Genomic DNA, 48,480 nt, shown 5'->3' on the forward strand with positions numbered 1-48,480 from the left:
TGGCGGATGGGGAGGTACTGAACGAGCGCTTCAATCCAGCACTGCATGCGCCGGGTGAGGCGGGAGCCAGAGGGGAGCCAGTCGATATGTTCACTGACGCGACCACAGCGCAGACAGTCGACGCGGCGAACAGGCAGTTGTAACCACAATGCTGTTCACTTAAGAGAATTTGAGTTCCAGTCCACGTAGTATCAGGACAAAAAAGCGAGGGAGGCATGATGCCTCCCTCTTTCTATTGCAAGCCCCGCTGGATAAAGGCTGGAGGAAGATCGACTGGACACAGCCTTGCCCCCTCAACTCAAATCCAATTTATGAATAATCAGTCAAAAAAGTGCTTATCTGAACAGCATTGCAGTTGTAACCAGACTTGTCGGTCAAATAGGTCTCGCTCACGCACCCGGCGGATACGTTGGTCGTGGATCAATGGCGTGGGTTGCAGGCATCGGCGACAACGGGGCAAGAAGTCGGCGCGAGGCTCAAGGGTAAACAGGGTGTGATGGTTGGCAGAAAGCGCTTGGGCGATGACGGTATAACCTGGCCAGAAGGAGGCAATATCAATATGATGCACGGCGACAGCAGGGTGATGGTGGTGGTGTGTTTGGAGACAGCCAGTTTACCAGCACCCTGTCTGTCAACTTCCACTTCCCCAAGATCCCGCGAAGAACCTAAAAAAAGCCGTGACAGCGAAAACACTATCACGGCTCATTAGACTAACGAATCAATACCGAGAAGAGCCTTACAGCGGCAGGCGTTCGGTCATGTCATACAAGGTATGGCTACGGCTGAGCATCTGCCCCCCATCTCTTGTCAGAGGAACCCATCCAATTGTTCCCTTGGATGTTGTGGGACGAATCAACATCAAGTCAAAGGGAATCGTGATGTAGATACCTTTGGTAAAACTGCCTTCCCCATACTCTTCGGCCGACACATCCGTCAAGGTTGCGTATGCTCCCATCACAATCCCGGAGTCAAAGCGCTTGGAGAAATCAAACGTGGCCCCCAGGTCACCAGCCAGATAACGCCCGACAGCTACCTTGGCAGTGACATTGTCCATGAAAGGCAACTGCCAATAGCCAGTCAAGTGACCCGTAGCAACGTCGTAATCAGCCATCTTCAGGGTGTTGTTCCAATCACGCTGCTTGACCCAGTTGGTATCCAGACCCAGAGCCCATGACTGACCGAAAGGACGATAAAGCACCTCTCCCCCGACACCGGCGTACATCATTTCCAGATAGCCGCCGTATGCCTGGCCGTACCACTCCTGACCAAGTTGCTCCATATGTGTTAACTGGAGGTTGTTCAGCAGAATATTGGAAGAGTCGACATACTCTCTCACCCAAGTGCGTACTCTCGGTAACGCATCCGTGTCGGCAGGTGGTGTTTTGTAATTAAATTTGTCGTAATTGTTCGCAATATTGAAGAACAACGTACCCTGTAACCAATCCTTATCGGAAAGACGCAGCTCACTGTTGGCATTAATGCCTATCTGATACATATAAAATGATTCAGGACCACCAAAAGATTGCGTCAGGGCCGGGTCAAATGAATAAGAGAACCACTCTGGTTCAGATTGGTAACGGAGCGTTCCCTGAACAGGAGCAGGTACTTTTTGATGCTCTTCTACCACTGCCTCCTGCCCAAGAACTTGGGGCTGGTTCGCCTTTCGCACAGAGTCGAGATCAATCACCGTCTCTTGCAACTGGAAATCTCGCTGGCGCTCAATGACTCTCAACTCTTCGACAGTGTCAGGCAGATGATTAATCGCAACCAGAGCAGTACGATCGATCGCTTCTTGCTGGTCCCTATATTTGTGCTGTTGACCCAGCAAGGTTACAGTGGACTGGTCACTATAAAGTGATGCTGTATTCCAACCAGCATTGCTTTCAAACTGTCCTGCCATGACAGGCCAATCAACGTGTGACGAGTCTATCGGGGCCTTTTCAGCGGTATACACAGGGCGAGGCTCATCTAAATGATTCTGACGTAAATCATTAAAGTTGGTCCGAAGAGTAACACCCCACATCAGAGTATTTCCCCTCTGATAACTAAGATGAGTGTCCATGTAATCAAAAAGACGATAAACAGCACCTATATTGATAGGAGATGAATGATCAATCTTCCCGGCAAATTCATTGCTGTAATCATTGCCATCATATTCCAGCTTCAGGCGAAGTGGCTGCCAAGGTGTCTGGTATTCAACCCCCCCAAACAAGGCAGCATTACCGTGGAACATATTTTTTGTTTCAAATTTGCCACCACCGCTGGAATAACCATTATCTCGTGAACACCAATCATTTTTCCACTCGCAAAAAGGATTGGTAATGTTCCCGCTCTCCCCCATATTTCCCCAGCCCATACCAAGGGTGAAATCAAACGGGCCAACACGCTTGCTGCCGACAATGTACTCACTGTCAAACAGCCCCGTCCCCATCAGGTCACGAAAACCCAGAGAGAGATTCGGGATCCAGGTAGACTCTTCCAGCAACCTGACTTTGACATCCATGCCCTTGTCTTTGTAAGTCTGGTCACCACTGAATCCGGAGTTTGCACTATAAAGGCGAGTTCTTACGTCGGTATAACGCAAAGTGGCTTCAAGCCAGTCGAACGGCTGCACTGACATAGACCAGCGACGGTACTGATCATCATCAACATAATTGGCACTGAATTCACCCGTCTTGGCCATTCTGGCGGTTGGCATTTGCAGCAAGCCAACGCCGCCGAAGTCACTTTGTGATGGACCCAACGGCTCAAAAATGTCGGCATCAGCGTGTGTTGCAAAGGATACCAGCAGGGCAATCAGTGAGAGTCTTGGATAGGTCATTTGGGCATCCGATTCGCTAACAACGTCAACATGCGTGTATTCAAGTCTGTATATTGCTCAGGCAGCACACTCGGAGCAAAACCGACAAACAGAGTGGCACCTGGCATGGCTTCGACATGGCGTTCATTCCAGATGGCAACGGGGATCCACTCAGATTTGCCACTGGGGGAAATCAGATACGCGCCGGTGTCATCACTTCCGGACAAGCGATCCAGCTTTTTCCAGTACTCTCTCAGCCCTGCCGCAGGCAAAACCGGGGCCTCACCAGGGTGAGCAATCAAGCCAGCCAGATAGATTTGCGAACGGCGAGGGGCAAGATACAGCTGATAATCCCCCTGCAATACGGGGTTGGCACCTGAGGGCGCCAGGCTGATATCCGGATCCACAGGCAATTCGAAACGCCCTGTCAAATGCAACTGCTGTAACTGTTGATTCAACTGTAAAGCGGCATGGGCGAGCTCAGCTTCATCATGCTGCTGCCAGTACGTTGCCAGCAATCTGAGATCCTTCAGCACGGCTTGCTGTTGATACTCAATGTCTTTTTGGCGCGCAGGAGTAGAAATATGAGCGACAGGCCAATAATTATCGTACTGAGAGACTGCCGAGTTTAACAACGCGTCACTCAACAGCATGGACTGGGGATGAGTCATTGTTGCTGTCGGTTGACCTTGCCACCAAACAGACACGGACACTTCTGCCATAACGGGGGCAGCCCCCAAGGTTGCGAGCAATAAGCTATATATTATTTTCATGATGAATAGGGCTTAAGGAATGTCATTTCGATCATTGGCAAGGAAGGGCCTAATTGCTGCTGGAATTTACGAACTTGACCTGTCTGCTCATCGATCCAGAAATGATTCAGCCATCGCTCTTCATTCGGGGCGGTAACGACATGCTCTTCTACAATCGTCGTTTTATAGGGGCGGTCCATAATATTCAGAACCTCATTCCCCATCTGCGTGTAATGCATACTCAAGGGATAGCCACTGGTGTATTTTTTCGACCACTCAGCGACGCTATACCACACCATCGAGGGTGTCTTGTCTAACCGGGAAGTCTTCAGCGGATCCTTATCCAGACTCCCCAGATAGCGCAAATCATTTGGCAAACCCACTGTTTTAATCAAGCGCCCATGCTGGGTCACAAACATCACACCATCGGCGCTCATCCATGACATGCGCGGACCATTGACATATGCCAGTACAACCAACGCCTGGGGGAGATCGCCCACCTTGATATAGGCACTCGCATAGGGTAGCGCTCTCAGCTCGGATGAGGTCAGTACAATATCATCAGGCTTGTTGAACACATAACCCAGAGTCTCGATCGTCTGATGGGTCGAGTTGCTGCAGCCAGCCAATACGAACGTGGCTGACCATACCAATAATCGGGAGGGGAAATAAGATAAATACTGTGCCACGCGCAATACACCATCCATGAGGGATAAGAAGAAAAACAAGGCTGCTCAAACAGAGCAGCCTTGTTGAATATTATCGGGTTGAGGTGGTGGTATTGGTATTGTTGTTACGGTTGTTGGATTCAGATACCGCAATCACAGTAACCAGTGCAGCAGCAGCCCCAATTGCAATGGTAGTACCAGCCACACCCGCAGCAGCACCGCTCGCCCCCGCACCTGCAGCACCGCCAGTTTCTTCGGCAGCCATGGCATTAGCAGAAACAGCCAGCAGGGCGGCCAAAACAAACGCAGTCTTCTTCATGTTATCTTCCTTTTTGTTGACACAGCTAAAACATAATACTGAGAAGGTTAACGCTCTCAGTCTTATCTAGTATTACTCAAAGGAGGCATCAATTGAACCTTCAATTTTGCCTCCCTGAATATTACTAATCCCTTATCTATCATCTGCGGCCGGATCAGGCTTTGGTTTTATCACCATAGCTATATTGATAATATCCGTAATTACCGTAATAACTGCTGGCTTTCTTTTCTACCGCGTTGAGCAGAATACCCTTGATAGCCACACCATTTTGCTCGAAGCGACGAATCGCCACTTCCACCTCTTTCACTGCCGTCTTGGCAAAACGAGCCACCAACAAGGATGCGCCGACATGCTGACCGACGATGGCCGCATCGGTGACCGCCAGGATCGGCGGGGAGTCGACGATGACAAAGTCGTAATGTTCGGCGGCCCAATCCAGCAGCGCTTTGAAGCGAGGATGCATCAGCAATTCTGAGGGGTTAGGTGGCACTGCGCCACGACAAACAAAATCGAGCCCGTCAAAGCCAGTCTTGCTGATCACCTGCATCATCTCGCTTTGACCCGCCAGATAGGCGCTCAAGCCAGCCCCCATCTCTTGCCCCATGACTTTTTGCATATAGCCCTTGCGCAAGTCCGCATCGATGACCAGTACCTTCTTGCCCCCCATGGCCAAGATGGCAGCAAAGTTGGTCGATACGAAGGTTTTACCGAGATCAGGGCCAGGACCCGAGATCATGACGATGTTGTTTTTGGCCTCCATCATGGCGAAATGCAGGCTGGTACGCAGACTGCGCAGCGACTCCATCGCCAGGTCGGCCGGATTACGGGCGGCCAGCAAGGCTTCATTGAGAGCCATCGCTTTTCGACCTTTCTTCTTCTGCTGCTGCTCTATCTTGGCCTGATCTTCGGAATAGGGAATCGTGGCGTAGACGGACAGCCCCATCTCTTCCAACTGTTCGGGGCTCTCGACACCCCGGTGGAATGCAGCGCGCACCAGGATAAGGCCCACTGACAGCATGCCTCCAAGCAGCGTCGCCAGCACCACGATCAGCGGCTTCTTCGGCTTGACTGCCCGGGTTTCGACTGCGGCATCATCGATGATACGCACATTACCGATGGTCCCCGCCTTCATGATATTGAGCTCTTGCTGCTTGTTGAGCAGCTGGACGAAGATCTCCTGACCTACTTGCACATCACGGGTCAATCGCAAGATGTCCTGCTGGGTTTTCGGCAAGCGCTTGATCGACTTGTTGATGTTGTTCTTGGTGTTGATCAGAGTCTGGCGCTTCTCCATCAAGGCGATATAGGCCGGATGCTGACGGGTATAGAGCTGTTGCAGCTCGGCTTCACGGAAGGTCAACTCATTGAGCTGTTTTTCAATCCCGACCATGGTATCCAGTGCGGCTTTCGCTTCGAGCGACAGATCAACCGACTCGTTCTGTTGACGATACGTATTGAGCAGTTCTTCCGAACGGTTCAAGTCATCTTTGACCTGGGGAAGATGGGTCTGCAGGAAATCCAGGCTCTTCTGGGCTTCTTCAGTCTTGCGCAGCACGTTCTGCTGGAGATAGTTCTGGCTGATGTTATCGAGCACAGCGCGAATGTGCCCCTTGTCTTCCCCTTCCAGCGCCAGAGAAATGATCCCGGTATTCTTGCCCTTCTCGCTGACCTGAAGATCCCGCTGCAGCTCGCCAATCACATCCAGCAACGGCTGCTTGACCAGGGTAAATTCCTGGCCATCTTGTGCGGCAACGTCTGCTACGAGCAGGGTCACATCCTCTTTTTCGAGTAGCTTGCCCACCTGTCCTTCGAGCACCCGACCTTCCACCGTCAGGGTAAAACGGTTTTCTCCGGTCAAGGTCAAGGTGAAGGGAGTACCAATCAGCTCGGGTGCCACCTCAAAACGACTAATCGCCATCTTGGGATAGGGCTGGCCCATCAGGCGAGACACACCACGGCCAACCAGCGGGAAGAAATCGGGGGTCACCACGGTATCAAGATGGAGCTCTTGCACTGTGCGGCCAAGCACCATGCGCGAGGTCAAGAGTTCTATCTCGGCGGCGGCATCAGCCTGTTCGCCACCCAGCACATCGGCCATGTCACCGAGAAGAGCGGTGCCGCTGGCCTTTTTTTCCACTTGCAGCAGGGCATTGGCCTTGAAGACAGGTGTTGCCAACAAGGCGTAAGCAACACCCATCACCATAAAGAAGCCGGTGATACTCACAATCCACCAACGGCCATCGATCAGGTAGCCCAGCAGGCGTCCCAGATCGATCTCATCGTTCTCCACCGCGGCACTGTTTTGCCGGGACGAAACAGAAGAAGTCGTCATTACACAGAGTCCATTTTTATTGTCAGATAAACCCGAACACAGACACAGGCTGTGGTTACAGTTTTTTCACCCAGCCATCGGCGCCACGCACCAGCAACTGATAAACGTGCTCGTAGGCTTCCCGGCTGAGGCGATAGGGATCTGGCACCTCGCACTCCCCCAGCCAGTGGCCAAAGAGCATGGTCTTGCCGCGGGCGCCAGGATCAATGGCGGTCACGGCGGAAATATGCCCTTTCTCCATGACAAGGATGAGATCGGCCTCCTGACACAACGCGCGGTTAAGCTGACGCGCAACATGCCCTTCCAGCGAGACCCCATGTTGCTGGGCTACTTCGCTAGCGACCTGATCGGCAGGCTTGTCGACCAGGGCGCTCACTCCGGCAGAACGGATATCACGGCCGGGCAAACGCTCCCGCAGCAGACGCTCACCCGTCGGGGAACGACATATATTGCCCACACACACGACGAGAATTTTCTCAAACATATTACTGTCACTCTTTCATCTTCAACACGATGCCAAGGGCCCCGAGTCAATATCCATTGAGCGTTACCAGTTGCGAACCCGCAACATACCTTCCGTCAACTCGTTAAAGCCATTGATGGAGGGAACCAACTGACTCAACACGCGGTTCCAGCGCGTCACAGGTGCGGTTGTCACATACACAACGTCATAGGGTTGCAACGCAAACTCCGTCCCCATCACCAGCGCAGTGGCGTCACTCAAATCAAGTTGATAGATGGCGGCTTTCTGCTGTGACTTGCCTGCCGGGCGCAATACGAAAATCCCTGTGGCATTGGCAGCATTCTGGTTCAAGCCCTCGGCACTGCTCAGGGCTTCCGTCAGGCTCATTCCCTCACGACCAATGGTCAAGGTTGAAGCCTTGTTGACTTCCCCCATGACAAACACTTTCTGGGCATCATTGCGCGGCACATAGAGCATGTCGCCATCGCGCATCAGCTGGTTGTGAGAGAGGTCGCCATACTGCAAAAGATCCTGCAGCGACAGCGGGTATTCCTTGCCCTGGCGAGTCAGAACCACATGATGCCAATCTGCCGTCGGGCTCAAGCCCCCGGCCAGATTGAAGGCATCGAGCAGCGTCATCGGCACATTGGTGATGGGCTGCGCGCCAGGTTTGGCTACTTCGCCGGAGATGTAGACCTTCTGGGAGCGGAAAGCGGCAATGCTGACATCGACCTGTGGGCTTTCAATAAACTGAGCCAACCGCTTGGCAATATCCACACGGATTTCAGATACCGTTTTTCCCACCACGGCGACCTTGCCGATATAGGGGTAGAAGATGGAGCCATCTGCGTGTACCCAGTTACCCGCCTCGCTCGCGCTGCGGTAGGAGCCGGCAGGAATGGTCAACTCCGGGTGATCCCACACCGTCACATTGAGGATGTCGCCAACCCCGATACGGTACTCATAACTGCTGATCTGGCGATTGAGCTCAGGGTTGGCCTTGCCCACCACAGGCGCCTTGCGCAACTCGCTGACCAGTGCTGGCGTCACCGGGTAGACATCGGCCAGTTGATCAACATCAACCGTTCCGGTAGCCACCTCGGTCTTGCCGCTGGTTGAAAGATTGGTACCGGGCACCACAGTACATGCACTGAGCAGAGCCACGGCCGACAACAGAGGGATGAGCTGAATCCTTTTCACTTCCACACCTTATTTAGCTTGCCATCAAAAACTGACTGGAAAAAATCGCCGTATGATAGCGGAGTTCAGGGAAAATCATGAGGAATATTTACCAAGAAAAACGGATAGATCGTCTGAAGACACAAGGCATCAAGCACGAAGTAACCACATGCATAACATGCCCATCAACAACCCCCAACCCAATCGCTTCCTATATCGGGCGATGACCCTGCCAGGTTCAGTGGCAGGGTGCCATGATGAAAACATGATGGACGATCCGATATGAGCGACCTTGATAAACGCGCCATGACAGACTGCCCGCAAAGGGCAGCCTGTGTCAGGGATTAATCACTACCAAACAGATCGCGGGTATATACCTTGTCCATGACATCACTCAGCTCATCGACCATGCGGTTTGCCAGAATCACATCGCAGCTTGCTTTAAATTCGGCAAGATCAGTCATTACCCGGGAATGGAAGAATTCGGATTCTGTCAGACTAGGTTCATAGACCACCAGTTCAATGCCTTTGGCCTTGATCCGTTTCATGACCCCTTGAATGGCAGAGGCACGGAAATTGTCCGACCCCGCTTTCATCACCAGTCGATAAACACCGACACGGGATGGATTTTTACGGATCACCGAATCGGCAATGAAATCCTTGCGTGTGGTATTGGAGTCCACAATGGCACGGATCAGGTTATTGGGAACATTGTTGTAGTTCGCCAACAACTGCTTGGTGTCTTTTGGCAGGCAATAGCCACCATAACCAAAGGAGGGGTTGTTGTAATGGCTGCCAATACGTGGGTCGAGGCCGATGCCATCAATCACCTGCCGACTGTCCAGCCCGTGCAGTTGGGCATAGGTATCGAGCTCGTTGAAAAATGCCACTCGCATCGCAAGGTAGGTATTGGCAAACAGCTTGATCGCCTCTGCTTCTGTGCTGTCAGTGAAAAGCACCGGCACATCTTGCTTGATGGCGCCTTCCAGCAGCAGGTTGGCAAATACCTGAGCCCGCTCTGAACGCTCCCCCACTACGATGCGCGAAGGATGCAGGTTGTCATAAAGTGCGCGCCCTTCACGCAAAAATTCTGGTGAGAAAATCAGATTGGCACATCCCAACTCCTCCCGCAGCCGAGCAGTAAAGCCCACCGGAATCGTCGATTTGATCACCATGACTGCATCAGGATTGATGGCCATCACATCCTTGACCACGGACTCCACGGTACTGGTGTTGAAATAATTGGTCTCTGGATCATAATCGGTCGGCGTGGCAATGATGACAAAGGCAGCGCCCTGATAAGCCGCCTCTTTATCCAGCGTGGCACGCAGATTCAAATCTCGGCTGGCCAGATAGCTTTCTATCTCTTTATCCACGATGGGAGAGCGGCCCTGATTGATCATCTCGACCTTGCTGGCAATCACATCAACGGCCACCACCTCATGGTGCTGTGCCAGCAATACCGCATTGGACAAACCGACATAACCCGTACCACAAATCGCAATTTTCACAACAAACCTCGCTTACCGCTGCGCGTTATAATAGTTTTTATACCATTCGACAAAGGCCTGAACCCCTTTCTCAACAGACATGACAGGACGATACCCTGTTGCTTCGAAGAAATCTTCGGTGTCAGCCCAAGTGGCATACACATCACCAGCCTGCATAGGCAACATATTTTTGATGGCTTCAATGCCCAACGCCTTTTCCAGGGCATCGATAAAGTCCATCAATTTGACCGGGCTGCCATTACCGATATTGAAGATACGATAAGGGGCACTGCTGTCTGCGGGTGAACCTTGCTCGGATTGCCAGTCAGGATTGGCAACCGGTACCACATCGGCAATGCGCAAGATACCCTCAACAATATCGTCGATATAGGTAAAGTCACGGCTCAGCTGGCCATTGTTATAAACATCGATAGGCTTCCCAGCCAGCATGGCCTTGGTGAACTTGAACAGCGCCATGTCAGGGCGACCCCATGGTCCATAGACGGTGAAAAAGCGCAGACCTGTGGTTGGAATGCCGTACAGATGGGAATAGGTGTGCGCCATCATCTCATTGGCCTTTTTAGAGGCTGCATAGAGTGAGACCGGGTGATCGACGGCATCTTGGGTGGCAAACGGCATTTTTCCGTTCATGCCATACACAGAACTGGAAGAGGCATAGACCAGATGCTTGACACCGTTGTGACGGCACCCTTCCAGAATGGCCAAATGCCCTGCCAGGTTGCTGTCGGCATAGGCAAAGGGATTTTCCAGGGAATAGCGCACGCCGGCCTGCGCAGCCAGATGAATAACCCGTTCAAATTGCTCCTTGGCAAACAACTCGGCCATTCCTGTCCGATCGGCCAGATCAAGTTTGCGAAAATCAAAATTGGCTTCACCCGCCAGCCGGGCGAGACGGTTCTCTTTTAACGAGACTTCGTAATAATCATTCAGGTTATCGATGCCAATAACGGTATGACCCTGTTGGCAGAGCCGCTGACTGATGGCACTACCAATAAATCCTGCTGCACCTGTGACTAAATACTTCATATTACGACTCCAATAACACATGTTGATACCGCGCAAGGACTAAAGCTTCACTAAAATTATTTACCATATAATTACGACTAGCGAGCCCCATTTCATGACGTTCTCTCATGTCAAGTTCAACTATTTTTTTCATCGCATCAAACAGTGCAACACTGCTACGTGGTGAAATCAAATATCCATTCACCCCATCAATGACAGTTTCACGACAACCAACAGAATCGGTAGTAATCAGTGGCAAACCACAGCTACCAGCTTCCAACAATGAGCGCGGTACACCTTCACGATAATAGCTTGGCAAGATAAAGCAATCGGCATTATGCAAAACGGCCACTACATTATCTGTGGTACCTAAATACTCGATAGTTCCATTGCGACAGGCTTCATCAAGTTCAACTTTAGGCAGTTCTGCTGCAGTGCCACCATGTTTTCCCAGTACTTGAAAGGTACAGTGCGGGTAAATGGCTTTTAGTTGGCTAGCGGCGCTAATGTATTCCCGAATGCCTTTTTCAAGTAAAAGTCTGGCAGAGAACAAAAACACAAAAGACGGCGAAGCAGAATCTCTTGCATCCCGTGGTATTGTTTGTTTACAAGTAAAGCGGTTGATATCAACACCAGAACCAGGCAGGACACTATAATGAATATTATTTAACAAGCCTGATTCTAAAAAAAGAGTAAGATCATCTTTATTTTGAAAAAATACATGCTGGCTTTGACTTAAACCGATCCGATAAAGCAATTGCATTACGCTTTGCAGTAAACCAGAACGGGAAAAAGTGCGACCAAGGCCTGCAATATTGTTGATGACTTTGCAACCGATAAGCCCAGCAATAAAACCACCATAAATATTCGGTTTGGCAGTGAAACCAAAATAATAGTCGGGTTTAATTTTGTTTAGCAGTTTCCAGTACGCCAGCAATGTGGCGATATCTTGAAAAGGAGCGATAGAGCTGGATGCCATATCAATCTCATGAACAATAAAGCCCATATCTCGCAGCTTGTCGCTATATAGATCTTTGGGGGCGATGATTTCAACTTGATGACTTTTTTCAAAAAAACGGGCAAGCTCAAGCCGGAAATTAAATATACTCCAACAGGTGTTAGAAGAAATAACAATTTTAGACATGATTTTCTCTTGAGCTATTTCCATAACTGACCTAACTTGATATCATTTTCTTTTGTGTTTAACTTATCCCACCCACTGGCCGGGCAAAATGTCATTTCACCAAAATAAATCTTTCCTTCTACATTAAACAAATCAACTCGAACATATTCAAAACCCTCAGACAGTTTATCGACCAAGACTATCATTTCACGAAAGTTATCTGGGAGTTTTATTTTTTCAGGGCCATAATTATAACCAGCAAACTGAATTTCCGACTTTGTGCCATTGATATCATATAAAGTTTTAGTGCATCTTGCTGTATTGTACTCTGAATTAATCTGTAAAAGATAAAATGAATCACCATTATTACTAAAGCGATGAAACTTATAATCCAGCAACGGTGTTCCATCTGCGTTTGAGAGCAATTGTTCGACTAAGATAGAGGGTTTCTCTATATCATAAAAGAGTTCATCTACCTTTGATCCAAGTTTGATACCAAGATAGTCATTAAATCGACTGACAACCTTATCTATCACGAGTTCTTTTTTTTCATCAACTACTAAAACATTATTACCGCCGCCGCCATGGCTCGATTTCAATACAAATTGATTTGGCAAGCTTTTAAAGTCATCAATTGAAATACTGTCTTTACATAAAAAAAGAGGAACGAGATACATTTCACCAATACGCTCTCTTACGATATCTCTTACTGTGAACTTATCAACGAACTTTGAAAAAATTACAGGATCAACACAAAATTTTCTATGAATTATTTTTTCTGAGAATGTCAGCGGTTCACTTATATTTAATAAGTACCTATGAGTAATAAAAAAACGGATATAGGTATAAAGCTTTGAACCAAGAATAAACCTTAAAAAATCTCTTATTAAGTACATGAAAACTCCTTGAAATAGATAAAGGGATAAATAAAATAGAAAAACATGAAGTTTAAGATAAAAATTAAAGAATCATTATCTCACTTAATTTAATTTTAATTTAATTAAGGAAATTCACCTGGTGTATTTAGCACATATTAGACGAATCACGATAAAATTCGATCCAGTTTTCGGCTTGGGCTTTTAGCGAATATCGTTCAACAATGCGCCGTCGAGCTGAGTAACCTTGGGCCTGTGCTTGCTCGGCAGTCAAAGATAAAGCCACACTCAACGCATTAGCTAATGCAATGCTGTTGACGGGAGGGATCAAGATGCCACACTGGCCAACTACCTCCTTAACACCACCGCAGTCAGTTGCAACCACGATACGTTCACAAGCCATCGCTTCTGCAACCACTAACCCGAAACCTTCCCATGCAGATGACAGCACAAACACATCAGCAGCACTCATCCATTCGTTAACATTACGCTGCAAGCCTAAGAAACGAACACGATCACTCAACCCCAACTTGGCCACCATAGTGGTCAATGTGGGCAAATCCTCACCAGTGCCGATGATAGCCAAATTTGCTGGATTACCTACTTCAACCAATTGCTGAAATGCGTTAAATAAGTTGGGGTAGTCTTTTTGTTGAGTTAAACGGCCAACCGCCAACAGCAGCGGAGTTTTTTCATCGATATTTAATTCATCCCGTAATCTAGCCCGACTACTAGCATTAAATACGAACTGCTCTGTATTAATACCGTTATACATAGGATACATACGGCCAGGCTTTACAGCACCCCACGCGACAAATGCATCAACCGCCTCTTGACTAACATTAGTACTGATATCACACAAATGATCTGTCAAACGATAAGCTAACATTCGCACTCGCCCACCTTCTGTAGTGCAATGAGCAGTGCAAATTAATTTTGGAATTGACATGGTGAAACGCAGCAAGCGGGCAAACAGATTGGCGTGCACCATATGGCTATGCACCACATCTGGCTTAAATTGCTTGATTAACTGCCGCGCTTTCCAATAGGCTTTAATAAACCCCAAGGGAGTTTTAGCCATATTAAGCTCTTCGATTTTAATATTGACCGATTGCGGACGGTTAACCGTGTCGCCGGTCATGGAGATTAACAAAACCGAGTGCCCTTTATTGGCAAATTGATCGGCCAAGTCACAAACTTGCCGCTCCGCCCCACCCATGCCAAGGCCGGTAATGATGAGTAATATTTTCATTTAATTCCAGTACCAATGTAGTAAGTAACTATCAAACATGTAAGAAGGGACATAACCACTGAACATATGCCAAGTAATGAGAGCAATCATATTGGCAAGGAACAAGGTAAGAGGTCCATAACGATTTAATTTTTTTACCTGCCAACCACCCAACTGATAAAATTGATAATAAACCAACAAGGCACCGAGCAAGATAAAGTAATAGGAGAAACGATCAGCTATCGTGCTTGACAGTTTGCTGACTACGACAACAAATGGAAAGCTTAAGATAACCAATAGCATTAAACGTTTAATAACAACGTCTGATTTGAACTTTTTAAAATTTAGAAAAACAAAAAATGCACAGGGTAACAAAAATAGTGCACGTAAATAGAGCCCAGCGTTATCCATTTCAGTATCCAGATACTGGCTATACACATCCAACATCTGATAAACCAATAACGGTACGATAGCCGTAATAGCCAAAAAAATGTAACGTAACTTGCCACCGATAAATATTAATGGGAAAAAAGACCATGCAGAAGTATGAAAAAAACCTGCAAATAACGTTAATAATAAAAACCTACGACGCCGTTTTTTTATCAAAAAACCGAACGCCATCAGCATGACGCTTAATGCAATTGCTTGCCGGGTTAAATTCATACCCGACATAACAAAATGATAAGCTGATACTAATGCAAAAAAATAATATGGATTCAGCTTAAGCCGACTGATACCATAAACAGAGAATAAAATGAAAAGTAATGTTGACAACAAAATGGTTGTCACAATACCTTTGTCAACATAATGAGCCAGCAAATTAATGGTTTTATAGCCCAACTCAGGGGTATCAAATAAGACCGTACTATTTACATGTCGATTATAAACTTCAATGTAATTAAACCAGTCAACACCAACTTGATATCTAAAGCCAAACACAACCATGAAACTTAACACAAAAAGTATATTAAGTATTTTTTTAACACGGTCAGATGATTGTTGATAGGCAATACCGTAGAGCAAGCAATATAAAATAGTTATATAGTAAATACTCATAAATGAGTGTCTCTAAAATGATAGATCAACAATAAAATCAAGCTTAAAAAATTTAAAAGAAATACTTCTTGACTAACAAAAAAACAATGAAGCTAATTTATAACAAAGTTTTTTAAATAAAAGTGATTGCCTTTATCTATAGTTATCTGTTTTCAAACAATTCACACCAACGAGCGGCTATAATGGGCAAGGTAAATTTTTCTACGTTCTTCACAGCTGAAGAGCATAATTGAGTAAGGTCATTAGCATCAATTGTATATTGTAACGCTACATTAATACTACTAGACAAAGATTCAATGCAACCAGGTTTACATAACCACCCCGTTTCACCATGTTTAATTATTTCAGCCGGCCCGGTATCACAGTCAAAAGAAACAATCGGCAAACCATAAGCTTGCGCTTCAATTAGTACCAACGGCAATCCTTCAAAGCGCGAGCTCATCACAAAAAATGCAGCCTGTTGATAATGAGCGGCGATATTGTTGGTTTTTGGTACCAGCTCCGTGCTTGCCTCAATATTTAATTTGCGGCGCAGTTGTTCGAGCATGGTTCTATCTTCACCATCACCCACGATGCGCAAACGCCAATCGGGGTGTAACGGGGCAACCTGCGCCCAGGCTTGCAGCAATAGATCAAAGCCCTTCTGATAAGTTAGGCGACCCACAGCTAAAAATAGTTTTTCTTTTTCTGGATTAATGTTGGTAGGGAGTGCAATAGTGACCGGATTAGGAATAGCGGTAATATGTGCCTTGCAGGTGGTATTGGCAAGCCAGAGCTGTTTATCTCGCTCGGTTAAGGTAATCACATCATCAGCAAACCGTGCAGCCAATTTACGGGCTAACCGGCGGCTAGCTTTACCTAAATCGACGTTGTAGTTGAAATGTTCCCAACAAATATGGCGTATATTCAAACCCAATACAGCTGGTAAGGCGTACAGTGCTAGCATTGACTCTACATCAATTAAAATATCGATGTGATGTTGCTGTAAATAACGCCGTAACTTGCCAATGGCCAAAGGCAAACGCAGCATACCACGCCCCGCCGTAGTAAACAGCTGGCTTATGTGAATACCATCAGCCAATTCAAAAAAAGGCTGATTGCCACACTGTAAGCTCAGCATATGGACTTGATAGCCACGGTGCTGTAATTCACTAGCAATTACCGACGAAACACGTTCAGTACCACCAGAATTGTTCAAATCACCAATAAAAAAACAGATACGTTTCATGCTTTATTTAAAACCTTGTGTAACTGTGCCGATAAAAACTCAGGCTTAATAGCAAGCACCATTAACATTGATAATTTAGAAAGAAATGTTACTTTATTTTCAAATAAAGCAGCTACTCGAATGGCTAATTTTGGCCAAAGCCGCTTACGTAACTTAAGTAGTTGTTGATTAGCATTCAATGTAGGGATAACTAACATCTCTTCTACCGCAATAATTTCATTAATAAAACTTAGATTAATCAAACGAGTTTTAGAATTACTAACACTATCCGCGATTCGGTATAACACAGTGATTGTGCTCATAAACTTAAGCTGATAACCCGCTTGGCAAAAATTAAACCACAGCGGATGGTCTTCCATCATGGGGAAGCGTTCATCTGCAAAACCAACACTAACTAATTTTGCACGATTGATAAATGCTGAAGGCGCGCCACTGATACCTTGTCGTTGCAGATACTCAAATTGCTTTAATGCTGACAACTTAAAAAATTTTTGTGCACGGACTGTCGGTAATGTAGCTAAATTTTGTTTGAGACCACACTCAGTCACCTTGAAAGATTGCATCTTTGAAAACAATACTGTAATACTTTCACTTTTGTGCTCTGTGACATATTGAATGTTATCAGTCAAACAGTTAGGCATTAAAATATCATCCCCGGCAATGGTTTTTATCCACTCGGAAGTTGCAGCTTTCCATGCAACGTTGCAATTCATGGAGATGCCGCCATTTATTTTATTGGCAAAAAACTTCACGCTATGAAACTGAACTTGGTACTGATTCAACCAACCATTAATAACCTGTACCGTATTATCCTTTGAACCATCGTCGGAGATGATCAGTTCGATATTATCCGGGCCATAGCTTTGATTAACAATGCTGTCGAGAGTTTCCAGCACTGTGGCAGCGGAGTGGTAAGTTATAACAGCGACTGTAACTATCTGTTTTTCAGGCATTGATGCTGTATTTGTATTCATACATATCTCATTTTAAGTCAAAAAAAGCCAACTCTAACCCTGCTTTCACAATCACATTGGCAGGTACATCTTGCGAAATAACGCTACCTGCGCCAATCACGCTGTTATCGCCAATGTTCACCCCCTGCAACACCGTAACATTCGCTCCGATAAACACATTACGACCAATACGCACTGGTTTACAGCTATAATCACTGCTTAGTCGCTTATCTGGATGTAGCGGATGAAAGTTGCTATCAAAGCAAATAAACCTCGGTCCAATCAGAGTATTATCACCAATGCTAATTGAACTTTTATCGGCAATAATTATGGTATTATTGTTGATATATACCCGCTTTCCAATATCGATTTTGGCACCGACCGCTTGAGCTTCTAGGTAACACTCACTATGATACAATTTTGGCGATGGATATGGCACCTAACATGCAATCATCACTTAATGTGATTAAACCTCCACCTTGCAAATTAAAGGAATGTATTACACGTATATTTCCGCCACAAAATACATTATTAAACCAACCAAACCGATACAAAAAACACTATTCTATATTTAATGGTGATTAACGGGCGAAATTCTTTACATTTAAGAAAGTAATTATAAAATATAGCGAGTAATTTACCAAATAGGCAACAGCCGCGCCTTTCAATCCCATCTTAGATACAAAAAAATACGTCAAGATAACAAGTGAAAGCGCAAATATAATTTCAGTTCCCATAAACCATTTGGTGGCACCCCGTGATAACATGGGATAGGCAAACAACCAGCTAGCAATTTTAATAACATCACCAGTTAACTGAATAGCAAACAGGTCACGGGCGCTACGGAACGCATCAGTAAATAACAATGAAATGGCAACATCACGTAATATATATACTCCCAAGGCCATTATGGCAACAATCGGGATAATTACGCGAGCTGTTTTATGAATTTCACTGACAATATCATCAACACTACTAAGCGATGCCAAGCGCGGCAAATAGTAAGTGCCGAGCGCCATGGTGATCACTCCTAAATAAACCTCTGAGATTTTATATACTGCTTGCCATTGGCCGGTGGCATCCCAACCCACTTGAGCTATTAATATATTACGCACCAAGATCAATGAAACCGGCACGGTTAAGGCGCTGGTGATTGCCATCAGCATATAACCGCAAATGTCTTTTCTAGCTTTGGGCTCTACTGCTCCCCACCAATAGCGCAGCTTAAACCAAGGCTGACGCAGGTTGGTAATTAACATTACTACGCCAATCAAGGCAGCCTGCATGGCTGCCGCTAATAATGCCCCTTCAATATTTTGCCAAGCAATCATGCCTAACATTAGGCCGCTCGAGGTCAGCGCCGAAAGCATACCCAGGCCTACATAACGGCGATATAACTGCTGGCCATTGATCACCGAATTGCACAAAGTACCGATAGCGGTGAGTGGCAACACACTGATTGTCGCTATCACCACCCATGCCAAGGCTTTATCTTGAAACAACCAAGCAGCGACAGGTTCCGCTAATATTATGCCACTAGGAATTGCAATCGCCGAGATAATCAACACCCATTGCAAGGCCGCACGCCACCAAGGTGCGCAGGCTTCAAACCCTTGATTTTTATATTCGGCAGTAAAACGCACGACACCACTACCGGCAGGAGCATTAATAATACCGTTTAAACTGCCCACTATACTTTGTACTTGCCCTAGCATCGCCATACCGGTGGGGCCAGTATAAATGGCCACCACCTTGGCAATCACAAAGCCCATTGCCATTTTAAGCAGTGTCAATAAACCTGTCATGGCAGTGACTTTGAATAAGCGTTTCATGCATTAAACCCATTTACAGCTGCAATCACTTTAGCAACTGACTCATCACTCATCGTTGGGTCAAGTGGAAGAGACAGAACTTGCTGATGGATTTCCTCCGTAAATGGCAGAGATAAACTGTTCCACTGGCTATATGCCTGTTGTTTATGTGGTGCAACTGGATAGTGAATCAGTGTCTGAATACCCAGCTCAGTTAAATAAACTTGCAGTGCTTCACGCTTTTCACAGCGCACAACAAACAGGTGCCAAACATGCGCCAATTCATCGATAACATTAGGCAACGTGACCAGTGGATTCATGATCCCCGAGCGATAAGTTTGAGCAATATGTTGGCGACGAATGGTCTCAGCTTCCAGATACGGTAACTTTACACGCAACATTGCAGCTTGAATTTCATCCAGGCGACTATTTACCCCTTGGTAGAGGTTTTCATACTTCTTGTGTGATCCGTAATTACGCAGAGCTTTAATGGTTTGCGCTAATTCATCATGATTGGTCGTAATAGCACCACCATCTCCTAATGCCCCTAGATTTTTCCCGGGATAGAAGCTAAAACCAGCAGCATCGCCCCAGTTACCGGCTCGTTGGCCATTAATCTCGGCACCATGAGCCTGAGCACAATCTTCCAGCACCAATAAATTATACTCTTTGGCAATGGCCATAATTTCTGGCATTGGTGACAATTGACCATATAAATGGACAGGCAAAATCGCTTTTGTTTTAGACGTGATCGCTGCGGCAACAGTAGCAGGATCTAGGTTATAAGTAGCAGGATTCGGCTCAACCAAAACAGGAACCAAATCATTCTCAGTGATTGCCAACACAGAAGCGATATAAGTATTAGCTTGAACAATCACCTCGTCACCAGCCTGCAGTTTACCCAGTTCCTTCCATGCTCGTAGTGTAAGAATTAATGCATCTAAACCATTAGCAACCCCGACGGCATATTTTGTGCCACAATAAAAAGAGAACTCTTTTTCAAATTCTGAAAGTTCATTACCCATAATATACCAGCCAGAGTCAATGACACGAGCACATGCATCTTTAAGATCTTTCTGATATTTATTGTTTATAGCTTTTAAATCAAGAAAATTTATCATATCACGACTCTATATAGCGAATAATTTTAGCTGGATTTCCAACTACGATAGCATAATCAGGTACATCTTTGGTCACTACAGATCCAGCGCCGATCATGGCGTGTTTTCCGATAGTAATACCAGGTAGCAATGTTGTATTGGCACCGATCGAGGCATATTCATTGATGATTATTTTTAAAAATTCGTCAGGATAGACTTTTGAACGCGGCATCTTGTCATTAGTAAACGTAACATTTGGGCCGATGAAAACATTATTACTAATTCGTGTGCCATCCCAGATATAAACACCAGACTTTACTGTCACATTATTACCAATGGTGACATCACTTTCAATTAAAGTATGTGCACATATATTACAGTCACGACCTATCTGAGCATCTTTTAACACAACAGCAAACTGCCAGACGCGCGTACCTTCTCCTATGTTACTGGTTTGAACATCACTTAATGGATGGATGTACATTTTTATTAGCAACCTCAATAAACTGTGAATAATCTCTGATGTAATCAGACTCATCATAAAGTTGGTCGGCCAAAACCATGAGCACACAGTCTTCTGAAAAATCGTACATTTCTCGCCACATGAATGACTCAATGACTAAACCTTGAGCAGGGTTATCCAACATAACCTCAATTCTTTCCTGACCATCATCTAATAAAAACCGGCATGAACCACGTACAGCTATAGCAACTTGTTTAAGCGTTTTGTGAGCGTGAAAGCCTCGACGAACACCACCTTTAGTATTGAACATGTAATAGACACGTTTTACTTGGAAAGGTATGTTCTTACCTTCTTCAAGAGCTACTAGTGACCCTCGCTCATCCCCATGAGGTTGTAGTGGTAATATTTTAACATTCATAATTTCTTCTCTATTCAAAATGATTTGAGTCTACGAAATTGCTTGCTTGGCTATCTTTTTCTGAAAACTGACTTGGGCCTATTGGCCATGCTATAGCAATAGATTCATCATGCCACTTTATACTCGATTCAAAACCTGGTGCATAATAGTTAGTCGTTTTATACAAAAACTCTGCAGTGTCACTTAAAGTCACAAACCCATGGGCAAACCCTTCCGGGATCCACAACTGTCGCTTGTTTTCACCTGACAAGTGAACGCCAACCCACTGGCCAAAGGTCGGTGAACTTTTGCGGATATCGACCGCCACATCAAACACTTCACCTACTACACAACGCACCAGCTTGCCCTGGGCATGGGGAGGCAGTTGATAGTGCAAACCACGCAACACCCCTTTCGAGGATTTGGAATGATTATCCTGCACAAAGTTAACCGGATATCCTACCGCCTCTTCAAACAACTTGTGGTTGAAACTCTCAAAGAAAAAACCACGCTCATCACCAAATACTTTTGGCTCAAAAATAAGCACGTCAGGAATCGCTGTCTTGATTACATTCATCTGTCTATCCACATTGGATTCAATTTTTATTGGGGGAGCATCTTCCCTCCCCCTATATCACATCAGACTTTGGCAACCATTCTTAACAAATATTGTCCATAGGTATTCTTCGCCAATGGCGCAGCGAGCTCACGTATCTGGTCGGCACTGATAAACTTCTGGCGATAGGCGATTTCTTCCGGACACGCCACTTTCAACCCCTGACGGGTCTCGATGGTCTGAATAAAGTTGCTCGCTTCAATCAGGCTTTCATGGGTACCGGTATCCAGCCAGGCATAACCACGGCCCATCATGGCCACCGACATATTGCCTTGCTCCAGGTAGATACGGTTCACATCGGTAATTTCCAGCTCACCACGGGGCGACGGCTTCAGGCTCTTGGCGATATCCACCACGCTGTTGTCGTAGAAATAGAGGCCGGTCACCGCATAGTTGCTCTTGGGCTCCAGTGGCTTCTCTTCCAGTGAAATAGCGGTGCCCTGCTTATCAAATTCCACCACCCCATAGCGCTCGGGGTCGTGCACGTGGTAAGCAAAGACGGTTGCTCCGCTCTCTTTGGCCACTGCCGCCGCCAACTGTTTCTGCAGGTCGTGGCCGTAGAAGATGTTGTCCCCCAGCACCAATGCACAGGGGTCTGACCCGATAAACTCTTCACCCAGAATAAAGGCCTGGGCCAACCCGTCCGGACTTGGCTGTACCTTGTATTGCAAGTTCAGACCCCACTGGCTGCCATCACCCAGCAATTGCTTAAAGCGAGGAGTATCTTGCGGCGTGCTAATGATCAAAATATCTCGAATACCGGCTAGCATCAGGGTGCTCAGAGGATAGTAGATCATCGGCTTGTCATAGATGGGCAGCAGTTGCTTGCTCACCGCCATGGTGACTGGATAGAGACGGGTGCCCGAGCCACCTGCCAGAATAATGCCTTTACGTTTGGTCATGATGCTTGTTTCTTATTTTTAAATTGCAAAAGAAAAGGGTTGCTTGAAGCCACACCTTTCTGTTTTATCCCTTGCCAGCCAAGGATACGCTCAACACATCCCTGACCAGTGATTTACTTGCCGAGGATCTCGGTCAACATCCGCTCCACACCGACTGTCCACTCCGGCAGCACCAGATCGAAGGTGCGCTGGAATTTACCAGTATCAAGGCGGGAGTTATGGGGGCGTTTGGCCGGGGTCGGGAAGGCACTGGTCGGCACCGCATTGAGCTGTGTCACAGCCAGTTCAACGCCGGCTTCTCTGGCTTTGGCAAACACCAGCTGGGCGTAGTCAAACCAGGTTGTTGTACCAGAAGCAATCAGATGGTACAGCCCAGCGACCTCGGGTTTGCGCTGCGCAACACGGATCGCATGGGCGGTGCAATCGGACAGCAACTCGGCGCCGGTCGGTGCGCCGAACTGGTCATTGATGACTGACATCTCGCTACGCTCTTTGCCAAAGCGCAGCATGGTCTTGGCAAAGTTGGCGCCGCGGGCGGCATAGACCCAGCTGGTACGGAAGATCAGGTGACGGGAACAAAGCGCGGCCCCTTGCTCACCCGCCAGCTTGGTTTCGCCGTAGACGTTAAGCGGTGCAGTCGCATCGGTTTCCACCCAAGGGCGCTCACCGCTGCCATCGAACACATAGTCGGTGGAGTAATGTACCAGCCAGGCACCCAATACTTCCGCTTCTTTGGCGATAGCAGCCACGCTGGTTGCGTTGAGCAGCTCGGCAAACTCCCGCTCGCTCTCGGCTTTGTCGACTGCGGTATGGGCCGCGGCGTTGACAATCACATCCGGCTTGACCAGACGTACCGTTTCGGCCACCCCTGCCGGGTTGCTGAAATCACCGCAATAGTCACTGGAGTCAAAATCAACGGCAGTGATGCGCCCGAGCGGCGCCAGTGCGCGTTGCAGCTCCCAGCCTACCTGGCCGTTTTTGCCAAACAGCAGAATATGCATCAGGCACGCTCCCCATCTTTCTGTTCAATCGCGGAATAGTGTTGCTCAATCCAGGATTGGTAGGCACCGCTCTTGACGTTGCTGACCCACTGCTGGTTATCCAGATACCACTGCACGGTTTTGCGAATACCGGATTCAAAGGTCTCTTGCGGTTGCCAAGCAAGCTCACTGCTCATCTTGGTCGCATAGATGGCATAGCGGCGATCGTGACCGGGGCGATCCGCCACATAGGTGATTTGATCGCGATAAGAGCCCGCTTTCGGCAGCATCTCGTCCAGCAAATCACAGATGGTGTGTACCACCTCCAGATTCTGCTTCTCGTTATGACCGCCGATATTGTAGGTCTCCCCCACCAAGCCCGTAGTTACCACCTTGTAAAGCGCGCGCGCGTGGTCCTCCACATAGAGCCAGTCACGGATCTGGTCGCCCTTGCCATAGACCGGCAACGGCTTGTCATCCAGCGCATTGAGGATCACCAGCGGGATCAATTTCTCGGGGAAGTGGTACGGGCCGTAGTTATTGGAGCAGTTGGTGACGATGGTTGGCAGGCCGTAAGTACGGCGCCAGGCGCGCACCAGATGGTCGCTGGAGGCCTTGGAGGCAGAATAGGGGCTGCTGGGGGCGTAGGGAGTGGTTTCGGTAAAGAGCGGCAATGGCTCACCGGCAGCCACTTCATCCGGATGGGGCAGATCACCATATACCTCATCGGTGGAGATATGGTGGAAGCGGAAGGCCGCCTTGCGCGCCTCGTCCAGACCGTTCCAGTAAGCGCGAGCCGCTTCCAGCAGCATATAGCTGCCGACGATATTGGTCTCGATAAAGTCAGCCGGGCCTGTGATGGAGCGATCAACATGGCTCTCGGCGGCCAGATGCATCACTGCATCCGGCTGGTGCAGGGCAAACACCCGATCCAGCTCGGCACGGTTACAGATATCCACCTGCTCAAACGCATAACGCTCGCTAGCAGAGACAGCCGCCAAGGATTCGAGGTTGCCCGCATAGGTCAGCTTGTCGAGGTTGACAACTGAGTCTTGGGTATGCTGGATGATATGGCGAACAACGGCTGAACCGATAAAGCCGGCACCACCGGTAATTAATATTTTCATATGAATATGATACCTTATATTTTATCTGCCCATTCCAAACAGTACTGTCTTCACCGTCAGCAACAGGATTTTTATATCCAGCAGTAAACTTTGATGCTTGATATAAAAGATATCGTATTTATGCTTCCACACTGCATCTTCAATAGATGCCCCATAAGGGTAGCTGACCTGGGCCAGACCGGTAATACCGGGCTTTACCGCATGGCGGAAACGATAATATGGAATGACCGTTTCCAACTCTTTGATAAATACTTCCCTTTCTGGTCTCGGACCAACTAGTGACATTTCACTTTTAAAGACGTTGATCAGTTGCGGCAATTCATCGATACGAGTCTTGCGAATAAAGCGGCCTACACGAGTGACACGAGCGTCGTTTTTACTAGCCCATTGGGCTCCATTTTTTTCGGCATCATTTCGCATAGAGCGAAACTTGATGACGTCGAATTCCTGGTTGAACTGGCCAACCCGGGCTTGACGATAAAAGATGGGACCAGGTGATTCCAATTTAATGGCCAGTGCGGCCAGCAGACCGATGGGGATGGCAACCAGACTGAGCGCAATGGCAGAAACCAGATCCAACGCACGCTTGACAATGCGATTGGATGGACGGGAGAGGATGGAGAAAGATTTCATGTGCAGGAAGTAGCCGCTGTGCAACAACTCCACTTCTGTACGTCCGAAACGTCGGTCCAGATAACTGACCAGCGGTTCAACGTAGGCGCCATACTTGGTGGCCAACACCAGCATTGCGGCCAGTTCATCGGGAAGGTCACCACTCTTGTAATGCACAAGGGTTTTGCCTTTTAGCTGGGACATGTCCGTCACATTGAAATGCAACGTGAACGGATAATCGACTAGCACTCGCTCAATAAGAGCCTTGTCACTATCACTACAATACACATAAAGCTCATCACTTTTCATGTGAACTCGCTTCAGCTCACGTATGAGATGACCAATATCTTGTGAGTGAATCTTCTCTGTCAATTTTTCATTCGCTGCGTTCCATAATGCAGCACTGCTGTTGATTTTATTATCCATTTCCCTTTACTCTTTAATTTTAATATCCCGAGGCAAATATTTTAATTATTGTGTATGCCTACCAAGCAACCTCATGCAACCTCATGAGCAGTTATTTCGTTATTGCACGTGATCTAAGTATCTGAATGATAATAATGTATTGCAAAAACACATTTTTTGTGATTTCGATCACGTGTATATGTCAAACATGTGCCTAACCTAAATCAGCTCTGACAATCTACTGCTCAAGTACCAGACTAGTCGGCTATAAAAACAATATTGTCATTAAATGATGACGCAGAGCATTGAATAAAGTAAGCTACCGCCCCTGAGTTACAGCTCCCAGTACGCTCGCAGTCGATATATGTTTAGTTTGCCAAAGATTTATGACCGTTCTGATCCTGCACACCTTTGCAAACAAGACAGCGAGACGCTCGTTATGCTTACTTTATGGTTATAACCATGATCGTGTTGAGCCTATTAAGCACAAGAGGATACAAGATTAATTTTGAATCGGCGGGGCGATTTTACCTATGCTTTGCTCAAAAGGGTAGTCAATCTGGTCTAATCAGTTTTTGATCGGTCAAAAAACAACCAGAAATTGAATTGAAAAGATGTCTGATGAGGCGCGTAATAATAGAATATCATTGATTTTCCATATAAAAATCGATGTTGTGTGTAGGAAGTGGAACCACATTGTCTGTTGGCAGATCACGTTGTTTAGCAAGCCAGACCAGATCACAGATGCCGTCTGTTGGTTCGAACGCAGCAGGGGCGTGCATCAGAATGTCGCGTACTTTCTGTTGATCAAAGTGGTGACAGGCGTCATCCAGCGAGGCCAGCAAGGGACGCAGCCTTGACCAGGGGAGCCAGCATTCTTGCGCCACCATGATCCTGGGATGTTCTGTACCTCTAGCATCATCCCCAATCAACAATTCTTCATAGAGTTTTTCACCTGGCCGCAACCCCGTCACCTCAATAGCAATGTCGCCATCGGGCCGCAGTTCATCGCGAAGCGTCAGGCCGCTAAGACGGATCATACGTTTTGCAAGCTCCATAATCCGGACTGGCTGCCCCATATCGAGCACAAAAACATCGCCCCCCTCCCCCATCGCGCCCGCCTGGATAACCAACTGGGCAGCCTCCGGTATTGTCATGAAGTAGCGTATGATATCGGGATGAGTCAGAGTAATAGGCCCACCTTTGTCTATCTGTTGTCTGAACAGTGGCACCACTGAGCCGGAAGATCCGAGCACATTACCAAAGCGCACCATACAAAAACGGGTTTTGTGCTTTTCACGGGTCAAGGCTTGCAGGATGAGCTCGGCCAAGCGCTTGCTGGCCCCCATGGTGTTGGTTGGGCGTACCGCTTTGTCAGTGGATATCAGTACAAAGGTTTCAACTTCCGCTTCAATGGCTGCTTGAGCAGCATAAAGCGTGCCAAATACATTATTGCGTACCCCTTCTATGATATTGAACTCGACCAAGGGCACATGCTTGTAAGCGGCAGTATGGTAGATAGTCTGTATCCGAAAGCTCTGCATCACCGTCTTGAGGCGGTGTTGGCGCTGCACTGAGCCCAGTAACGGAGCAAGCTCAGTTTCAATTCCCTCACGTTCGCACTGTTCACGCAAGTTTTTGTGTAAGACATAGAGGGCGTATTCAGACAGTTCGAACAGAACCAAGGTGGATGGCCGGCACCGCAAGATCTGGCGACAGAGCTCCGATCCAATGGAGCCCCCAGCCCCCGTCACCATGACCGCTTTGCCTGTGATGTTGGCTTCCATCAATGTCGTCACCGGCTCTACCGGGTCTCTACCCAACAGATCGTCGATGGAGACTTCATTAAGCTGATCAATACGGGCTGAACCATTGACCAGATCGGCCATTCCCGGGATAGACAGCACTTCACAAGAGAGAGGCTCAAGTGCATTGATCACTTCCTGGCGACGAGCCCTGGTGCTGCTTGGCATGGCTAACAGGATCTTCTTCACCCCATGGTGATCAATCAGCGTAGGGAGCTGAGCACTGTTGTACACGGTACATCCCTGAATAACGCATCCTTGTTTGGCAGGATCATCATCCACAAAGGCAACTGGGTAAAACTCATTGCCTTGCAACAAAGCCACTTGCAACTGCCGCCCCGAGGAACCCGCACCGTAGATCAGAACCTGTGTACGCGCCAAACGAGTAGTATTCAGCAGAGCCCGAAAGAACAACCGCACACCACCGACCATCAACACCAAAAATGAGAGATAGATGACCGATACGGTTCTGGGCAGGAAGATATCGAAGTAAAACGCAGAGATAACAAAAAAGCTCGTTGAAACAAATGCACCTAATGAGATTGTCCAGAGCACTCGAAAGCTAACATATCGCAAGATTGCACGATACAAACCCAGCCGAACAAAGACACTAATGCTTAGGACAATAATCGCACACAAAAGGGCCCAATGATGGGGGCTTGCGATTGGCCAGCTATGTTCAAGCCTGATCCAATATGCCCCCCAATATGCCATGGTAATCAATAACGTATCTACTGCGACAGATATTGCTCGCTTGCTGGCTCGTGACAAGGAACCAAGGCAGGTAAGTAACCAGCTACCCCCCGGCAAAAAATCTGTGCTCATTCAGGTACTCCAGCCTTTAGGTAAAATGCGAGATAAGTTAGCGGTAAGTAGGCAATAATCAGACCCAACATGCCATCGAGCGCCCCCCCTACAATCATGGCAGCAATAGGTGCAAGCCATAGGACATTTATCAAGAGCACCATCAGTGTCACATTGCGATGACTTTTCCAGTGCCTTGCAAGATATTGGTAGGCATGAGTTCGATGAGCATCACTCAAGTGACATTTGAGACGATAGCGATTCAGTAAAGTCCAGGTAGCATCAACGACAAAGACGCCGAGCATGACAAGCCACGCCCACAGGAATTGGGGGGCGAAACTTGCATCAAGCAACATCAGGGATGAGAGCATCATACCAAGGAAGCCACTGCCCCCATCTCCCATGAAGATCTTGGCCGGTGGAAAATTCCAGCACAAAAAGCCCGCAACAGAAGCCCCCAGCAACAGGGTCAAACTCGCAAACGGCCACTCACCTCCAAAAAGGTAATGCAGTAACGCCATGACGATACAGACAGTCACGGCCTCACCGGCAGCTAGGCCATCGATGCCATCCATGAAGTTGTAAAGATTGATAAACCAGATCACACCTAACCATGCCAGCGCATAACCAAACCAGGCAAGATTTAGCTGCCACCCAAAGAAAGTCAGCTCTGGCAATCCATCAACAGCTACTACAACCAATGCAGCAGAAAGGCTCTGGACAATTAAACGAGTTTTTGGCTCTAGAGACAGGTGATCATCGATAAAACCAACTAGTGCGATGCCCAGTGCTGCAATCCATATCAATAGCAAGCTTCCATATGATACCCCATACAAATCCGACACCTGGCTCACGACGAGAAAAGGAGAAACCAACAGAAATGTAGCGACAATCGCCATGCCTCCACCTCTCGGCGTAGGTATATGATGTGAGCTGCGATGATTGGGTTGGTCAAGAAGACGGCTCTGACCGTAGCGCTTAAGTAAGCCTGTCATGATAATGGAGAAAAACAAACATAAAACTAGAAGTAACGGAAATGTCAGCATCACAAACTACTCATTTTTGGAAGATGCCATCAGGGATAAAGCCTGAGAAAACGTATAAGGAGCCGACCATTGTAGCTGCCTCTGAGCCTTGCCCGTATCCATTTCTAGAGAGCCATAAATCCGTTGCAATTTGGCATCAATCCCAAAGCAACGGCCAATCCCTCTTACTAGAATTGATGGAATATAAAACAGTCGAGAAGGGACACCTTCAGCATCAGCAATAGCTATCAGCATTTCAGATGTCGAAACAGGAACTGGATCTGCGACCAAAAAAATCTGATTCACGGTAGCAGGATGATCTATCGCACGAGCAATGAAATCGCATAAATTGGGTAATGCCAATAAACTCCGTGCATTTTTCAAGCGGGCAAAGGGGAGTGGAAAACCGGTATGCACCATCTTTAACATGCTGGCAAAATTAGCCTTCACACCCTTACCATAAATAAGAGGAGGCCGGATAATGGTGACAGCCATACCACACTTCTTAGCAAGTGCCATCAGCCCTTGCTCTGCATCATATTTTGAGCGGCCATAAGGGTCTTGTGGTGGATTCTGGACATGTTCATCAAACGGCTTACCGGGCTCAGTCTGCTCACCATTTACTTTAATCGAGCTAATAAATATGAAGCGCTTAACACCAGCATCTGCGGCCTGGTTTGCGAGATTTAATGTGCCAATTGTGTTTACCGCTCGAAACGCTGTTAGAGGATCGGCTTCCTTATCAGACATCACATGCACCCTGGCGGCACAGTGAATGACAACATCCACCTGTTGTAATTGGGTTGTCCAGTTTGCATCTGCTGTCAAAGAGGGAGCGTTGATGTGATACGAAGCAAGCGGGTGACTTCGCACCGCACCTTTCACATTCACACCCAGACTCAGCAGGTGTTCACAGACCGCCTTGCCAACAAATCCGTTAGCGCCTGTTACCAAGACTGTACTTTTGATATCTGACATTACCACCAACGCCAACCGTGAATATTGAAGAAAGTCACCATAGAGCGCCCAAACATCCAGATATGGCGCCAGCCTTTGCGGGATGCATGGCCACCGTGATGGACAACCTTCACTTGAGGAACATAGGCAATCCGGCTGATCTTTCCTGCCCGCAAACTGATGTCAAAATCTTCGAAATAGAGGAAAAAGCGAGGGTCAAATCCTCCGAGCTGCTGCAGAACATCTGTACGAAACAGCATGAAACAACCACTGACAATGGGTGGATCCCACAGCACGTCATGATTGTTGAGCTGATCAGCCATCTCATATTTTGCCAACCGCAGATGGAATATCTTCTTCACAAACGCGGGCGCAAAACCACGCAGCAATAAATCAAATACAGTTGGGTAGCGTTTACAAAGCCGCTGTACCTCACCATCTTCCCACGTAGCGAAAGGTGTCAATAATCCACAATCCGGATGTAGCTCCATAAACTCGAGCGCATTTTTCAGTGCATCTGGGGCAACTTCCAAGTCGGGATTGAGGATAAGGTGGTAATTTCCTTGCGTCAAACAACTATTATGTCCATCCCCATAACCTACGTTCATACCATCATGATGGTAATTTATCACAATATTCTTAGCTACTATCGCCAACAAACTACCGACTTCATCTGAGGATGTTACAGAGTTATCTCTCACATGAATTTCTACATTATATGATGTCAGTTTAGAAGCTTTAACAATATTAAAAAGAGTTCTATTTAAAAGCTCTATATCAACATTAAAGATGACAACACTGATAGCAACAATTTTTTTTGACATGGCTCATTGACTTCGTTTCGGCAAAAGCGAGCGATTTCTCTTTCACCATGTATAAAACATGAATTTTTTCATTTATGCATAAAACGAATATAAAAACATACAAAAAAACCAAATTTAATTATAACAAGTCATTTGCTTAACCATAAAACACCTAAAAATATGATGGCAGTCATAAACACTAAGATGTATGACACTAATAAAAAGTTCATACTAGAAATAGTTCATGACCACCACCATTACAGTAAAGTTTTATTCACGCTCAATAAGCAAATCTAACCTTTGGAATGACTCACTCCAAGGCCATTCTGTAGCAGTCTTTGCTCCATGCTTTAAGAGCATATTATACAAAGCATCATCATTGATAAGCCGTTCAACGGCTTGTTTCGCTGCTTTGACATCGAGTAGTTCAACTGCTATTGCATTATAACCATCGATAATGTACTCGTCCCAACCTGTCACTTTACCTACAACAGGAACACATCCACAGCCCATAGCTTCAAGCGGGGGACCAAAGAAGCCTTCAATTCTGCTCATTTTGATAAAAATATCACAAGAGCTATAGATAGATGGCATCATGCTCATAGGCACTTTTTCAAAAAAGTGATCATATCTCCATCCACTTTTAGGCTTACCAGCACTACTTACAATCCATATTTCGCAATCAAGGTCTTTTACTGCATTATATGCATCTTCCACTGCCTTAAATGGAATATCAATAGGTCCTTCGATTAAAACACGCTTTTTAGTGCCTTTGGGAATGAATGGCTCAACGGGCTTAAAGAGTAATTGGTCAAGGCCGTTTGGCACATAAAAAGCTGAACGCTGGAACTCAGAATGGAACATATTCTGAATCCAAAACGCCTCGGTAAAATATTCATATTCTTTATCATAACCAGATGAAATAAGTTCTTGAACTCCTTTCTCATCAATAAATCGGCGTTCATCAGACTGTACAAAATATAATTTACGGCGTGATGAGATACGGCTTAAATATGGCTCTGTATTCCATGCTGTAGCAATTAGCAAATCAATATTTTTAATGACGTCGCCGTTGCCAATCTGATAAACAGGAACACTATTTTCCATCCAAGATATATTGTTTTCTTCCGATAGACAAATAAATGAAACATCATGACCACGAGAAAGCAAATAATTGGCATGCTTGATAATAATTGCCAGTCCACCAGAGATTCCGAGGCCAGCTACAATCCAACATATTTTTTGTGGGCGAGATACCTTGGTATTGTATTGTTTTAATAGCTCTCGATACCAAACATCATCTCCTTTTTGAGAATGGAAATTCAGTTCATTATTACCTGCATGTAATCTAAGTGAAACAAGAACATCAGGGAGAGACTTCAATCTATAGTTATAGTAATTCAGCCTAGCCCATAACTCATGATCCTCTCTATATTTCATATTTCTATTGATGCATCCAACAGCCATAAGAGCATCCCGTCTTACCATTACTGTGCTCTGACATGGAATACAATTTTCAAGGTGCTCTTTAAGCGTTCCATCTGGGCTATGCACAATCATCCCATCTTCTATACCAGAAATTTGACGAGATCCATCAACAATAGCTCTCCAAGAGCCATACACCCCAGAATATGAAGAGTTATTACTTAAAAAAGAAACTGAAAGTTCTAAGCGATTATTAGATGCGATATCATCACTATCTAAAAAAGCAATATATTCACCCTGTGCTTCTAAAATTCCCTTATTGCGCCCTCTAACCGCATTTCCAGATGAACGTGGGTATTTATAAATTTTCACACGCTCATCATTTCTATATTGCTCGACTACTTGAAGCGTCTCGTCTGGTGAACCATCACAGACAAGAATTAGCTCTATATTTTTATATGTTTGATTTAATATTGAATCTATTGCGGCTTGCAATTCCCATGTTCGATCATATATAGGAATGATAACTGAAACTAAATTTTCTATACCATTATTACTTTCAGTCGTAGATACCATGTTGAAGCTTTGTTTATTAAAATGCTTGCCACTAATTGACAACATAGATATCAACTGCTTTCTTTTAGAGAGAGCCAGCGACAACGAATATTTTAAACCTCTATCTCTAGTTAAAAGAATAAACCGTTTCAATGCAAATTTAAGAATAGAAAAATTGTATTTCATATTGATGTTCTTAAGTAGTTCAGTTTTAATTAATGATGATTGGTGAACTTTTTAATTTTTCGCTTTAATAAAGCCACAAAGCTGTTATTTCTCATTGATTTTACATCATCACTTAGCGCGCTCAAAAAATCTCTATTTTCTACTAAAAGTCCTCTATGCTCCGCCAAAACATCCCTATTTTCTGCTAAATGCATGCTATGCTCCGCCAAAATATCTGCATATTCTTTGCTTTGTGCAACTAAGATATTAATTTTGTCATTAGACATTAAGATATCATTATTTAGTTTTTCAATGAGGCGAGCCTGATGCATAACGGTATCACTAAGAGTTAGTATATTTTTACTAATAGCTTCACGATCAACTCCATCTACAATTTTTTGCAAAAATCTATTACTAAGTAATTGTTTGCTATAAGCAAGTGCATGTTTAACTTGTAGTGCATCGCAAAGTATTTTTTTAAAGCCAAAACCATTCAGATTAAAAGCTTTATCAATATTTGATGCTATATCTCGCTCGGCAGCCATACGTTCATACACTTGCTGGAAGGTATCGAGAGCCGAAGGAAAATCATCTTTTAATTCTTTAATAATAGTGCTAGCATCTTTTTTACTACAGGCTGGACGACCTGAAAAATTGTAGTAAGAATTTAATTCATAATTATCAGCATCAAGATATCCATCACCACCAAAGTGGTCATATATATATACAAGCACTTTCGCGGAAACAGCAAAAACAACTGTATAGCCTATAGTAATGATCACATCATATTTTGAAAGTATCGAATCATTCAGCATTTCAACCTTGGCTGCTGAGCCATAATAGTCGAAATGTAAATTATGGTCTAATGATGGTAACTCTAACAATTCCTGTGGAGGGTGATTAGAAACAATTGCCACTCTATTCAGAGTTTGCTTCAACTCAAATGTATCATTTTGAAAAGAACAAGAGTTATGAAATACATAAACATCATCTGCCGCAATACCGCACCGAATCAGCTCTTCTTTTGTTTCATCTGAGTTACATAGATAGCTATCAAATAGCTGACCTGAGCAAAGTGGGGCCTCTATAGGCTCATAAGGGCTTAGTGAAAAGTAGCATAACTTCCTACAGTTTACACCTTTTGGGAAAAAATACGGGAGCGTGTGGGTATGGAAACAAATAACAAGATCATATTCATGATCCATACCATCAACCAAGTCATTTATTCTTACACCAGCCAGCTGCTGATGATAAAAGTCACCTATATCGATGCATCCTATATGTACCTGATGATTTTCTCTAATAAATGCCTGTGTGAGTTCATAAACAACTCTCTCAGCCCCAGCGTAGTTTCGCAAAGATTGACATAAAATAGCGATTCTGTACATGACACCTCAACTTATGGGATGAATAACAACCGCATTGTCGAATAAATCTTTCCCCCATGTATATAATGGAGTAGAAAAGTCAGACTCTTTGTGTATTGCCTGACCTTTTCTACTCAACCACTTATCGGCATAGATCCCTGGGAAGTTATCAATATAATAGTCACACTTATCTTCCCATCGACTAACAGACAGAGCTTTACCAAAATGTTGACATTTAAATAAGGTTAAGTATCTTTTTGAAGATATAGTAGGCTCTCTTGCATCATCGAGAATAAAATCAGCTCCAGATAAACTGCTCCATATAAATATTATGTCTCGACGCTCAGGACCAAAATATTTACGTCTGTTAAGCAATACTTCGCCCTCCTTTATATCGAGGGCATCATCATGTGTCATGTACGCATCGAATAATGGAACTCTAATATAATCTATTTTATTATAATCGAGTAAATCAAGCTCAGTGCGAATATTTCCAACCAAACGTTCGTCCGCATCCATATAGATTATCCACTGAGGTCTAAACAACTTGATTGCAAGATCATTCAGCAATTTTCTGTGAGCGGTCTCTTGCCCAGTCCGATTATTTTTATCCCATCTGTTATTTCTTATAATAGATGTAACCTTAGGGTGTTGCTGAAGAATTTCATAGGTATTATCTATACTACAGTCATCCAATACAATAATGGCATCACAAAAAACACTCACGTGCTCTAAAAAGTCTTTCATAATTAAAGATTCGTTTCTAACCCGAGTAATAACAATAACTTTTGGATTACTTACTCGGCCAAGATAATATTCATAACTATACATGTTACTCTATTCTCCAATTATGATTTATACCGACAGCACCTTCATATCGTTCTAAACCACGTTCATTTTTTGGAGTTGTAACGTCAAAGTGAGCAATATAGTCTATCCTATCATAGTGAAATGTCGCCAAATCATCCGTAACTGATATTGATATACTATATCTTCCACTCAAAAGTGGGAAATCTTTCATTTCTATAGAAACGTTTTTTGGAACTCGTTCTATTTTTAGTGAATCTCTCACTGTGCTAAACACAGAAACGATATTATCAGAAGAGTTTCTAATAATAACTCCGATGCCAATACTAGATGATATGTCAATGAGTTTTTCAATATCAAATGACAAATTAAGGCGAGATCCAGTGGCAACAACCCCATTTTCTATTATAAAATTTTTAATTTTAAGTTTCGGTGAATTTGGTGTCATAACTACAGCATGCTTATAATCACATTGAACTGTTGGCATGGTTTCTTTTAAATATTTTGTACACACATCCTTTGCTGAGGCGTCCATTTTAATCTTGCCATGCTCTAACCAAATCGCACGTGTACAGAAGTTCCTTACCATTGGGATTGAGTGACTTACAAAGAAGATCGGGATACCTGAGTCTCGAAGTTCTTTCATCTTGTTTATAGACTTTTCTTGAAATGCCATATCACCGACACTTAAAGCTTCATCCACGATCAATAAGTCAGGGGAGGAGTGCACAGCAATAGAAAATGCAAGCCTGGCAAACATACCTGATGAATATGTTTTAACAGGCATGTCTATAAAATCCAAAATTTCCGAAAAATTTATTATTTCTTGCTCTTTTTCGGCTATTTCCTTGCTACTCATACCGATAAGGGAACCGTTTAATGATATGTTTTCCCTGCCAGTATATTCAGGATTAAAACCGGCCCCTAACTCGAGCAAAGCTGCTATTTTCTTTGGCTTGGATACATTACCAGTAGATGCTTTCAATGTTCCACAAATAATCTGAAGCAAGGTTGACTTACCAGCACCATTCTTGCCGATAATACCAACAGTCTCACCCTTTGAAATTGAGAATGAGATGTTATCTAAGGCATGAAAAAACTCACTGCTCTTAACTGCTGATTTAATACCGAGATTAAAAAATATGCGCCGCCACGGGCTTCTACTAATATTGAATTTTTTACTAACATTCTCAACTTTTAGCATATTAAAAACTCACGTAAGATCGGCAAAATCTTCTTCCAATGCTTTGAATAAAAAGACACCCATAGCACATGCAAGTAGACTAAAAAAAGTAACCATCATAATGGAATTAAAATCAACATATGATTCAAGTACAATTTTACGGGCCCCTGAAATAATTGGCGACAGGGGGTTGTATTTTATAACACTCTCGAAGATGGGGCTAACCTTCTTAGCATCAAAGAAAACAGGAGATATAAACATCAATACAGGATTGATAAAGTTGGCAACATTGCCTAGATCTTTTATATAAGAACCAAGAGCAGAAAGTATTGTTGAAATTGCAAACCCAATAAAAAACAATGGAATTGCATATAAATATATCGATAGCCAGATAATATTTATCGTGCCAGCATCATATGCTCTATATAGCAAAACCAATGTCATATTTATAACCAAGATAAATAATGCACTAATCGTTGAAGACAATGGTATTGATAGTCTATTGAAAACAACCTTCTTAATTAAACTAGCGTTATTATTAATCAAATTAGATGATTTCCCAATCATCTCCGTCATAAAAAAATAAGGGGTTAGACCACAAAACAATGCAACAGTATAGTTGAATTCTAACCCATCGATATCCCACCGCGCCTTAAAAACATATTGAAAAACAGCAGAATATAACGCTAACAATAAAAGAGGGCTCAACACAACCCATGCAGGCCCCAATACACTACCTTTATATTTTGTTAGCAATTCCCTGCGACTAAATTCAAGCGAAAGCCTTAATAACTGCATCATCAAAAACCTTATTCAAAGCATTCTGCAAATGAAAAACCAACAGCTACTTTATCTTTTTCTGACAACATAGGAATAATCTCCCCCCAATTGATATTGATTTCTTTGTCATTCCAGAGGATGCTCCTTTCATTTTTAGGAGAGTAATAGTTTGTCGTTTTATATAAAAACTCAGCTGTCTCACTTATAGTGAAAAAACCATGTGCAAACCCTTCCGGGATCCACAACTGTCGTTTGTTTTCACCTGACAAGTGAACGCCAACCCACTGGCCGAAGCTCGGTGAGCTTTTGCGGATATCTACCGCCACATCAAACACTTCACCTGCAACACAACGCACCAGCTTGCCCTGGGCATGGGGAGGCAGTTGATAGTGCAAACCACGCAACACCCCTTTCGAGGATTTGGAATGATTATCCTGCACAAAGTTAACCGGATATCCTACCGCCTCTTCAAACAACTTGTGGTTGAAACTCTCAAAGAAAAAACCACGCTCATCACCAAATACTTTTGGTTCAAAAATAAGCACGTCAGGAATCGCTGTCTTGATTACATTCATCTGTCTATCCACACTTGATTCAATTTTTATGGGGGGAGCATCTTCCCTCTCCCCTATATCACATCAGGCTTTGGCAACCATTCTTAACAAATATTGTCCATAGGCATTCTTCGCCAATGGCGCAGCAAGCTCACGTATCTGGTCGGCACTGATAAACTTCTGGCGATAGGCGATCTCTTCCGGACAAGCCACTTTCAACCCCTGACGAGTCTCGATGGTCTGAATAAAGTTGCTCGCTTCAATCAGGCTTTCATGGGTACCGGTATCCAGCCAGGCATAACCACGACCCATCATGGCCACCGACAGATTGCCTTGCTCCAGGTAGATACGGTTCACATCGGTGATTTCCAGCTCACCACGGGGTGACGGCTTCAGGCACTTGGCGATCTCAACAACGCTGTTGTCGTAGAAATAGAGGCCGGTGACCGCATAGTTGCTCTTGGGCTCCAACGGCTTCTCTTCCAGCGAGATAGCGGTACCCTCTTTATCAAATTCCACCACCCCATAACGCTCGGGGTCATGCACATGGTAGGCAAAGACGGTAGCACCACTCTCTTTGGCCGCTGCCGCCGCCAACTGTTTCTGCAGGTCGTGGCCATAGAAGATGTTGTCCCCCAGCACCAGCGCACAGGGGTCTGACCCGATAAACTCTTCACCCAGAATAAAGGCTTGTGCCAACCCGTCCGGACTTGGCTGCACCTTGTACTGCAAATTAAGGCCCCACTGACTGCCGTCACCCAGCAATTGCTCAAAACGGGGGGTATCTTGCGGCGTGCTGATGATCAGAATATCGCGAATGCCCGCCAGCATCAGGGTGCTGAGCGGGTAGTAGATCATCGGCTTGTCATAGATAGGCAACAGTTGCTTGCTCACCGCCATGGTCACCGGATAGAGACGGGTGCCTGAGCCACCGGCCAGAATGATGCCTTTACGTTTGGTCATGATGCTTGTTTCTTATTTTTAAATTGCAAAAGAAAAAGGTGGCTTGCAGCTACACCTTTTACGTTTTATCTCTTGCCAGCCAGGGATGCACTCAACACATCCCTGACCAGGGATTTACTTGCTGAGGATCTCGGTCAACATCCGCTCCACGCCGACGGTCCAGTCCGGCAGTACCAGATCAAAGGTGCGCTGGAATTTGTCGGTATCAAGGCGGGAGTTATGGGGGCGTTTGGCAGGGGTCGGGAAGGCGCTGGTCGGCACTGCATTGAGTTGCGTGACCGCCAGATCAACGCCAGCCTCTCTGGCTTTGGCAAACACCAATTGGGCGTAGTCAAACCAGGTGGTGGTACCGGAGGCAATCAGATGGTACAGCCCGGCAACCTCGGGTCTGCTCTGCGCCACGCGGATCGCATGGGCGGTGCAATCGGCCAGTAACTCGGCACCGGTCGGGGCGCCGAACTGGTCATTGATGACCGACATCTCGCTACGCTCTTTGCCAAAGCGCAGCATTGTCTTGGCAAAGTTGGCTCCACGGGCGGCGTAGACCCAGCTGGTGCGGAAGATCAGGTGACGAGCGCAGAGAGCCGCCCCCTGTTCCCCTGCCAACTTGGTTTCACCGTAGACGTTGAGCGGTGCAGTTGCATCGGTTTCCACCCAGGGGCGCTCACCGCTGCCATCGAACACATAGTCGGTGGAGTAATGCACCAGCCAGGCACCCAATGCTTCCGCTTCTTTGGCGATCGCCGCCACACTGGTCGCGTTGAGCAGCTCGGCAAATTCCCGCTCACTCTCCGCCTTGTCGACTGCGGTGTGGGCTGCGGCGTTGACAATCACGTCCGGATTGACCAGACGTACCGTGTCGGCCACCCCTGCCGGGTTGCTGAAATTGCCACAATAATCGGTGGAGTCAAAATCAACGGCAGTGATGCGGCCCAGCGGTGCGAGTGCACGCTGCAGCTCCCAACCGACCTGACCGTTTTTGCCAAACAGCAGAATATGCATCAGGCACGCTCCCCGTAATTCTGCTCAATCCAGGATTGGTAGGCACCGCTCTTGACGTTGTTGACCCACTGTTCGTTATCCAGATACCACTGCACAGTTTTGCGAATGCCAGATTCGAAAGTTTCTTGCGGCTGCCATGCGAGCTCACTGCTCATCTTGCTGGCATCGATGGCATAACGGCGATCATGGCCAGGGCGATCCGCCACATAGGTGATTTGCTCACGATAAGAGCCCGCCTTCGGCACCATCTCGTCCAGCAGATCGCAGATGGTGTGTACCACCTCCAGATTCTGCTTCTCGTTATGACCGCCGATGTTGTAGGTCTCCCCGACCAAGCCCGTGGTCACCACCTTGTAGAGCGCGCGTGCGTGGTCTTCCACATAGAGCCAATCGCGAATTTGGTCGCCCTTGCCATAGACCGGCAGCGGCTTACCATCCAACGCATTGAGGATCACCAACGGGATCAGTTTCTCGGGGAAATGGTACGGGCCGTAGTTGTTGGAGCAGTTGGTGACGATGGTGGGCATGCCGTAGGTACGGCGCCAGGCGCGCACCAGATGGTCACTGGAAGCCTTGGAGGCAGAATAGGGGCTGCTGGGGGCGTAGGGCGTCGTTTCAGTGAAGAGTGGCAAGGGTTCACCAGCAGACGCTTCATCCGGATGTGGCAGATCGCCATACACCTCGTCGGTGGAAATATGGTGGAAGCGGAAGGCCGTCTTGCGCGCCTCGTCCAGACCGTTCCAATAGGCGCGGGTCGCTTCCAGCATCATATAGGTGCCGACGATATTGGTCTCGATGAAGTCGGCGGGGCCTGTGATAGAGCGATCAACGTGACTCTCGGCGGCCAAGTGCATCACGGCATCCGGTTGATGGGTAGCAAACACCCGATCCAGTTCGACGCGGCTGCAGATGTCGACCTGCTCGAACGCGTAACGATCGCTGCCCGAGACCTCAGCCAGGGATTCCAGGTTGCCTGCATAGGTCAGCTTGTCGAGGTTGACAACTGAGTCTTGGGTATGCTGGATGATATGGCGAACAACGGCTGAACCGATAAAGCCGGCACCACCAGTCACAAGGATCTTCATTGAAAGGTTCCCGATTTCAAGATAACGAAATGACAAGACATTGTTTGACGCTTGCGTAGAAGATTTTCACGGTAGGTTTGCGAAGCGCCTACACTGATGACTAAATCGTCTAGCACACAGATATATCACTGAAACTAAGCTTGGTTAATTTTTCTGCATAATTTCTAGCGATACGACTTGTAAATAATTCTTATTTGATAAATTTGGTGGGGAGGGTAATTATGAAAAAGATGACATAGTCAACAAAGTGAAACGCTACCGCCCTTGAGTTACAGCTCCCAATATGCTGATTTTAACCTTCTTGTCCGTGCTGTTGGCCATCAGATCCTCCAGCTTCTTGTTTTGATTGATGTTTAACAATTCTTAAGCATTCCATTACCTTACTAGGTTGTCCGGAACTTACATTGCTCACATCTTGGGCTTTTTGCGCCCTAAACCCGATCGCGGGTCAGATTCTATCTTGTTTAACCCAAGGGTGAATAGTCAAAAGGTGCAAAAGGCACTCGATAGGGTAAGGATTCAACAGCATTCCTATTAACCTACTGACTTCAATGTCACCAGTATTTTTACTGATAATCCTCTAGTGACACCTTTCGATGAAGAATAGAAAAAATATGTCTGTCAGTGTGCTCTTATCACCTCATTCGTGGGCATCAGATTGTTAGGATAGCGCCAAGAGATCAAGAGTGTGCTCTTCTGTTGACTCATTAACGTACCTTACTGCCCCTCCACTGCGATCATAACGGTCGCATACTGCTGTCACCGTATGTAAATCGCTTCGTGTCACAGTGTTTTGACATCTTATTAAACACTCTATTGAGGAGTTCAGTCTGGGATGATTCAGTCCCGATACAGCGGGGTCAGGTAGGATCCGGATTGACTCTCCCTCTTGTTGACCCTCTAATTGACAGCCTGGACCCTCATCATCATGCATCTTATGAAAATCCTACTGGTTGAAGACGACAAGCTGCTCAATCACCACCTCTCCACCCTGTTGACCGAGGCCCAGAACCAGGTTTACAGCACGGACAAAGCCCAGGTGGCGCTGCACTATGCGGCCGACTACCCCATCGATGTCGCCATCATCGATCTGGGCCTGCCTGACATGGATGGCCTTCAGCTCATCACCCGCCTGCGCGAGCAGCAGATCCCCTTTCCCATCATTGTGCTGACGGCCAGAGGCAACTGGCAGGACAAGGTGGAAGGACTGGAAGCCGGGGCGGACGACTACCTGGTCAAACCCTTCCAGAAGGACGAGCTGCTGGCCCGCCTCAATGCGCTGGTACGCCGCAGCGCCGGCTTCATCTCCCCCAGAGTGAAGGCGGGTGACTACGAGCTGGATCTCTCCCGCAAGGAGCTGACCATCGCCGGCGAGGTCACCGTGCTGACCAGTTTCGAATACCTGATCCTGGAATACCTGATGCGAAATGCCCGTCAGGTGGTCTCCAAACAGCAGTTGCTGGATCAGCTCTATGGGGACGGTGAAGGGGATCCCAACACCATCGAGGTGATGGTGAGCCGGCTTCGCAAAAAACTGGATCCGGAAGGGAGCATCCAGCCCATCTCCACCATCCGCCGCCAGGGCTACATCTTCAACCTCGCCTGTAGCTGATGCGCCTTGCCATGTTGCATCCCCTGACCCTGATCCGCCGCTCCCTGCACCTCAAGCTGATGCTGAGTGCCATGCTGGTCATCGCGCTCATCATGGCCTTCTCCGTCTACATCCTTTACCTCGGCCATGCCGAGGAGCAGGCCCAGAAAGCCAGTGTCCGCATGCAGGAGAACCTCTCCAAGCTGTTCTCGTCCAAGCAGCCGGAGCCCCACGCAATGACGGATCTTGGCAAGCTCACCCCGGATGCCATCGACCCCAATCTCGACACCCTGATCTGCCGCGCCGACGGGGCGCTGAGCTGGTCCAGCCTGCACATGCCGGAGGTGGTCTCCATCAAGGAGACCATCTGCCGGGATCTGATGAGATACCTAGGGGGATTGGATCAGGACTATTTCTTCAAGCTGCATACCATCAAGAACGGCGAGAGCTACTTCATCTACAGCCTGCGTTTCCTGCGCAATCATGGCGCCGGCCCCACCACCTACTACGTAGTGATGGTCGATTCCGCCCGGCGCTATCAGGCCCAGACCCGCGATTACCTCTACCGCTGCATTCGCCAGGCGCTGCTCGCCTACTGTCTGCTGGGCGCCCTGTTGCTGCTCACCAGTTTTTGGAGCCTCTCCTCCCTGCGTACCATGGCACGCCAGATTGACGAGATCCGCGCCGGTACGCGAGAGGCACTGTCAAACGACTACGAGCGCGAGCTGACCCCCCTGACAAGCTCGGTCAACCAATTGCTGGAGAACGAACGCCAGCAGACCCAGCGCTACCAGCACGCCCTCAACGATCTCGCCCACAGCCTGAAAACCCGGCTGGCGCTCATCCAGATCACCGCCCAGGAGCTCAAGCTCGGCCACGACATCCATGACAACATCAATGAACAGATCACCACCATGGATCAGATCATCCAGTACCAGTTACGTCGTGCCGTCACCGGGCGAAAGCGCCTCGCAAGCAAGGGCACCGAACCGGTTCCCCTTATAGAGAAGCTGCTGGCCAGCCTCGCCAAGGTCTATCGCCACAAGAAGCTGCAGACCGGCTTCCAGTTTGACGACGATGTCTTCTTTCACGGCGAGCAGGGCGATCTGATGGAGCTGATGGGCAACCTGCTGGACAACGCCTGCAAGTTCGCCATCAGCGAGATCCGGGTTCATGTCCGCCACCGGGAGAGCGGCCTGCTCATCGTGGTGGAAGACGACGGCCCCGGCATCGATCCCGGCAAATCGCAGCAGATCTTCCAGCGCGGCGTGCGGGCTGACAGCTCCCCCGGCCAGGGGATTGGCCTCGCCGTGGTGACCGAAATCGTGCACAGCTACGGCGGCGAGATCCGGGTGGATAACTCCCCGCTCGGCGGCGCGAGATTCCACATCACCCTCCCCTGACAGCGCAGGGCATTGCCTTCCCGGTGCTTGCCCTGTCTCACGCCTCACTCCTTATGCCTCGACCAGGCCAAGCACATGGCAGCGAGGCTGACGAGCTTGCGCCCCCATCAGAAGCTGGCCTGCCGCTCCCCTCAGCCCCATCCTCGCGCAGAAACGGCAGGCATAAAAAAACCGGCCGCGAGGGCCGGTAAAACAGTTCAGGCTTGTCAGGTGACAATGCGCACCCAGCGGATGAAGACCGGTTTCAATTCCCTATGAAGCCCCGTCCTCTTGAGTACGTAGGTTCACTTTACGCCCCGGTCACTGAATCGGGACTGAACCATGTTCACCCTGGCAAGGCTCAGAGACGGATCCCGAGCGACTGGCGCAGATAGGCTCCCGCCCCAAGCAGCCCCGGCCCTTCATGGGTGATGAGGAAGACCGGAATGTCTTTGAGATAAGGCTTGAAGCGCCCCTTGTCCTCGAAGGCGACCCGAAAGCCCGATCCGATGAAGAACTCCTGGAAGCGCGGCACTATGCCACCGGCGATGTAGACACCGCCGAAGGTGCCCATGTTGAGGGCCAGGTTGCCGGCAAAGCGGCCCATGAGCACGCAGAACAGGCTCAAGGTGCGACGGCAATCGAGGCAATCCCCCGCCAGCGCGCGCTCGGTGATGTCCTTGGGGGCAAAGGATTCAGGCTCGCGGCCATCGGATTTGACCAGGCCGCGATAGAGATTGACGAGCCCGGGGCCCGAGAGGAAACGCTCCGCCGACACATGGCCCAGCTCGCCGCGCATCACCTGCAGCACCGCATCTTCCTCTTCCGTGTTGGCGGCGAAGTCCACGTGACCGCCCTCACCCGGCAGGCTCAGCCACTGCTCACCGGCCTGCACCAGGTGGGCGACCCCAAGGCCGGTCCCTGCGCCATAGATGGCGATGGGCTTGCCGGCCACCGGGGCCGCGCCCCCGAGCTGGATGTGATCGCTCTCGCCGAGCACGGGCACCGCCATGGAGACGGCAGTGAAATCGTTGATCACCTGCAGGCGTGCCAGGCCGAGGTTGGCCTGCATCTCGCGGATGGAGAACTCCCAGCTGTGGTTGGTCATGGCGACCCAGTCACCGTTGATGGGACAGGCGATGGCGATGCACGCCTCGCCCACGGTGGCATCGTGCTCTTCGAGATAGAGGCGCACCACGGTCTCCAGGCTGGGATGGGCCAGCCCCGAATAGGTTTTTGCCTGGGAAATGGCGCCCGTCGCCAGTTCGCAGAGGGCCAGCCGGGCATTGGTACCGCCAACGTCGCCCACCAGCGCATGGGTATGCTGCATAACAAACTCCTTCGTTACCGACTCGGGGCGGCCCTTACCGTCCCGACATTATTATTTGGCTGCAATACTACTCGAGCCCGCAGCCGGGCTGTGCGATTTATGCAGACAAGTGTGCGCCCGCTCACAGTGTTGTTGCTTTGCAACATTTGTAAGCGTTTTCAAGACACAAATGGAAGTTTGCAACTAAAAACACGAAATAATTAGACATGAGTCATACTTTGCAGGGCCGAGATTAGTTCCGATAAGCGCTTGTCTTATATAGTCATCGCGGAGACTGGAAACCTGCTTGAGCTGTGAATTTAGTGCACAGACACTGAAGTTAAATTACAAAAATGCCTGGTGGTAATGATGAATACCCTCGATAAAATTACGAACAATCTGGAAAGTTTCAGTAAATCAGAGCGTAAGGTGGCTGAAGTGATCCTAGCCTCACCCCAGACCGCCATTCACTCCAGCATTGCTACCCTGGCCAAGCTGGCCGATGTGAGCGAACCGACCGTCAACCGTTTCTGCCGTCGCCTCGATACCAAGGGTTTTCCCGATTTCAAGCTGCACCTGGCCCAGAGCCTGGCCAACGGCACCCCTTATGTGAACCGCCACGTGGAAGCGGAAGACGGCCCGGATACCTATACCGCCAAGATCTTCGAATCCACCATGGCCTGCCTCGATGCCGCCAAGAACAGCCTGGACATCTCGGCCATCAACCGCTGCGTCGATATTCTGACCCAGTCCAAGAAGATCAGCTTCTTTGGTCTGGGCGCCTCCTCCGCCGTCGCCCGGGATGCCCAGAACAAGTTCTTCCGCTTCAATATCCCCGTGGTGAGCTTCGATGACATCGTCATGATGCGCATGAGCTGCATCAACAGCAGCGAAGGGGACGTGGTGGTCCTCATCTCCCACACCGGCCGCACCAAGGCCCTGGTGGAAATTGCCGCGCTGGCCCGGGAAAACGATGCCACCGTCATCGGCATGACCGCCAAGGACTCTCCCCTGGCCCGCGAATGCAACCTGGTGCTCTCCATGGACGTGCCGGAAGACACCGACGTCTACATGCCGATGGCCTCGCGCATCGCCCAGCTCGCCCTGGTGGACGTGCTGGCCACCGGTTTCACCCTGCGCCGTGGCATGAAATTTCGCGAAAACCTGAAGAAAGTCAAAGAAGGTTTGCGCGAATCCCGCTTTGATACCCCGCACTCCTCCTGATCATTCGGGGGTCCGCCCCCGACTGTCTATGCCAACGGGCTTGGTGTAGTATCGAAATTCAATCAAACAAGGCCACCCAGATGGCCTGCCAGTTGGCGCCATGCCACATGCTTGACGGGGCAGTATTTCAAGTCATATCAACTTCACATTGGAGTCTTTCATGCCAAGACGTACAAAGATTGTTACCACACTCGGTCCGGCGACCGATCGCGACGGCATTCTCGAGGGGATCATTCGCGCCGGTGCCGACATGGTGCGGATGAACTTCTCCCACGGCACTCCTGAAGATCATATCCAGCGCGCCAACCAGGTGCGTGACATCGCCGCCAAGCTGGGCCGCCACGTGGCCATCATGGGCGATCTGCAAGGCCCCAAGATCCGCGTCTCCACCTTCAAGGATGGCAAGATCTACCTCGCCATCGGTGACAAGTTCATTCTCGACGCCGCCCTCGGCAAGGGCGAAGGCTGCCAGGAGCAGGTCGGCATCGACTACAAGAGCCTGCCGCAGGACGTGGTATCCGGTGACATCCTGCTGCTGGACGATGGCCGCGTGCAACTGAAGGTCGAGCAGGTCGAAGGCACCCGCATCCACACCACGGTGACCGTAGCCGGCCCTCTCTCCAACAACAAGGGCATCAACAAGAAGGGTGGCGGCCTCTCCGCCCCCGCCCTGACCGAGAAGGACAAGGAAGACATCAAGACCGCCGCCCGCATGAACGTGGACTACCTGGCGGTCTCCTTCCCCCGCAGCGGCGATGATCTGCGCTACGCCCGCGAACTGGCCCGCGAAGCTGGCTCCAACGCCAAGATCGTGGCCAAGGTCGAGCGCGCCGAGACCGTCGCCAGCGACGAGGCGATGGAAGACATCATCCTTGGCTCCGATGCCGTCATGGTGGCCCGTGGCGATCTCGGCGTCGAAATCGGCGACCCCGAACTGGTGGGTGTGCAGAAGAAGCTCATTCGCCACTCCCGCCGCCTGAATCGCGTGGTCATCACCGCGACCCAGATGATGGAGTCCATGATCAACGCGCCGCTCCCGACCCGTGCCGAAGTCATGGACGTGGCCAACGCCGTGCTGGATGGTACCGATGCGGTGATGCTCTCCGCCGAGACCGCCGCCGGCCAGTTCCCCATCGAGACCGTGACCTCCATGGCCAGCGTCTGTGTGGGCGCCGAGAAGCACCCGAGCCTGAACGTCTCCAACCACCGCATGAACTACACCTTCACCTCGGTGGAAGAGGCGGTGGCCATGTCCACCATGTATGCGGCCAACCACCTGGAAGGGGTCAAGGCGATCGTGGCGCTGACCGAGTCGGGCACCACCCCGCTGCTGATGTCCCGCATCAGCTCCGGCCTGCCCATCTTCGCCATGTCTCCTCACAACAAGACCCTGGCCTGGGCCAACCTCTACCGCGGCGTCACCCCCGTGCTGTTTGATGGCGACGAGACCAAGCCGGTCTACGAGGTGTGCCGCGACGCGCTGGACGTGCTCAAGGCCAAGGGACTGCTGCAAAGCGGCGACATGGTATTGCTCACCCACGGCGACAAGATGGAGACCGTCGGCAGCACCAACACCTGCAAGGTGATGATGGTCGAGTAATCGCCCCTCCTCCCTGCCACAAAAACGGCTCCCGCGGGAGCCGTTTTTTTAGGTTCTTCGCGGGATCTTGGGGAAGTGGAAGTTGACAGACAGGGTGCTGGTAAACTGGCTGTCTCCAAACACACCACCACCATCACCCTGCTGTCGCCGTGCATCATATTGATATTGCCTCCTTCTGGCCAGGTT

At 47.9% G+C, this 48,480-nt stretch carries 43 protein-coding genes and 2 pseudogenes; 4 read left to right on the plus strand and 41 right to left on the minus strand.

Features of this window, described 5'->3' with window-relative positions:
- From J9889_RS14295 to rfbB (J9889_RS14490), 40 genes and pseudogenes are all read right to left on the minus strand, one after another.
- A pseudogene (locus tag J9889_RS14295) lies at positions 1–149 on the minus strand (ISL3 family transposase); the annotation flags it as partial.
- Between the two features lie 203 nt (positions 150–352).
- Positions 353–568 (minus strand): annotated as a pseudogene (locus tag J9889_RS14300) (ISL3 family transposase); the annotation flags it as partial.
- Between the two features lie 168 nt (positions 569–736).
- Positions 737–2,821, minus strand: a complete 2,085-nt coding sequence (locus J9889_RS14305; protein WP_210557099.1) for a YjbH domain-containing protein — start codon at positions 2,819–2,821, stop codon at positions 737–739.
- Positions 2,818–3,573: a capsule biosynthesis GfcC family protein gene (locus tag J9889_RS14310; protein WP_328705709.1), complete on the minus strand. Its 756-nt coding sequence runs from the start codon at positions 3,571–3,573 to the stop codon at positions 2,818–2,820. The genes J9889_RS14305 and J9889_RS14310 overlap by 4 nt, the downstream gene beginning before the upstream one ends.
- Complete coding sequence (locus J9889_RS14315; protein ID WP_210557102.1) at positions 3,570–4,280, minus strand: YjbF family lipoprotein; 711 nt, start codon at positions 4,278–4,280, stop codon at positions 3,570–3,572. The genes J9889_RS14310 and J9889_RS14315 overlap by 4 nt, the downstream gene beginning before the upstream one ends.
- Before the next feature lie 31 nt (positions 4,281–4,311).
- Positions 4,312–4,539 (minus strand): hypothetical protein, encoded by a 228-nt coding sequence (locus J9889_RS14320; RefSeq protein ID WP_113979177.1) that lies wholly within the window; start codon positions 4,537–4,539, stop codon positions 4,312–4,314.
- Positions 4,540–4,693: 154 nt separating this feature from the next.
- The gene (locus J9889_RS14325; protein WP_210557109.1) at positions 4,694–6,871 is read right to left on the minus strand and encodes a polysaccharide biosynthesis tyrosine autokinase; all 2,178 of its coding nucleotides are present in this window, start codon (positions 6,869–6,871) and stop codon (positions 4,694–4,696) included.
- A 55-nt stretch (positions 6,872–6,926) separates the two neighbouring features.
- Complete coding sequence (locus tag J9889_RS14330) at positions 6,927–7,355, minus strand: protein-tyrosine-phosphatase (RefSeq protein WP_043156573.1); 429 nt, start codon at positions 7,353–7,355, stop codon at positions 6,927–6,929.
- 63 nt (positions 7,356–7,418) lie between these two features.
- Positions 7,419–8,534, minus strand: coding sequence for a polysaccharide export protein (locus tag J9889_RS14335; RefSeq protein ID WP_103859176.1), 1,116 nt, complete (start codon positions 8,532–8,534; stop codon positions 7,419–7,421).
- Positions 8,535–8,857: 323 nt separating this feature from the next.
- Positions 8,858–10,024, minus strand: a complete 1,167-nt coding sequence (locus J9889_RS14340) for a nucleotide sugar dehydrogenase (RefSeq protein ID WP_103859177.1) — start codon at positions 10,022–10,024, stop codon at positions 8,858–8,860.
- Between the two features lie 12 nt (positions 10,025–10,036).
- Positions 10,037–11,050 carry an NAD-dependent epimerase gene (locus J9889_RS14345; protein WP_210557112.1) on the minus strand — a complete coding sequence of 338 codons (1,014 nt, stop codon included), beginning with the start codon at positions 11,048–11,050 and terminating at the stop codon, positions 10,037–10,039.
- Between the two features lies 1 nt (position 11,051).
- Positions 11,052–12,173: a glycosyltransferase family 4 protein gene (locus tag J9889_RS14350; protein WP_210557114.1), complete on the minus strand. Its 1,122-nt coding sequence runs from the start codon at positions 12,171–12,173 to the stop codon at positions 11,052–11,054.
- A gap of 14 nt (positions 12,174–12,187) precedes the next feature.
- Positions 12,188–13,048 (minus strand): ATP-grasp fold amidoligase family protein, encoded by an 861-nt coding sequence (locus J9889_RS14355; protein ID WP_210557116.1) that lies wholly within the window; start codon positions 13,046–13,048, stop codon positions 12,188–12,190.
- Between the two features lie 127 nt (positions 13,049–13,175).
- Entirely contained in the window at positions 13,176–14,279 is a 1,104-nt protein-coding gene (locus J9889_RS14360; RefSeq protein ID WP_246878098.1) for a glycosyltransferase, read from the minus strand.
- Positions 14,280–15,314, minus strand: coding sequence for an EpsG family protein (locus J9889_RS14365; RefSeq protein ID WP_210557118.1), 1,035 nt, complete (start codon positions 15,312–15,314; stop codon positions 14,280–14,282). It abuts the gene before it with no gap.
- Between the two features lie 142 nt (positions 15,315–15,456).
- The gene (locus J9889_RS14370) at positions 15,457–16,542 is read right to left on the minus strand and encodes a glycosyltransferase family 4 protein (protein WP_210557120.1); all 1,086 of its coding nucleotides are present in this window, start codon (positions 16,540–16,542) and stop codon (positions 15,457–15,459) included.
- The gene (locus J9889_RS14375; protein WP_210557122.1) at positions 16,539–17,516 is read right to left on the minus strand and encodes a glycosyltransferase family 2 protein; all 978 of its coding nucleotides are present in this window, start codon (positions 17,514–17,516) and stop codon (positions 16,539–16,541) included. Before J9889_RS14375 ends, J9889_RS14370 begins: the two co-directional genes overlap by 4 nt.
- Positions 17,517–17,523: 7 nt before the next feature.
- Entirely contained in the window at positions 17,524–17,934 is a 411-nt protein-coding gene (locus J9889_RS14380) for a DapH/DapD/GlmU-related protein (protein WP_210557124.1), read from the minus strand.
- 142 nt (positions 17,935–18,076) lie between these two features.
- Positions 18,077–19,327, minus strand: a complete 1,251-nt coding sequence (locus J9889_RS14385) for an O-antigen translocase (RefSeq protein WP_210557126.1) — start codon at positions 19,325–19,327, stop codon at positions 18,077–18,079.
- Complete coding sequence (locus J9889_RS14390; protein ID WP_210557128.1) at positions 19,324–20,427, minus strand: DegT/DnrJ/EryC1/StrS family aminotransferase; 1,104 nt, start codon at positions 20,425–20,427, stop codon at positions 19,324–19,326. Before J9889_RS14390 ends, J9889_RS14385 begins: the two co-directional genes overlap by 4 nt.
- A gap of 1 nt (position 20,428) precedes the next feature.
- Positions 20,429–20,890, minus strand: coding sequence for an acyltransferase (locus tag J9889_RS14395; RefSeq protein WP_201942218.1), 462 nt, complete (start codon positions 20,888–20,890; stop codon positions 20,429–20,431).
- Positions 20,868–21,287: an FdtA/QdtA family cupin domain-containing protein gene (locus tag J9889_RS14400; protein WP_069785287.1), complete on the minus strand. Its 420-nt coding sequence runs from the start codon at positions 21,285–21,287 to the stop codon at positions 20,868–20,870. Before J9889_RS14400 ends, J9889_RS14395 begins: the two co-directional genes overlap by 23 nt.
- Positions 21,288–21,297: 10 nt before the next feature.
- A complete protein-coding gene (gene rfbC / locus J9889_RS14405) occupies positions 21,298–21,843 on the minus strand; it encodes a dTDP-4-dehydrorhamnose 3,5-epimerase (protein ID WP_082189316.1) in 546 nt (181 codons plus the stop codon).
- A gap of 62 nt (positions 21,844–21,905) precedes the next feature.
- Complete coding sequence (gene rfbA, locus J9889_RS14410) at positions 21,906–22,784, minus strand: glucose-1-phosphate thymidylyltransferase RfbA (RefSeq protein WP_210557130.1); 879 nt, start codon at positions 22,782–22,784, stop codon at positions 21,906–21,908.
- 113 nt (positions 22,785–22,897) lie between these two features.
- Complete coding sequence (gene rfbD / locus J9889_RS14415) at positions 22,898–23,785, minus strand: dTDP-4-dehydrorhamnose reductase (RefSeq protein WP_069785289.1); 888 nt, start codon at positions 23,783–23,785, stop codon at positions 22,898–22,900.
- The gene (gene rfbB / locus J9889_RS14420; RefSeq protein ID WP_210557132.1) at positions 23,785–24,891 is read right to left on the minus strand and encodes a dTDP-glucose 4,6-dehydratase; all 1,107 of its coding nucleotides are present in this window, start codon (positions 24,889–24,891) and stop codon (positions 23,785–23,787) included. The genes rfbD (J9889_RS14415) and rfbB (J9889_RS14420) overlap by 1 nt, the downstream gene beginning before the upstream one ends.
- 21 nt (positions 24,892–24,912) lie before the next feature.
- Positions 24,913–25,929: an exopolysaccharide biosynthesis polyprenyl glycosylphosphotransferase gene (locus J9889_RS14425; protein WP_223939755.1), complete on the minus strand. Its 1,017-nt coding sequence runs from the start codon at positions 25,927–25,929 to the stop codon at positions 24,913–24,915.
- A gap of 623 nt (positions 25,930–26,552) precedes the next feature.
- On the minus strand, positions 26,553–28,538 hold the full coding sequence (locus J9889_RS14430) for a nucleoside-diphosphate sugar epimerase/dehydratase (RefSeq protein WP_069652505.1): 1,986 nt from the start codon (positions 28,536–28,538) through the stop codon (positions 26,553–26,555).
- Complete coding sequence (locus tag J9889_RS14435; protein ID WP_246878099.1) at positions 28,535–29,416, minus strand: glycosyltransferase family 4 protein; 882 nt, start codon at positions 29,414–29,416, stop codon at positions 28,535–28,537. The genes J9889_RS14430 and J9889_RS14435 overlap by 4 nt, the downstream gene beginning before the upstream one ends.
- A gap of 153 nt (positions 29,417–29,569) precedes the next feature.
- Positions 29,570–30,520: an SDR family oxidoreductase gene (locus J9889_RS14440; protein ID WP_080770108.1), complete on the minus strand. Its 951-nt coding sequence runs from the start codon at positions 30,518–30,520 to the stop codon at positions 29,570–29,572.
- Positions 30,520–31,323 (minus strand): glycosyltransferase, encoded by an 804-nt coding sequence (locus J9889_RS14445; RefSeq protein WP_113978064.1) that lies wholly within the window; start codon positions 31,321–31,323, stop codon positions 30,520–30,522. The genes J9889_RS14440 and J9889_RS14445 overlap by 1 nt, the downstream gene beginning before the upstream one ends.
- Positions 31,324–31,572: 249 nt before the next feature.
- A complete protein-coding gene (locus J9889_RS14450) occupies positions 31,573–33,468 on the minus strand; it encodes a glycosyltransferase (protein WP_113978062.1) in 1,896 nt (631 codons plus the stop codon).
- Between the two features lie 29 nt (positions 33,469–33,497).
- Positions 33,498–34,835 (minus strand): hypothetical protein, encoded by a 1,338-nt coding sequence (locus tag J9889_RS14455; RefSeq protein WP_133280071.1) that lies wholly within the window; start codon positions 34,833–34,835, stop codon positions 33,498–33,500.
- Between the two features lie 6 nt (positions 34,836–34,841).
- The gene (locus J9889_RS14460) at positions 34,842–35,645 is read right to left on the minus strand and encodes a glycosyltransferase family 2 protein (protein WP_210557134.1); all 804 of its coding nucleotides are present in this window, start codon (positions 35,643–35,645) and stop codon (positions 34,842–34,844) included.
- Position 35,646: 1 nt separating this feature from the next.
- Complete coding sequence (locus J9889_RS14465) at positions 35,647–36,825, minus strand: ABC transporter ATP-binding protein (RefSeq protein WP_113978057.1); 1,179 nt, start codon at positions 36,823–36,825, stop codon at positions 35,647–35,649.
- A 9-nt stretch (positions 36,826–36,834) separates the two neighbouring features.
- Positions 36,835–37,605 (minus strand): ABC transporter permease, encoded by a 771-nt coding sequence (locus tag J9889_RS14470; RefSeq protein WP_210557136.1) that lies wholly within the window; start codon positions 37,603–37,605, stop codon positions 36,835–36,837.
- Positions 37,606–37,613: 8 nt separating this feature from the next.
- Entirely contained in the window at positions 37,614–38,159 is a 546-nt protein-coding gene (rfbC, locus tag J9889_RS14475; protein WP_210557138.1) for a dTDP-4-dehydrorhamnose 3,5-epimerase, read from the minus strand.
- A 63-nt stretch (positions 38,160–38,222) separates the two neighbouring features.
- Positions 38,223–39,101, minus strand: coding sequence for a glucose-1-phosphate thymidylyltransferase RfbA (gene rfbA / locus J9889_RS14480; RefSeq protein ID WP_201957419.1), 879 nt, complete (start codon positions 39,099–39,101; stop codon positions 38,223–38,225).
- Between the two features lie 114 nt (positions 39,102–39,215).
- Complete coding sequence (gene rfbD, locus J9889_RS14485; RefSeq protein ID WP_124814289.1) at positions 39,216–40,103, minus strand: dTDP-4-dehydrorhamnose reductase; 888 nt, start codon at positions 40,101–40,103, stop codon at positions 39,216–39,218.
- Complete coding sequence (gene rfbB, locus J9889_RS14490; RefSeq protein ID WP_113736195.1) at positions 40,103–41,188, minus strand: dTDP-glucose 4,6-dehydratase; 1,086 nt, start codon at positions 41,186–41,188, stop codon at positions 40,103–40,105. Before rfbB (J9889_RS14490) ends, rfbD (J9889_RS14485) begins: the two co-directional genes overlap by 1 nt.
- 937 nt (positions 41,189–42,125) lie before the next feature.
- On the opposite strand from rfbB (J9889_RS14490), the gene J9889_RS14495 reads away from it, so the two are divergent.
- Both J9889_RS14495 and J9889_RS14500 read left to right on the plus strand, forming a co-directional pair.
- Positions 42,126–42,800 (plus strand): response regulator, encoded by a 675-nt coding sequence (locus J9889_RS14495; RefSeq protein ID WP_161646571.1) that lies wholly within the window; start codon positions 42,126–42,128, stop codon positions 42,798–42,800.
- Positions 42,800–44,182 (plus strand): ATP-binding protein, encoded by a 1,383-nt coding sequence (locus tag J9889_RS14500; protein WP_210557139.1) that lies wholly within the window; start codon positions 42,800–42,802, stop codon positions 44,180–44,182. Before J9889_RS14495 ends, J9889_RS14500 begins: the two co-directional genes overlap by 1 nt.
- Positions 44,183–44,522: 340 nt before the next feature.
- Here J9889_RS14500 and glk read toward each other — a convergent pair whose 3' ends face one another.
- Positions 44,523–45,491: a glucokinase gene (gene glk, locus J9889_RS14505; RefSeq protein ID WP_210557147.1), complete on the minus strand. Its 969-nt coding sequence runs from the start codon at positions 45,489–45,491 to the stop codon at positions 44,523–44,525.
- Between the two features lie 348 nt (positions 45,492–45,839).
- Between glk and J9889_RS14510 the strand changes: the two genes are divergently transcribed.
- Together J9889_RS14510 and pyk are read left to right on the plus strand one after the other, a co-directional pair.
- A complete protein-coding gene (locus J9889_RS14510) occupies positions 45,840–46,694 on the plus strand; it encodes a MurR/RpiR family transcriptional regulator (protein WP_029314760.1) in 855 nt (284 codons plus the stop codon).
- Between the two features lie 160 nt (positions 46,695–46,854).
- A complete protein-coding gene (pyk, locus tag J9889_RS14515) occupies positions 46,855–48,294 on the plus strand; it encodes a pyruvate kinase (RefSeq protein ID WP_005324189.1) in 1,440 nt (479 codons plus the stop codon).
- Positions 48,295–48,480 lie beyond the last annotated feature (186 nt).

The sequence above is a fragment of the Aeromonas sp. PrichA-15 genome, from assembly GCF_017939245.1.
In the GTDB taxonomy this organism is placed as follows: Bacteria; Pseudomonadota; Gammaproteobacteria; order Enterobacterales; family Aeromonadaceae; genus Aeromonas; species Aeromonas caviae.

Excerpts from the sequence above, each read along its gene's own strand:
- J9889_RS14330 (WP_043156573.1), bottom strand. The coding sequence starts at position 7,355 with ATGTTTGAGAAAATTCTCGTCGTGTGTGTGGGCAATATATGTCGTTCC.
- rfbC (WP_210557138.1), bottom strand. The coding sequence starts at position 38,159 with ATGAATGTAATCAAGACAGCGATTCCTGACGTGCTTATTTTTGAACCA.
- J9889_RS14350 (WP_210557114.1), bottom strand. The coding sequence starts at position 12,173 with ATGTCTAAAATTGTTATTTCTTCTAACACCTGTTGGAGTATATTTAAT.
- rfbA (WP_210557130.1), bottom strand. The coding sequence starts at position 22,784 with ATGACCAAACGTAAAGGCATTATTCTGGCAGGTGGCTCGGGCACCCGT.
- J9889_RS14430 (WP_069652505.1), bottom strand. The coding sequence starts at position 28,538 with ATGAGCACAGATTTTTTGCCGGGGGGTAGCTGGTTACTTACCTGCCTT.
- J9889_RS14500 (WP_210557139.1), top strand. The coding sequence starts at position 42,800 with ATGCGCCTTGCCATGTTGCATCCCCTGACCCTGATCCGCCGCTCCCTG.
- J9889_RS14510 (WP_029314760.1), top strand. The coding sequence starts at position 45,840 with ATGAATACCCTCGATAAAATTACGAACAATCTGGAAAGTTTCAGTAAA.
- J9889_RS14440 (WP_080770108.1), bottom strand. The coding sequence starts at position 30,520 with ATGTCAGATATCAAAAGTACAGTCTTGGTAACAGGCGCTAACGGATTT.
- J9889_RS14465 (WP_113978057.1), bottom strand. The coding sequence starts at position 36,825 with ATGCTAAAAGTTGAGAATGTTAGTAAAAAATTCAATATTAGTAGAAGC.
- J9889_RS14455 (WP_133280071.1), bottom strand. The coding sequence starts at position 34,835 with ATGTACAGAATCGCTATTTTATGTCAATCTTTGCGAAACTACGCTGGG.
- rfbD (WP_069785289.1), bottom strand. The coding sequence starts at position 23,785 with ATGCATATTCTGCTGTTTGGCAAAAACGGCCAGGTAGGCTGGGAGCTG.
- J9889_RS14360 (WP_246878098.1), bottom strand. The coding sequence starts at position 14,279 with ATGAAAATATTACTCATCATTACCGGCCTTGGCATGGGTGGGGCGGAG.
- J9889_RS14425 (WP_223939755.1), bottom strand. The coding sequence starts at position 25,929 with ATGGATAATAAAATCAACAGCAGTGCTGCATTATGGAACGCAGCGAAT.
- J9889_RS14355 (WP_210557116.1), bottom strand. The coding sequence starts at position 13,048 with ATGTACTTAATAAGAGATTTTTTAAGGTTTATTCTTGGTTCAAAGCTT.
- J9889_RS14320 (WP_113979177.1), bottom strand. The coding sequence starts at position 4,539 with ATGAAGAAGACTGCGTTTGTTTTGGCCGCCCTGCTGGCTGTTTCTGCT.
- J9889_RS14365 (WP_210557118.1), bottom strand. The coding sequence starts at position 15,314 with ATGAGTATTTACTATATAACTATTTTATATTGCTTGCTCTACGGTATT.
- rfbA (WP_201957419.1), bottom strand. The coding sequence starts at position 39,101 with ATGACCAAACGTAAAGGCATCATTCTGGCCGGTGGCTCAGGCACCCGT.
- J9889_RS14370 (WP_210557120.1), bottom strand. The coding sequence starts at position 16,542 with ATGAAACGTATCTGTTTTTTTATTGGTGATTTGAACAATTCTGGTGGT.
- rfbB (WP_113736195.1), bottom strand. The coding sequence starts at position 41,188 with ATGAAGATCCTTGTGACTGGTGGTGCCGGCTTTATCGGTTCAGCCGTT.
- J9889_RS14375 (WP_210557122.1), bottom strand. The coding sequence starts at position 17,516 with ATGAATACAAATACAGCATCAATGCCTGAAAAACAGATAGTTACAGTC.
- J9889_RS14400 (WP_069785287.1), bottom strand. The coding sequence starts at position 21,287 with ATGAATGTTAAAATATTACCACTACAACCTCATGGGGATGAGCGAGGG.
- J9889_RS14390 (WP_210557128.1), bottom strand. The coding sequence starts at position 20,427 with ATGATAAATTTTCTTGATTTAAAAGCTATAAACAATAAATATCAGAAA.
- J9889_RS14445 (WP_113978064.1), bottom strand. The coding sequence starts at position 31,323 with ATGTCAAAAAAAATTGTTGCTATCAGTGTTGTCATCTTTAATGTTGAT.
- J9889_RS14495 (WP_161646571.1), top strand. The coding sequence starts at position 42,126 with ATGAAAATCCTACTGGTTGAAGACGACAAGCTGCTCAATCACCACCTC.
- J9889_RS14435 (WP_246878099.1), bottom strand. The coding sequence starts at position 29,416 with ATGGCGATTGTCGCTACATTTCTGTTGGTTTCTCCTTTTCTCGTCGTG.
- pyk (WP_005324189.1), top strand. The coding sequence starts at position 46,855 with ATGCCAAGACGTACAAAGATTGTTACCACACTCGGTCCGGCGACCGAT.
- J9889_RS14395 (WP_201942218.1), bottom strand. The coding sequence starts at position 20,890 with ATGTACATCCATCCATTAAGTGATGTTCAAACCAGTAACATAGGAGAA.
- J9889_RS14345 (WP_210557112.1), bottom strand. The coding sequence starts at position 11,050 with ATGAAGTATTTAGTCACAGGTGCAGCAGGATTTATTGGTAGTGCCATC.
- J9889_RS14305 (WP_210557099.1), bottom strand. The coding sequence starts at position 2,821 with ATGACCTATCCAAGACTCTCACTGATTGCCCTGCTGGTATCCTTTGCA.
- glk (WP_210557147.1), bottom strand. The coding sequence starts at position 45,491 with ATGCAGCATACCCATGCGCTGGTGGGCGACGTTGGCGGTACCAATGCC.
- rfbC (WP_082189316.1), bottom strand. The coding sequence starts at position 21,843 with ATGAATGTAATCAAGACAGCGATTCCTGACGTGCTTATTTTTGAGCCA.
- J9889_RS14460 (WP_210557134.1), bottom strand. The coding sequence starts at position 35,645 with ATGTATAGTTATGAATATTATCTTGGCCGAGTAAGTAATCCAAAAGTT.
- J9889_RS14450 (WP_113978062.1), bottom strand. The coding sequence starts at position 33,468 with ATGAAATACAATTTTTCTATTCTTAAATTTGCATTGAAACGGTTTATT.
- rfbB (WP_210557132.1), bottom strand. The coding sequence starts at position 24,891 with ATGAAAATATTAATTACCGGTGGTGCCGGCTTTATCGGTTCAGCCGTT.
- rfbD (WP_124814289.1), bottom strand. The coding sequence starts at position 40,103 with ATGCATATTCTGCTGTTTGGCAAAAACGGTCAGGTCGGTTGGGAGCTG.
- J9889_RS14310 (WP_328705709.1), bottom strand. The coding sequence starts at position 3,573 with ATGAAAATAATATATAGCTTATTGCTCGCAACCTTGGGGGCTGCCCCC.
- J9889_RS14470 (WP_210557136.1), bottom strand. The coding sequence starts at position 37,605 with ATGATGCAGTTATTAAGGCTTTCGCTTGAATTTAGTCGCAGGGAATTG.
- J9889_RS14385 (WP_210557126.1), bottom strand. The coding sequence starts at position 19,327 with ATGAAACGCTTATTCAAAGTCACTGCCATGACAGGTTTATTGACACTG.
- J9889_RS14325 (WP_210557109.1), bottom strand. The coding sequence starts at position 6,871 with ATGACGACTTCTTCTGTTTCGTCCCGGCAAAACAGTGCCGCGGTGGAG.